The organism is Arthrobacter sp. 05T47 (genome assembly GCF_056395825.1).
In genome coordinates this window covers 57214-113671 of the sequence record NZ_JBFTKG010000010.1, presented here as the reverse complement: position 1 = coordinate 113671, position 56458 = coordinate 57214, and the positions used below count along the sequence as shown (strand labels likewise).

Annotated in this window: 54 protein-coding genes (2 of these 54 running past the window's edge); 42 read left to right on the top strand and 12 right to left on the bottom strand. The window is 67.5% G+C overall.

Going from position 1 to position 56458, the window contains the following annotated elements; all coding sequences use genetic code 11:
• The 3 genes in view from AC1DEY_RS09910 to AC1DEY_RS09900 are tightly spaced (at most 36 nt apart) and all read right to left on the bottom strand, a layout consistent with a single transcriptional unit that may run on beyond the window.
• On the bottom strand, nucleotides 1-1259 hold the 5' portion of the coding sequence (locus AC1DEY_RS09910) for an FAD-dependent oxidoreductase (protein ID WP_476867783.1). Its footprint begins 301 nt before the window's first position; the window shows 1259 of its 1560 coding nt (coding positions 1-1259); its start codon is at nucleotides 1257-1259; its stop codon lies beyond the left edge, outside the window.
• Nucleotides 1256-2128, bottom strand: a complete 873-nt coding sequence (locus AC1DEY_RS09905; RefSeq protein ID WP_476867782.1) for an FAD:protein FMN transferase — start codon at nucleotides 2126-2128, stop codon at nucleotides 1256-1258. Before AC1DEY_RS09905 ends, AC1DEY_RS09910 begins: the two co-directional genes overlap by 4 nt.
• Before the next feature lie 36 nt (nucleotides 2129-2164).
• Nucleotides 2165-2602: an FMN-binding protein gene (locus tag AC1DEY_RS09900; RefSeq protein WP_476867781.1), complete on the bottom strand. Its 438-nt coding sequence runs from the start codon at nucleotides 2600-2602 to the stop codon at nucleotides 2165-2167.
• Between the two features lie 206 nt (nucleotides 2603-2808).
• Here AC1DEY_RS09900 and argS point away from each other — a divergent pair, with 206 nt between their 5' ends.
• The 10 genes from argS to AC1DEY_RS09850 all read left to right on the top strand — a co-directional run bounded on the left by argS (nucleotide 2809) and on the right by AC1DEY_RS09850 (nucleotide 15718).
• Nucleotides 2809-4473, top strand: coding sequence for an arginine--tRNA ligase (gene argS, locus AC1DEY_RS09895; protein WP_476867780.1), 1665 nt, complete (start codon nucleotides 2809-2811; stop codon nucleotides 4471-4473).
• Nucleotides 4474-4478: 5 nt separating this feature from the next.
• Complete coding sequence (lysA, locus tag AC1DEY_RS09890) at nucleotides 4479-5963, top strand: diaminopimelate decarboxylase (RefSeq protein WP_476867779.1); 1485 nt, start codon at nucleotides 4479-4481, stop codon at nucleotides 5961-5963.
• Nucleotides 5964-7280: a homoserine dehydrogenase gene (locus AC1DEY_RS09885; protein ID WP_476867778.1), complete on the top strand. Its 1317-nt coding sequence runs from the start codon at nucleotides 5964-5966 to the stop codon at nucleotides 7278-7280.
• Nucleotides 7281-8387, top strand: a complete 1107-nt coding sequence (gene thrC, locus AC1DEY_RS09880; RefSeq protein ID WP_476867777.1) for a threonine synthase — start codon at nucleotides 7281-7283, stop codon at nucleotides 8385-8387.
• Nucleotides 8388-8389: 2 nt separating this feature from the next.
• A complete protein-coding gene (gene thrB, locus AC1DEY_RS09875; RefSeq protein WP_476867776.1) occupies nucleotides 8390-9376 on the top strand; it encodes a homoserine kinase in 987 nt (328 codons plus the stop codon).
• Between the two features lie 323 nt (nucleotides 9377-9699).
• Nucleotides 9700-11853 carry a transcription termination factor Rho gene (gene rho / locus AC1DEY_RS09870; RefSeq protein ID WP_476867775.1) on the top strand — a complete coding sequence of 718 codons (2154 nt, stop codon included), beginning with the start codon at nucleotides 9700-9702 and terminating at the stop codon, nucleotides 11851-11853.
• Nucleotides 11854-12081: 228 nt separating this feature from the next.
• Nucleotides 12082-13155 carry a peptide chain release factor 1 gene (gene prfA / locus AC1DEY_RS09865; protein ID WP_476867774.1) on the top strand — a complete coding sequence of 358 codons (1074 nt, stop codon included), beginning with the start codon at nucleotides 12082-12084 and terminating at the stop codon, nucleotides 13153-13155.
• Nucleotides 13156-13171: 16 nt separating this feature from the next.
• Complete coding sequence (gene prmC, locus AC1DEY_RS09860) at nucleotides 13172-14059, top strand: peptide chain release factor N(5)-glutamine methyltransferase (protein ID WP_476867797.1); 888 nt, start codon at nucleotides 13172-13174, stop codon at nucleotides 14057-14059.
• A 46-nt stretch (nucleotides 14060-14105) separates the two neighbouring features.
• Entirely contained in the window at nucleotides 14106-14948 is an 843-nt protein-coding gene (locus tag AC1DEY_RS09855) for an L-threonylcarbamoyladenylate synthase (protein WP_476867773.1), read from the top strand.
• Complete coding sequence (locus AC1DEY_RS09850; protein WP_476867772.1) at nucleotides 14945-15718, top strand: WecB/TagA/CpsF family glycosyltransferase; 774 nt, start codon at nucleotides 14945-14947, stop codon at nucleotides 15716-15718. The genes AC1DEY_RS09855 and AC1DEY_RS09850 overlap by 4 nt, the downstream gene beginning before the upstream one ends.
• Before the next feature lie 72 nt (nucleotides 15719-15790).
• On the opposite strand, the gene AC1DEY_RS09845 is transcribed toward AC1DEY_RS09850, so the two are convergent.
• On the bottom strand, nucleotides 15791-16687 hold the full coding sequence (locus AC1DEY_RS09845) for a glycosyltransferase (protein WP_476867771.1): 897 nt from the start codon (nucleotides 16685-16687) through the stop codon (nucleotides 15791-15793).
• A 305-nt stretch (nucleotides 16688-16992) separates the two neighbouring features.
• Here AC1DEY_RS09845 and AC1DEY_RS09840 point away from each other — a divergent pair, with 305 nt between their 5' ends.
• From AC1DEY_RS09840 to AC1DEY_RS09775, 14 genes are all read left to right on the top strand, one after another.
• On the top strand, nucleotides 16993-18117 hold the full coding sequence (locus AC1DEY_RS09840; protein ID WP_476867770.1) for an MraY family glycosyltransferase: 1125 nt from the start codon (nucleotides 16993-16995) through the stop codon (nucleotides 18115-18117).
• A 117-nt stretch (nucleotides 18118-18234) separates the two neighbouring features.
• Nucleotides 18235-18720 (top strand): hypothetical protein, encoded by a 486-nt coding sequence (locus AC1DEY_RS09835; protein ID WP_476867769.1) that lies wholly within the window; start codon nucleotides 18235-18237, stop codon nucleotides 18718-18720.
• Complete coding sequence (locus tag AC1DEY_RS09830) at nucleotides 18713-19075, top strand: hypothetical protein (protein WP_441407504.1); 363 nt, start codon at nucleotides 18713-18715, stop codon at nucleotides 19073-19075. Before AC1DEY_RS09835 ends, AC1DEY_RS09830 begins: the two co-directional genes overlap by 8 nt.
• A 91-nt stretch (nucleotides 19076-19166) precedes the next feature.
• On the top strand, nucleotides 19167-19967 hold the full coding sequence (gene atpB / locus AC1DEY_RS09825) for a F0F1 ATP synthase subunit A (protein ID WP_441407505.1): 801 nt from the start codon (nucleotides 19167-19169) through the stop codon (nucleotides 19965-19967).
• Nucleotides 19968-20092: 125 nt separating this feature from the next.
• Nucleotides 20093-20311, top strand: coding sequence for an ATP synthase F0 subunit C (atpE, locus tag AC1DEY_RS09820; protein WP_091559519.1), 219 nt, complete (start codon nucleotides 20093-20095; stop codon nucleotides 20309-20311).
• A 48-nt stretch (nucleotides 20312-20359) separates the two neighbouring features.
• On the top strand, nucleotides 20360-20911 hold the full coding sequence (locus tag AC1DEY_RS09815) for a F0F1 ATP synthase subunit B (protein WP_441407506.1): 552 nt from the start codon (nucleotides 20360-20362) through the stop codon (nucleotides 20909-20911).
• Nucleotides 20911-21735 carry a F0F1 ATP synthase subunit delta gene (locus AC1DEY_RS09810; RefSeq protein ID WP_441407507.1) on the top strand — a complete coding sequence of 275 codons (825 nt, stop codon included), beginning with the start codon at nucleotides 20911-20913 and terminating at the stop codon, nucleotides 21733-21735. Before AC1DEY_RS09815 ends, AC1DEY_RS09810 begins: the two co-directional genes overlap by 1 nt.
• An 87-nt stretch (nucleotides 21736-21822) precedes the next feature.
• The gene (gene atpA, locus AC1DEY_RS09805; protein WP_441407673.1) at nucleotides 21823-23460 is read left to right on the top strand and encodes a F0F1 ATP synthase subunit alpha; all 1638 of its coding nucleotides are present in this window, start codon (nucleotides 21823-21825) and stop codon (nucleotides 23458-23460) included.
• 76 nt (nucleotides 23461-23536) lie between these two features.
• A complete protein-coding gene (locus tag AC1DEY_RS09800; protein WP_441407508.1) occupies nucleotides 23537-24430 on the top strand; it encodes a F0F1 ATP synthase subunit gamma in 894 nt (297 codons plus the stop codon).
• Between the two features lie 82 nt (nucleotides 24431-24512).
• Nucleotides 24513-25967 (top strand): F0F1 ATP synthase subunit beta, encoded by a 1455-nt coding sequence (gene atpD, locus AC1DEY_RS09795; protein WP_441407509.1) that lies wholly within the window; start codon nucleotides 24513-24515, stop codon nucleotides 25965-25967.
• A 1-nt stretch (nucleotide 25968) separates the two neighbouring features.
• The gene (locus tag AC1DEY_RS09790) at nucleotides 25969-26253 is read left to right on the top strand and encodes a F0F1 ATP synthase subunit epsilon (protein ID WP_390206215.1); all 285 of its coding nucleotides are present in this window, start codon (nucleotides 25969-25971) and stop codon (nucleotides 26251-26253) included.
• A gap of 10 nt (nucleotides 26254-26263) precedes the next feature.
• Entirely contained in the window at nucleotides 26264-26695 is a 432-nt protein-coding gene (locus AC1DEY_RS09785) for a DUF2550 domain-containing protein (RefSeq protein WP_476867768.1), read from the top strand.
• A gap of 5 nt (nucleotides 26696-26700) precedes the next feature.
• The gene (locus tag AC1DEY_RS09780; RefSeq protein ID WP_476867767.1) at nucleotides 26701-28107 is read left to right on the top strand and encodes an alpha/beta hydrolase; all 1407 of its coding nucleotides are present in this window, start codon (nucleotides 26701-26703) and stop codon (nucleotides 28105-28107) included.
• Nucleotides 28104-30689, top strand: a complete 2586-nt coding sequence (locus AC1DEY_RS09775) for a bifunctional lysylphosphatidylglycerol flippase/synthetase MprF (RefSeq protein ID WP_476867766.1) — start codon at nucleotides 28104-28106, stop codon at nucleotides 30687-30689. The genes AC1DEY_RS09780 and AC1DEY_RS09775 overlap by 4 nt, the downstream gene beginning before the upstream one ends.
• Before the next feature lie 215 nt (nucleotides 30690-30904).
• On the opposite strand, the gene AC1DEY_RS09770 is transcribed toward AC1DEY_RS09775, so the two are convergent.
• Together AC1DEY_RS09770 and nucS are read right to left on the bottom strand one after the other, a co-directional pair.
• The gene (locus AC1DEY_RS09770; protein ID WP_011692441.1) at nucleotides 30905-31108 is read right to left on the bottom strand and encodes a cold-shock protein; all 204 of its coding nucleotides are present in this window, start codon (nucleotides 31106-31108) and stop codon (nucleotides 30905-30907) included.
• A 287-nt stretch (nucleotides 31109-31395) separates the two neighbouring features.
• Complete coding sequence (nucS, locus tag AC1DEY_RS09765; protein WP_026266819.1) at nucleotides 31396-32091, bottom strand: endonuclease NucS; 696 nt, start codon at nucleotides 32089-32091, stop codon at nucleotides 31396-31398.
• 71 nt (nucleotides 32092-32162) lie between these two features.
• Between nucS and AC1DEY_RS09760 the strand changes: the two genes are divergently transcribed.
• Both AC1DEY_RS09760 and AC1DEY_RS09755 read left to right on the top strand, forming a co-directional pair.
• On the top strand, nucleotides 32163-32543 hold the full coding sequence (locus tag AC1DEY_RS09760; protein ID WP_476867765.1) for an ATP/GTP-binding protein: 381 nt from the start codon (nucleotides 32163-32165) through the stop codon (nucleotides 32541-32543).
• A 36-nt stretch (nucleotides 32544-32579) separates the two neighbouring features.
• Entirely contained in the window at nucleotides 32580-33389 is an 810-nt protein-coding gene (locus tag AC1DEY_RS09755; protein ID WP_476867764.1) for an alpha/beta hydrolase, read from the top strand.
• A 3-nt stretch (nucleotides 33390-33392) separates the two neighbouring features.
• Here the strand turns inward: AC1DEY_RS09755 and AC1DEY_RS09750 are convergent, their stop codons facing one another.
• Nucleotides 33393-34562 (bottom strand): AI-2E family transporter, encoded by a 1170-nt coding sequence (locus tag AC1DEY_RS09750; protein ID WP_441407674.1) that lies wholly within the window; start codon nucleotides 34560-34562, stop codon nucleotides 33393-33395.
• Nucleotides 34563-34896: 334 nt separating this feature from the next.
• Between AC1DEY_RS09750 and AC1DEY_RS09745 the strand changes: the two genes are divergently transcribed.
• From AC1DEY_RS09745 to AC1DEY_RS09710, 8 genes are all read left to right on the top strand, one after another.
• Entirely contained in the window at nucleotides 34897-36855 is a 1959-nt protein-coding gene (locus tag AC1DEY_RS09745; protein ID WP_476867763.1) for a hypothetical protein, read from the top strand.
• A gap of 57 nt (nucleotides 36856-36912) precedes the next feature.
• Nucleotides 36913-37884, top strand: coding sequence for a co-chaperone YbbN (locus AC1DEY_RS09740; RefSeq protein WP_476867762.1), 972 nt, complete (start codon nucleotides 36913-36915; stop codon nucleotides 37882-37884).
• On the top strand, nucleotides 37884-38984 hold the full coding sequence (locus AC1DEY_RS09735; protein ID WP_476867761.1) for an NADH:flavin oxidoreductase/NADH oxidase: 1101 nt from the start codon (nucleotides 37884-37886) through the stop codon (nucleotides 38982-38984). Before AC1DEY_RS09740 ends, AC1DEY_RS09735 begins: the two co-directional genes overlap by 1 nt.
• A gap of 154 nt (nucleotides 38985-39138) precedes the next feature.
• Complete coding sequence (locus tag AC1DEY_RS09730; protein ID WP_476867760.1) at nucleotides 39139-39951, top strand: ABC transporter ATP-binding protein; 813 nt, start codon at nucleotides 39139-39141, stop codon at nucleotides 39949-39951.
• Entirely contained in the window at nucleotides 39933-41504 is a 1572-nt protein-coding gene (locus AC1DEY_RS09725; protein ID WP_476867759.1) for a transporter, read from the top strand. Before AC1DEY_RS09730 ends, AC1DEY_RS09725 begins: the two co-directional genes overlap by 19 nt.
• Before the next feature lie 85 nt (nucleotides 41505-41589).
• Complete coding sequence (nagB, locus tag AC1DEY_RS09720; protein ID WP_476867758.1) at nucleotides 41590-42372, top strand: glucosamine-6-phosphate deaminase; 783 nt, start codon at nucleotides 41590-41592, stop codon at nucleotides 42370-42372.
• A 60-nt stretch (nucleotides 42373-42432) separates the two neighbouring features.
• Nucleotides 42433-42750, top strand: a complete 318-nt coding sequence (locus AC1DEY_RS09715; protein ID WP_370122952.1) for a DUF3039 domain-containing protein — start codon at nucleotides 42433-42435, stop codon at nucleotides 42748-42750.
• A gap of 242 nt (nucleotides 42751-42992) precedes the next feature.
• Nucleotides 42993-44777 carry a DEAD/DEAH box helicase gene (locus tag AC1DEY_RS09710; RefSeq protein WP_476867757.1) on the top strand — a complete coding sequence of 595 codons (1785 nt, stop codon included), beginning with the start codon at nucleotides 42993-42995 and terminating at the stop codon, nucleotides 44775-44777.
• A gap of 121 nt (nucleotides 44778-44898) precedes the next feature.
• Here the strand turns inward: AC1DEY_RS09710 and AC1DEY_RS09705 are convergent, their stop codons facing one another.
• From AC1DEY_RS09705 to AC1DEY_RS09695, 3 genes are all read right to left on the bottom strand, one after another.
• Nucleotides 44899-45246: a hypothetical protein gene (locus AC1DEY_RS09705; RefSeq protein ID WP_441407522.1), complete on the bottom strand. Its 348-nt coding sequence runs from the start codon at nucleotides 45244-45246 to the stop codon at nucleotides 44899-44901.
• Between the two features lie 121 nt (nucleotides 45247-45367).
• On the bottom strand, nucleotides 45368-46051 hold the full coding sequence (locus AC1DEY_RS09700) for an isochorismatase family protein (protein WP_476867756.1): 684 nt from the start codon (nucleotides 46049-46051) through the stop codon (nucleotides 45368-45370).
• The gene (locus AC1DEY_RS09695; protein WP_476867755.1) at nucleotides 46052-47380 is read right to left on the bottom strand and encodes a nicotinate phosphoribosyltransferase; all 1329 of its coding nucleotides are present in this window, start codon (nucleotides 47378-47380) and stop codon (nucleotides 46052-46054) included.
• Between the two features lie 154 nt (nucleotides 47381-47534).
• On the opposite strand from AC1DEY_RS09695, the gene clpS reads away from it, so the two are divergent.
• From clpS to rdgB, 6 genes are all read left to right on the top strand, one after another.
• Nucleotides 47535-47900 carry an ATP-dependent Clp protease adapter ClpS gene (gene clpS, locus AC1DEY_RS09690; RefSeq protein WP_390204619.1) on the top strand — a complete coding sequence of 122 codons (366 nt, stop codon included), beginning with the start codon at nucleotides 47535-47537 and terminating at the stop codon, nucleotides 47898-47900.
• Nucleotides 47893-48459, top strand: coding sequence for a DUF2017 domain-containing protein (locus AC1DEY_RS09685; protein ID WP_441407525.1), 567 nt, complete (start codon nucleotides 47893-47895; stop codon nucleotides 48457-48459). Before clpS ends, AC1DEY_RS09685 begins: the two co-directional genes overlap by 8 nt.
• Nucleotides 48460-48544: 85 nt before the next feature.
• Nucleotides 48545-49597 carry a glutamate racemase gene (gene murI, locus AC1DEY_RS09680; RefSeq protein WP_476867754.1) on the top strand — a complete coding sequence of 351 codons (1053 nt, stop codon included), beginning with the start codon at nucleotides 48545-48547 and terminating at the stop codon, nucleotides 49595-49597.
• A complete protein-coding gene (locus tag AC1DEY_RS09675) occupies nucleotides 49594-50391 on the top strand; it encodes an MBL fold metallo-hydrolase (protein WP_390204622.1) in 798 nt (265 codons plus the stop codon). Before murI ends, AC1DEY_RS09675 begins: the two co-directional genes overlap by 4 nt.
• Before the next feature lie 47 nt (nucleotides 50392-50438).
• Complete coding sequence (gene rph / locus AC1DEY_RS09670) at nucleotides 50439-51197, top strand: ribonuclease PH (protein WP_377985165.1); 759 nt, start codon at nucleotides 50439-50441, stop codon at nucleotides 51195-51197.
• Complete coding sequence (rdgB, locus tag AC1DEY_RS09665; RefSeq protein WP_476867753.1) at nucleotides 51194-51886, top strand: RdgB/HAM1 family non-canonical purine NTP pyrophosphatase; 693 nt, start codon at nucleotides 51194-51196, stop codon at nucleotides 51884-51886. Before rph ends, rdgB begins: the two co-directional genes overlap by 4 nt.
• A 111-nt stretch (nucleotides 51887-51997) precedes the next feature.
• On the opposite strand, the gene AC1DEY_RS09660 is transcribed toward rdgB, so the two are convergent.
• Nucleotides 51998-52765: a VTT domain-containing protein gene (locus AC1DEY_RS09660; protein WP_476867796.1), complete on the bottom strand. Its 768-nt coding sequence runs from the start codon at nucleotides 52763-52765 to the stop codon at nucleotides 51998-52000.
• A 116-nt stretch (nucleotides 52766-52881) separates the two neighbouring features.
• Here AC1DEY_RS09660 and AC1DEY_RS09655 point away from each other — a divergent pair, with 116 nt between their 5' ends.
• Both AC1DEY_RS09655 and AC1DEY_RS09650 read left to right on the top strand, forming a co-directional pair.
• The gene (locus AC1DEY_RS09655) at nucleotides 52882-53898 is read left to right on the top strand and encodes a 3'-5' exonuclease (protein ID WP_476867752.1); all 1017 of its coding nucleotides are present in this window, start codon (nucleotides 52882-52884) and stop codon (nucleotides 53896-53898) included.
• A 133-nt stretch (nucleotides 53899-54031) separates the two neighbouring features.
• The gene (locus AC1DEY_RS09650) at nucleotides 54032-54628 is read left to right on the top strand and encodes a DUF4395 domain-containing protein (RefSeq protein ID WP_476867751.1); all 597 of its coding nucleotides are present in this window, start codon (nucleotides 54032-54034) and stop codon (nucleotides 54626-54628) included.
• A gap of 655 nt (nucleotides 54629-55283) precedes the next feature.
• Here AC1DEY_RS09650 and AC1DEY_RS09645 read toward each other — a convergent pair.
• Nucleotides 55284-56458, bottom strand: partial view of an ADP-ribosylglycohydrolase family protein gene (locus tag AC1DEY_RS09645; protein ID WP_476867750.1) — the 3' portion only. It continues 1 nt past the right edge of the window; the window shows 1175 of its 1176 coding nt (coding positions 2-1176); only part of the start codon is in view: it crosses the right edge, with 2 bases visible at nucleotides 56457-56458; its stop codon occupies nucleotides 55284-55286.

The following is a 56458-nucleotide window of genomic DNA, read 5'->3' as shown; positions in this document are numbered from 1 at the left end:
TCAGTTGTCGGCGCCCCGGCCAGCTGGGCCATGTAGGGGGTGATCCCGATTCCGGCCGCGATGAGCAGCACGGGGGCGGCCGGGTCCCGGGGCAGGACGAAGTCGCCGCCCACGGTGGTCGCGGTAAGAGAGTCGCCAGGTGCAAGGGCCAACAGCGAGCGCTTGGCGGAGGACACCGGCTCCGCCGTCCCGACGCCGATCGTCAGCAGGGGTGCGCCGGGGGCGCTTGTCAGGCTGAACACGCGCCGGATTCCCTTCCCATCGCCCTTGCCGGCACGCCGGTCGCGAGCTTTGTCCGGCGGCAGGTGCAGTTCCAGGGACTGCCCGGGGGTAAAGCGCACCTGGCGTTCCGGGCGGAAGCTGAACTCCGTCGTCGTGGGCGTCAGCACCCGGGAACCCTCAAAACGCAGCCGCACCGCGCCCCGCTGCCCGGCGGCGAAGGCGAGCACATTGCCCACCAGCAGTGCCAGTTCGGGGGAGTTGGCCACGAACCCCAGGTTGTACGGAACGGCGAACAGCACCCCGACGACGGCGGCCAGTGCCAGTTGCTGCCAGCGCCGCGGTGGCAAGGTGAGCGGTTCGGTGAGCATGAACCCGACGAAGAACAGCACCGGACGCTGCGCAAAGGTCTGCCATAGCGCCTCGGGAACGTCCAGCCCGGCCCGCAGCAGGTCCGCGGCCACGATGGAGACGGCCACGACGGTGAAGACGGCGGCCATGGTGACTTTGCGGGTCCGGTACAGCACCAGCAGCACCCCCGGCAGCACCAGCAAGAGCATCGACGATGTGGCCGCCCACCAGGTGGCAATGTTGAGCCCGGTCAGTCCGGCGAGGAAGGCGCCGGCCGCGGCCGGGTTGAAGATGTGGCGGCCGCGCCAGGCCAGCGCATACTTCGAGGCCGAGGCCAGGACGCAGGCCAGGGCGACGCCGCCGATTTCGGCCACCTGGAGTCCCTGGGTCAGCTGGCTGGGCCAGAAAAGGAAGTACAGCAGCAGACCGGTGATGAGCGAGGACTCCGTGTGCGGACGCACGTGGAAGAGCGCGGCCAGCCCCTGGCTGGAGGCGTACGTCAGGCCAAGGCACAGGACCAGGTGGGCCAGCATTTCCGGCAGCCCGAACGTCAGCCAGCCCAACACATTGAGCAGCAGGCTGTAGCCGGCCAGGACGGCCAGGACCCACAGCACCAGCCTGTACATCGTGAGCCGGCCCAAGGCGGTATCCAGCCTCGAGCCGATCGGAGTGGTGGTGATGGCAGTCATGAAAACAGCGCCCCTTCAAATTCGGCTGAATATTCCGCGTGCCCGTCCGAATAGGCCGTGAGCCAGGCGAAATCGAACTCCTGCTCCAGCCGCGGACCGTCGACAAAAAACAATGCTGTGGCGAGCGCATCGGCCACCATCGCCGTCCCGGCCATGGCCCAGCTGGCGACGACGGTGCGCACCGGCGCTCCCGTGGTGCCGTCCAGGACGTGGTGGAACCCGTCGCCCCAGACCCGCCGGTTCGCGGCGGAGGCGCACAAGGCGCCGGCCTCCAGCCGGACCGTGCCAATCGCCTGGGTGGGATCGTAGGGGTGCTCAAGGGCCACCACTACAGGATCCGGCCCCGGGTTCAGGAGGTCTCCGCTGGCATCGATGAAGTGCTCGGCGATGCCGTCCTCCCGCAGTTGCGCGGAGAGCAGATCGGCCAACTGCCCTTTGCCGGCCGCGCCGACGTCGATCACCACCGGTGCCGAGGTGGTGAGCACGGTGCCGCGCCAGTCCAGTACATCCTCCCACCGCGGCGCGGGAAGCGGCGCGCCGCCCGGGCGCAGTGAGTAGTTGGCGTCATAGCCCAGGCGCTCCAGGCTGCCGCCGATCAGCGGGGTCATCGCGCCGTCAGTGAGCCGGTACAGCGTGCCGTACAGCTCGGCCAGGGCGGCTGATTCTTCGGGCAGCTCAACGCGGCCAGGCGTTCGGGCGGCGTCCGCAATGAGTGAGTCGGGCCGGAACCGGGACCACGCGGCGTCGTACGTCTCCACCGTGGCGAGCAGTCCACGGCGGTGTTTGCCGGAGAGCCGGGACGGCGTGGAAATCTCCCAGCGGGTCCCGATCCCGTCAAAGCTGAAGTGCGACCAGCCCGGATGAGGCACGATTCCTCTGTTCCTGCTCCTCTGTCCCCTGCAGGGTTACTGGGCCTGTGTCTTGATATCCGCCACGGCCTGGTTGAAGCCGCCGCTGGTCAGCGAGGATCCGGCCACTTTGGACACCTTGATCTCGTCCAGCTTCTTGCCCACCACCTGGGCCTGGATGCCGCTGGCGAACTCGCCCTGGAACTTGCGGGTGTTCGGATTCGACGGGTGCGGCGTGATCTTTACATCGGACACCGAGCCGCCGGCCAGGGTCAGTTCCACGCCGACAGTCTCGGTGCCGTTGGGCGAGGTGTAGTGGCCGTCGGCACTGTACGTGCCGTCCTTGTAGGACCCGGTGGTTGCGGCGGACTCGGACGCCGGAGCCGCGCCCTGTGCAGCCGGCGGCTGCGCGGCCGGGGCGCAGCCAGCCGCGGTTCCGGCGACGGAGAGGCCGGCGATGCCGACGAGGACGCTTTTACGGAAGGCGGAATTCATGCGGGACTCGATTCGTTGCAGGATCGGACAGCCAAAATATCGTGGCACTGACAGAGTTGACGACGTTGTTTTTAGGGTAACGGTTCACCCTTGGTGCGAAGCACTGAAGACCTTGGGTTTTCCCGGACGCTGCCGTTTCCCTCGCGCAGACGTCATGCCGGGCGCGGAATTCCGCCGCACCACGGGCCCACCGGTAGGCTAGAAGTGTGACCCCAGAAGAACTCTCCCTCGCCATATCCGCCTGCCTGAAGGACGCCGTCGCGGCCGGTGACATTGCCCTCTCCGCGGCCGACATCCCGGCTGAGGTGCGCGTGGAGCGCCCGAAGAACAGGGACCACGGGGACTGGGCCACGAACGTCGCCCTCCAGCTGGCCAAGACGGCCGGCACCAACCCGCGGGAGTTCGCGTCCGTCCTGGCCGCCCGGCTGAAGACGATCGAGGGCGTGTCCGCGGTGGACATCGCCGGGCCAGGCTTCCTGAACATCACCGTGGACGCTGCCGCTGCCGGCACCCTCGCCAAGGCGATTGTCGAGGCCGGACCCGCGTACGGCACCAACACCGCGCTCGCCGGGCACGTGGTCAACATGGAGTTCGTCTCGGCCAACCCCACCGGCCCGCTGCACATCGGCCACACCCGCTGGGCCGCCCTCGGCGACGCGATCGCCCGCGTCCTCCGGGCCTCCGGCGCCGACGTCACGGCCGAGTACTACATCAACGACGCCGGTTCCCAGATGAACGTGTTCGCCAACTCCGTGTTCGCCCGGCTGCACGGCAGGGACGTGCCTGAGGGCGGTTACCCGGGCCAGTACATCGCGGACCTCGGCCACGAAGTGCTCACCGAACACCCCGACATCCGCGAACTCACCGAAGTCGCGGCCCTGCCGGTGATCCGCGGCGCCGCCTACAAGGCACAGATGCACGACATCAAGCAGACGCTGGCCGGGTTTGGCGTCGACTTCGACGTGTTCTTCTCCGAGCAGGAGCTCCACGACGCCGGCGCGATCGAAGACGCCGTCGCCCGCCTGCGCGAGCAGGGCCACGTGTTCGACGACGGCGGCGCGGTCTGGCTGCGCACCACCGACTTCGGCGATGACAAGGACCGCGTGATGATCCGCGCCAACGGTGAGCCGACGTACTTCGCCGCCGACGCCGCCTACTACCTGTCCAAGAAGGACCGCGGCTACACCGAGAAGATCTACCTCCTCGGCGCCGACCACCACGGGTACATCAACCGGCTCAAGGCCATTGCGGCCGCCGCGGGGGACGACCCCGAGGTCAACATCGAGGTCCTGATCGGCCAGCTGGTCTCGGTCAACGGCGCCAAGCTGTCCAAGCGCGCCGGCAACATCATCGAGCTCAAGGACCTCATCTCCTGGCTCGGCAAGGACGCCGTCCGGTACTCGCTGGCCCGGTTCCCCGCCGACTCGCCGCTGACGCTGGACCCTGAGCTGCTGAAGAAGCACAGCAACGAAAACCCGGTCTTCTACGTCCAGTACGCCCACGCCCGCTCCCGCGGTGCCGCCCGCAACGCCGTGGCCGCAGGGGTGGAGCGCCGTGTGGACGGCAAAGACAGTTTCAACGCCGCCCTGCTGGATCACGCCACCGAAAACGAGCTGCTCTCGCACCTGGGCAGTTACCCCTCGATCGTTGCCAAGGCCGCCGAGCTGCGCGAGCCGCACCGCGTGGCCCGCCACCTCGAAGTCATCGCTGGCGCCTACCACCGCTGGTACGACGCCTGCCGCGTCGCGCCCCAGGGCGAGGAACCCATCACCGACACCAACCGCACCCGGCTGTGGCTCAACGACGCCACCAGCCAGGTGCTGGCCAACGGACTGGAACTGCTGGGCGTCTCGGCGCCGGAACGGATGTAACCGCCATGACGTCAACACCCAAACAGCAGGAAAACCCAGGGCAGTCCCCGCTCGCGCCGGCCTGGCTGGAGGTCCCCGCGGACCTCAACGCCCTCCACGAACCGCTGTGGGCGGGCGGGGTTGCGCGGAACGAGGACGGCGAGCTCACCATCGAGGGCCTGAGCGTCAGCGAGCTGCAGCGCCAGTACGGCACCCCGCTGTTCGTGCTGAGCGAGACCGACTTCCGGGCCCGGGCCCGGGCGTTCAGCGACGCCTTCAACGATGCCTTCGCCGACATCTGCGGGGGAGTGGACGTCTACTATGCCGGCAAGTCCTTCCTGTGCACCTCGGTGGTCCGCTGGGTTGAAGAGGAAGGCCTGCGACTGGACACCGCGTCAGGCGGCGAACTCGCCGTCGCCGCGCGCGCCGGCATTCCCGGCGCCGACGTCGCGCTGCACGGCAACAACAAATCCGACGGCGAAATCCACCGTGCACTGGACATGCAGCTGGGCCGGATCGTGGTGGACAGCCTCGACGAGCTCGAACGCGTCGCGGCGATCGCCGCCAACCGCGGCGACACCGCCAGGGTCATGCTGCGGCTGACCCCCGGGGTGCACGCCCACACCCACGAATTCATCGCCACCGCCCACGAGGACCAGAAATTCGGCCTGTCCATGGCCGGGGACTCCACTGAGAAGGCCGGCCTGTCCGCCGCCGAGGAAGCTGTCGCCGCGGCGACCGGGCACGCCAGCATTGAGCTGCTGGGCCTGCACTGCCACATCGGCTCGCAGATCTTCGAACCGGACGGCTTCGCCCTCGCCGCGGAGAAGCTGCTGGACTTCCTGGCCGCGATGCAGGCCAAGTACTCGATCGTGCTGCCCGAACTAGACCTCGGGGGCGGCTACGGCATCGCCTACACCCCTGTCGACACCCCGCGCCCGCCCGCCGAGATCGCGCAGGCGATGGCCGCCGTCGTCCGTTCCAAGTGCGCCGCGCTGGGCATCAGCGCCCCGCGGATATCGATCGAACCGGGCCGCGCGATCGTCGGAAGCACCACGTTCACGCTGTACGAGGTCGGCACGCTCAAGACCGTCCGGGTGGATTCCGCCGCCCCGGAGGGCCACCACGCCGCAGAAGACGTTACGTACCCCCGCCGGTATGTGTCGGTGGACGGCGGGATGAGCGACAACCCCCGGCCGGTGCTGTACGACGCGGATTATTCGGCAATTCTCGCCTCCCGCAGCTCCGAAGCGGGGCCGCAGCTGTCCCGAGTGGTGGGCAAACATTGCGAGAGCGGCGACATAGTTGTTAGAGATGTATATCTGCCCGAGGACGTGGCAGCCGGTGATCTGCTTGCAGTACCGGGGACCGGCGCCTACTGCTGGGCCCTGTCAAGCAACTACAACTATCTGGCCCGGCCGGGCGTTGTCGCTGTCCGCGACGGATCTGCCCGGCTCATTGTCCGCGGGGAAACCGAAGAAGATCTGCTCAACCGCGACATGGGAGTCTGAATGACCGAATTGCGAACCCTGAAAGTGGCCCTGCTGGGCTGTGGCAACGTTGGGGCCCAGGTTGCGCGGATTCTCATTGACGACGCCGACGCCCTCGCCGCCCGCACGGGCGCACGCCTGGAACTGAGCGGCATCGCGGTGCGCAACCTCGCAGCCGAGCGCGACGTCGAACTGCCGCAGGAGCTGTTCACCGCGGACGCCGAGACCCTCGTCAAGGACGCCGACCTCGTCATCGAGCTCATGGGCGGCATCGAGCCGGCCCGTTCCCTGATCCTGACCGCCATGCGGCACGGTTCCTGCGTTGTCACCGGCAACAAGGCGCTGCTGGCGCAGGACGGCCCCACGCTGTACGAGGAAGCCGACAAGGCCGGGGTGCAGCTCTCCTACGAGGCCGCCGTCGCCGGTGCCATCCCCATCCTGCGCCCCATCCGGGACAGCCTCTCCGGCGACCGGATCACCCGGGTGCTCGGGATTGTCAACGGCACCACCAACTTCATCCTCGACCAGATGGACTCCACCGGGGCGCAGTTCGCCGATGCCCTGGCAGAGGCCCAGCGCCTTGGCTACGCCGAAGCCGATCCCACCGCCGACATCGAAGGCCACGACGCCGCCGCCAAGGCCGCGATCCTTGCCTCGCTGTCCTTCCACACGCGGTTCGCCCTGGAAGATGTCTCGTGCGAGGGCATCACCTCGGTCACCGCGGCAGACATCGCCGCCGCCAAGGATGCCGGCTTCGTCATCAAACTGCTGGCCATTGCCGAGAAACTGGCTGACGAGGACGGCAAGACCGGCGTCTCCGTCCGCGTCCACCCCACGCTGCTGCCCCGCGAGCACCCCCTCGCCGCCGTCCGCGGCGCGTTCAACGCCGTCTTCATCGAGGCCGAGAACGCCGGCGAGCTGATGTTCTACGGCCAGGGCGCCGGCGGCACCCCGACGGCGTCCGCCGTGCTGGGCGACCTCGTTTCCGCGGCCCGCCGCATCGTCCTGGGCGGCCCCGGCCGGACCGAAACCACCACCGGGCACGTGCCCGCGCTGCCCATCGATGCGGCCGTCACGAGCTACTACATCGGACTCGACGTCGCGGACCAGCCCGGCGTCCTGGCCCGGATCGCCCACCTCTTCGCGGAGCACGGCGTGTCCATTGAAATCATGCGGCAGACCATCCACCGCGACGCCGACTCCAACGTGGAGTCGGCCGAGCTGCGGATCGTGACCCACCAGGCCCGGGAATCCGCACTTGCAGCAACCGTCGAGGCCGTCAGGCGCCTGGACGTCATCAATTCCGTCACATCCGTACTGCGGGTAGAAGGGGTCTAAGTGGCTCACCAATGGCGCGGTGTCATCCGCGAATACGCTGATCGTCTTCCTGTCACGGAAGCCACTAAGGTCATCACCCTGGGCGAGGGCGGCACCCCGCTCGTGCACGCCCGCCACCTCTCCGAGCTGACCGGCAGTACCGTCTACCTCAAGGTCGAAGGCATGAACCCGACCGGTTCGTTCAAGGACCGCGGCATGACCATGGCCATGACCGCGGCGGTGGCCTCCGGCGCCAAGGCCGTGGTGTGTGCCTCCACCGGCAACACCTCTGCATCTGCCGCGGCCTACGCGACGGCGGCAGGGCTGCAGTGCGCGGTGCTGGTCCCCGAGGGCAAGATCTCCATGGGCAAGCTCAGCCAGGCCGTCGCCCACGGCGCCACCCTGCTGCAGGTGGACGGCAACTTCGACGACTGCCTCGACATCGCCCGCAAGCTCGGCGAGTCCTACCCGGTGTTCCTGGTCAACTCCGTCAACCCCGCCCGGATCGAGGGCCAGAAGACCGGCGCCTTCGAAGTGGTGGACGCCCTGGGCGATGCCCCCGACTTCCACGTGCTTCCGGTGGGCAACGCCGGCAACATCAGCGCGTACTGGAAGGGCTACAAGGAGTACTCCGCGCCGTTCGAGTCACCCACCGCCGGGTCGCTGCCCGCCGTCGCCACCAAGACCCCGGTCATGTGGGGCTTCCAGGCCGCCGGCGCTGCCCCGTTCGTGGCCGGCCACCCCATCACCGAGCCGGACACCATCGCCACCGCCATCCGGATCGGCAACCCGGCCTCCTGGGACACCGCTGTTGCGGCCCGGGACGAATCCGGCGGCGTGATCGAGGCCGTCACGGACGAGGAAATCCTGTCCGCGCACCGCTGGCTCTCCGCCCGGGAAGGCGTCTTCGTGGAACCCGGCTCCGCTGCCGGCGTCGCCGGACTGATCAAGAAGCATGCGGCCGGTGAAGTGCCGGCCGGCAAGACGATCGTGATCACGGTGACAGGTCACGGCCTCAAGGACCCGCAGTGGGCCCTGCGCACCGAGGACGGCAGCGACGTGCAGCCGGTCAGTGTCTCCAACGATGTCGTCACCGTCGCCGCAGCACTGGGACTGGAAGAAAGATAACGTTGGAAACAACCCTGACCATCCCGGCCGAATCTGCTGCCGGCTCGCCGGCTGTTCCGGCGGGCCAGGTTGTCACCGTCCGGGTGCCGGCCACCAGCGCCAACCTGGGTCCCGGGTACGACAGCCTCGGCCTGGCCCTCTCGCTCCATGACACCCTCACCGTGGAAACGCTCGCCAGCGGTGAGCTGGAATTCGAGCTCAGCGGCGAGGGCGCCGAATCGCTGCCCCGCGACGCCACGCACCTGGTGGTCAAGGCCCTCACGGAGGCGCTTCACCGCCTCGGGTACCGGCACGAAGGCCTGCGGATCACGGCGGACAACGTCAACCCGCACGGGCGGGGCCTTGGCTCTTCGGCCTCGGCCGTGGTGGCGGCCGTCAGCGCAGCGAATGCCCTGGTGCCGGAAATATCCCGGCGCGGCCGGGACTGGATCCTCCAGCTCACTAGCGAAATGGAAGGCCACCCGGACAACGTTGCACCCGCCATTTTCGGCGGACTGGCGCTGTCATGGCAGGACAGTGACCAGTACAGCAGCACGAGTGCGTCCGTGGCCGCTGCGGTGGTCCCGGTCGTCGCGGTGCCGGACTATGAGCTCTCCACGGAGGCGGCCCGGGCACTCTTGCCGGCCTCGGTGGGCCACCATGCCGCGGCCATGAACTCCGGGCGTGCCGCCCTGCTGATCCATGCCCTCACCGCCAACCCGGAGTTCCTGCTGCCGGGCACCGAGGACTACTTGCACCAGAGCTACCGCGCCCAGGCCATGCGGCCCAGCGCGGAGCTCATCGGCGCGCTGCGCCGGGCAGGGCACGCCGCCATCGTCTCTGGCGCAGGACCCACGGTATTGGTCCTGGCCAACGGGGAAGCGGAAGCCGATGAAGTCGTAGACTTCATCGCCGCCCACACGGCGGGCAACACGCCGGAAGTTGGCTGGCGTGTGATGAAGCTGGCCGTGGACGTCGAAGGTGCTAAAGTGGAAGTGCACCGGCGGTAAATACGCAGGCGGTAAATTTAGTAACCGTTGTAAGACCGCGATGTTGGCCACGTAGCCTCTCTCATCTTTCACTGCGCAATATTATCCGGTGCCACCTGCTTTCGGTCTGACGCAGGACTCAGCAGATTTTCTCTGCCCCCTCATACGTCAGCCCGCCGTTCCTCATTTCTCGGAATCGTGCATGGTGAAGCAGTATCCGGCCCTGCTGGTCGAAATCCATCCGGCAAGGCCGAAAATCCCGGCTGCAGATCTGAACTGCAGCCCAGATCAAATCACCGCGTCCAGCTCTTAGTCTGGACGCCGTCGAGGGGGAAGGATCCTTCGTGACCGAAACCACTGAGCTGTCTCCGGCTGTGGATACATCTTCTGCTGCCGGATCTTCGGCAGCACCCGCCAAGAGCAGCGGCCTTGCAGGCCTCAAGCTCGCCCAGCTCCAGGCTCTCGCCAGCCAGCTTGGCATTTCCGGCGGTTCCCGCATGCGCAAGGGTGATCTGGTCACGGCCATTTCCGCCCACCGCGCAGGCACTCCGGTAAGCAAGGCTCCGGCCCGCGCTGCCGAAAAGGCGAGCGACAACGGCACCGTTTCCCAGGCGTCAGCCCCGGTAACTGCGCACGCAACCGCGCCCGCAGCTGCCGCCGAGGAAGCCCCGGCGCAGGAAAGCCCCCGCGCCCGCCGCGGCCGCAGCCGCCGTGCAGGCAGTGACGGAGTCGTCACGACGCCCGCCACCGAGGCGCCTGCCGCAGCCCCGGCCGAAGCTCCCGCCGTTTCCGCTGAGTCCGGCACTGCTGACTCCGGGACGCAGGCTGGCTCTGCCGTTTCCGCGCCGGAAACTTCCGACCGCACCCGGCAGCCGCGCACCCGCAACCGCCGTCGCGGCGAGGCCGCCGCGCAGGCTACTGAGGCAGGTGGCCAGGGCGCTGAGGCGCAGGCCGAACAGCCCGCCGCCGAACAGCGCACTGAGCAGCGTGCAGAGCAGCGCGAACAGCGCACCGAACAGCGTGACCAGCGCACCGAGCAGCGCCAGGGCGAGCCGGGCAGCGAAGACGGCCAGCGCCGCGACGCCACCCGCACCCGTGGCGGCCGCGACGAATCCGCCGGCACCCGCGAGAACACCCGCGACAGCGACGATTCGGATGGCGGAAGCCGCCGGAACCGGCGCAACCGTCGTGACCGCAACGACCGTGGTGACCGCCAGGGCCAGCAGGACAGCCGTGACAACTCCTCGCGCAACGACCGCTTCCGCGATCGCAACGACCGCCGCCGCGGGCGTCAGCAGGGACCGGACGTCGACGACGTCGAGGTCACCGAGGACGACGTCCTGCTGCCGGTCGCCGGTATCCTCGACGTGCTGGAGAACTACGCGTTCATCCGCACCTCGGGCTACCTGCCGGGCCCGAACGACGTCTACGTCTCGCTCGCCCAGGTCAAGAAGTACAACCTGCGCAAGGGCGATGCCTGCGTCGGTGCCATCCGTGCACCGCGCGAAGGCGAAGACCGCAGCCAGCAGTCCGCGCGCCAGAAGTTCAACGCCCTGGTCCGTGTGACCTCGGTGAACGGCAAGACGCCGGAAGAACTCAAGGACCGCGTCGAATTCGCGAAGCTCGTCCCGCTGTACCCCTCCGAGCGCCTGCGCCTCGAGACGGACCCGAAGAAGATCGGCCCCCGCGTAATCGACCTCGTGGCCCCGATCGGCAAGGGCCAGCGCGGCCTGATCGTTTCGCCGCCGAAGGCCGGCAAGACGCTCATCCTGCAGTCCATCGCCAACGCCATCACCACCAACAATCCTGAGGTCCACCTCATGATGGTGCTTGTTGACGAACGCCCCGAAGAAGTTACGGACATGCAGCGCACCGTCAAGGGCGAGGTCATTGCCTCCACCTTCGACCGTCCAGCCGACGACCACACCACCGTGGCCGAGCTTTCCATCGAGCGCGCCAAACGCCTCGTGGAAATGGGCATGGACGTTGTAGTGCTCCTTGACTCCATGACCCGCCTGGGCCGTGCCTACAACCTGGCAGCACCGGCTTCCGGCCGCATCCTGTCCGGTGGTGTGGACTCCGCCGCGCTGTACCCGCCGAAGCGCTTCTTCGGTGCAGCCCGCAACATCGAAAACGGTGGCTCGCTGACCATCCTGGCAACCGCGCTCGTCGAGACCGGTTCCAAGATGGACGAGGTCATCTTCGAGGAGTTCAAGGGCACCGGCAACATGGAACTGCGCCTGTCCCGCCAGCTCGCGGACAAGCGCATCTTCCCGGCCGTGGACGTCAACGCGTCCGGTACGCGCCGCGAGGAAAACCTGCTTTCCCCCGAGGAAGTCAAGATCATGTGGAAGCTGCGCCGCGTCCTCTCCGGACTCGAAACGCAGCAGAGCCTTGAGCTGCTGACCAACAAGATCCGGGAGACCCAGAGCAACGTCGAGTTCCTCATGCAGGTGCAGAAGACGACGCTTGGTGCGAAGTCCGATAACGACAAGTAGTTGACGTAGGGGTGGGGCCGTCTGTTGTTTAGCCGGCCCCGCCCCTTTGTCGTTCGGTTTTTTGCCGCCCCCGCCCCTACGCGTGGAGGCTCGATCCTGACGGATCAGAGCCTCCACGCTCCGGCAGGCCCCATGCCACTCCCGGGGCGGCAAAAACAGAACGACTTGCACTCGTCCCACCCAACGCACGGCGTTACTAGACTTGAGAGAGTCGAAAGAGGTTTGAAAATGTTTGAGTCCGTACAGGGCCTGTTGGATGAGCACGACTCTATCCAGGCCCAGCTGGGGGATCCTGCTGTTTATGCCGACCAGCGGCTGGCCCGGAAGCTGGGGCGGCGTTCTGCCCAGCTGAACGGCATTGTGGAGGCCTACCACCGCTGGGAAGCCATCAGCGATGACCTGGCGGCTGCCAAGGAAATGGCGGACGAGGACCCGGAGTTCGCCGCGGAGGTGCCCGAGCTGGAGGCTGCGCTGGAGACGGCGGCGGCCAAGCTGCGCCGGCTGCTGATCCCGCGCGACCCGGACGATGCCCGCAACGTGATCCTCGAGGTCAAGGGCGGCGAAGGCGGCGACGAGGCTGCGCTGTTCGCCGCGGACCTCCTGCGGATGTACAGCCGTTACGCGGAATCCCGCGGCTGGAAGACCGAGATCATCTCCGCCACCGAATCTGACCTGGGCGGCTACAAAGACGTCCAGATGGCCGTCAAGGGCAACTCCAACGATCCTGCAGAGGGCGTCTACGCCCGGCTCAAGTTCGAAGGCGGCGTGCACCGGGTGCAGCGCGTGCCCGTCACCGAATCCCAGGGCCGCATCCACACCTCGGCCGCCGGCGTGCTGGTGCTGCCCGAAGTGGACGAGCCCGAGGAACTCGAGATCAACCAGAACGATCTCAAAATCGACGTCTACCGCTCCTCGGGGCCCGGCGGGCAGTCGGTCAACACCACCGACTCCGCGGTGCGCATCACCCACCTTCCCACCGGAATCGTCGTCGCGATGCAGAACGAGAAGTCGCAGCTGCAGAACCGTGAAGCCGGCATGCGCGTGCTGCGCGCCCGCATCCTGGCCCACCAGCAGGAGATCATCGACGCCGAAAACTCCGCGCAGCGCAAGTCCCAGATCCGCACCATGGACCGCTCCGAGCGCATCCGCACGTACAACTACCCGGAAAACCGGATCGCGGACCACCGCACCGGATACAAGGCCTACAACCTGGACCAGGTCATGAACGGCGACCTGGAACCGGTAATCCAGTCGGCCATCGAACTGGACGAGCAGTCCCGGCTCGACGCCATCGGCGAATAGGCGCGGCCCACCCGTGATGACAGCAGGTGATGGTCCGAGCCTCGCGGAGGCCGTCAGCGAGGCGACGGCGGTCCTCGCCGCCGCCGGCGTGCCCAGCCCACGCGTGGACGCCGAGCTCCTCGCCGAGCACCTGCTCGGCGTCGGGCTCGGCCGGCTGCGCGCGCTGATGCTCGGCGACGCGCCGGCCCCGGCGGGCTATGCCGACCTCGTTGCCGAGCGGGCGCAGCGCATCCCGCTGCAGCACATCACGGGCGTGGCGCACTTCCGGTACCTCGAACTCGCCGTCGGTCCCGGCGTGTTCATCCCGCGCCCGGAAACCGAGTCCGTGGTGCAGCTGGTGCTTGACTGGCTCAAGGGCAGGGCCGGATTGGCACACCCCAAAGTGGTGGACCTGGGCACCGGATCCGGCGCGATCGCAGGCTCGATCGCGCACGAGGTACCCGGCGCGGAAGTCCACGCGGTGGAATACAGCGAATTCGCGCATGCCTGGGCGGCGAAAAACCTGTTGCCCCTGGGCGTCCACCTCATCCGCGGCGACATGCGCGACGCGCTGGGCGAACACAACGGCACGTTCGACGTCGTCGTGTCCAACCCGCCCTACATACCCGCCGAAGCGATCCCGAACGAACCCGAAGTGGCGCTGCACGACCCGCCCGAGGCACTGTACGGCGGGGGAGCGGACGGGATGGAACTTCCGACGGCGGCGGCGGCCTCGGCTGCCCGCCTGCTGGTGCCCGGCGGCTACTTCGTGATGGAGCACGCCGAAGTCCAATCGGAATGGATCGCCGCGATGCTGAAACGCACCGGGGTGTTCTCCGAGGTCCGGACCCACCGCGACCTCAACGGCAAGGACCGGGCCACCAGCGCAGTGCTGACACAGTCAGAACAAACACTGCAGCACTGAGGCCCCCGCAAAAAAATCGTGTGACAAGTGATGAAAGAATAGGCCAGTGACGACTAGCTACGATTGCACGGCAGCTGAGCAGCGCGCCGCAGGACTTGAACACGCCCAGCGGGCCATCCGTGAGAGCAAGTGTGTGGTCTTCCCGACCGACACCGTCTACGGTATTGCCGCCGACGCCTTCTCGCCCCTCGGCGTGACCCTGCTGCTTGCGTCGAAGGGCCGTAGCCGGAAGATGCCGCCGCCGGTGCTGATCCCCAGGCTGAACGCCCTCGATGGCCTCGCCACGGACGTCCCGCCCGAGGCGCGGCGGCTGGCCGAGGCGTTCTGGCCCGGCGGACTGACCCTGATCCTGCATGCCCAGCCGTCATTGGACTGGGATCTTGGTGAAACCAAGGGGACCGTTGCGCTGAGGATCCCGGCCGACGAGATCGCCCAGGACCTGCTGACGCTCACCGGCCCCCTCGCCGTGTCCTCCGCGAACCGCACCGGGCAGGCGGCGGCGCGGACCGCAGCGGACGCCGAGGCGCAGCTGGCGGAATCCGTGGAGGTCTACCTCGAGGGCGGACCCCGGCCCGCCGAGGGTGCCGAAGCCCTCGCCTCAACTATCGTCGATGCGACGGTGCAGCCGCTGCGGGTGGTCCGTCAGGGAGCCATCAGCCTCGAACGCCTGCGCGGCGTGGTTCCCGGCCTCCTGGACGTCGACGGCAACGCCGCCGAAGGTGAGGACGCTGCCGAAACGGTTGTTGAGCCGGCTGTGCCTGAGGCTGACGCGGCTGTTGAGGCGACCGTGCCTGAGGCTGACACGGCTGTTGAGGCGGCCGTGCCCGAGGCTGATGCTGGGCCCGAGGCCGCACCCCGGCCCGCCGCGCCTGAGCCCGGCTCGGCATGACGCTGGAGCGCCAGCGCGTCCCCTTCCTCGACGTCGACGCTACCCCCGTGACCGTGTCCGAGCTGACAGCCGTCCTTACCGCCTACGTGGCCGAGGGCCGGACCCGGACCGTGGTGGGGCACAACCTGCACAGCGTCACGCTGCTGCACTCCGATCCCGGCTTCCGTTCCTTCTACGACCACAGCGACGTGGTGCTGATCGACGGCGCACCGGTGCTTTGGCTCTGGGCCAAGACGGGCGAAGAGGACGACGGCAGGGGTCCGGTGATGGATTACCGGCTGGGATCGACCGACTGGATTCCCGCGCTGGGCAATGTCGCGGGGCTGCAGCGCATTGCGGTGATCGGTGCAGGCGCCGTGGCCAACGCCGGCGCAGTGGCCAAACTGCGGGAGATTGTCCCCGGGGCGCGGGTGGACGGCATGCCCGGCGAAGACTGGGACCAGGACGTTGAGGACGCCGCCGTCCAATGGCTTGCCGGGCTCCGCCCGCAGCTTGTGCTCCTGGGCCTCGGGATGCCGCTGCAGGAACAGGTCCTGGCGCGGCGGCTTCCCGTGCTCCCGCCGGCCGTCTACTGCGCCGTCGGCGGCGCCATCGAACAGATTGCCGGCGTGCAGAAGCTGGCGCCGCGCTGGATCGGGCGGCTCGGCCTCGAGTGGGCCTGGCGGCTCATGCTCCACCCGCAGCGGGTGGCCTACCGGGTGTTCGGCGAGCCGTGGGTGCTGCTGGGTTTGCTGCTGCGCCGCCGGCTGGGCCGGCAGGCCCAGAGCTAGCAACCCTAGCGCCAGCAGCCCTGGCGTCCGCAACCCTGGCGCCAGCAACCCGGGCGCCTGCGGCGCGGACGGTCAGAACTTCTGGTCCTCCAGCGGACCGAATCCCTTGCCCCGGAGCCCGGCGGAAAAGGCGCGAAACCAGTCTGCAAGCCCGCGGAGGTCTCCGCTGCGCAGGAAGTAGCCAAGGTAGCCGCCCACATCAGCGACGAAAGACTTGACCCGGAAATGGCGGCGGATCATGTAGCCGCGGTTCCGGTAGTAGAAATAGCGTTTGAAGGCCGAATCCGGCACGATCACGTGCCACCGCGCGCCGAAGACATGCTTGGTTTCGGAGAAGGCATGCGGGTGGGTGATGGCAGCGGTGGTCACCGTGCCGAAACGGATCCCGGCCTTCCTGAGGCGCAGCGTGAAGTCCACCTCGTCGCCGCGGATGAACAGGCGCATGTCCGGCAGGCCCACTTTGAAGAAGACATCGGAGCGGATCAGGGCGCCGTTGAAGAAGTGACCGTCGCCGGGCAGGAACCCGACCTTCTCCACCTCGGCACGCTCATGCGTGACCTTGCCGTTGAGCCGGAAGAAAAAGGACAGCTGGTCCGGGTGGCCGGGAGCCACCACCAGGGGCACCACGGCGTCCAGGCCGCGGTCCTGCGCCTCGCGGAGCAGCGTGGCAAGGCAATCGGGGTCGGCCGGCTCGGCGTCGTCGTCCATCATCCAGATCCAGTCGGCCCCGCTGGCCACAGCCTTGAGGATGGCAAGCGAGAATCCGCCGGCCCCGCCGAGGTTCGCCTCGGACCTGACATAGTCCACGTTGGCGTGCCGGTCGGCAACATCTTTCGAGGGCACGGTGCCGCTGTCGATGAGGCAAATGGAGCGCACATGGGCGGTCTGGTTATTGATGGCGTCCAGCAGGACCGCCAGCTCCCGGGGACGGTCAAACGTCACGGCAGCGACTGCAACCGAGGGGGTCATCGCGGGGTCCTTTCAGCACGACCGACAGTGGTTTTCCCGCCGGCGGAGGGCCGTGTGACGCGAAGACAGGTGGCCGTTGGCATTAGTATCTTGACTAGAGTCCACTGTAATACAGCCCTGTCAGGCACTACGCACTGCCTGCCCTGCGCACGGCGACGGAGAAGTTTCATTTTTCGAAAGACTGTTCCACGGCAACTTAATTCCCCCCATTTCCGCAGCTCACCGGTGCCTCCGCCGCTGCGGAGCGTGCCGCCGTGTCTTGCCTGCGCGGACCGCGCTGGCAATGCCTGGTTGGTGGTCTTCCCGTGATCATGTACCTGCTCATGATGCTGACGGCAGCGATCGTGAGCTACGCGGCTACATGGGGCGCCCGGCTGGTAGGCAACAGGCTGGAACTGTATTCGCCGATCCGCAGCCGTGACATGCATTCCACGCCGATATCCAGGCTCGGCGGCCTGGGCATCTTCGCGGGGGTCCTGGTCGCATTGGTTACGGCGAGCAATTCGTTCTTCGTCAAGGACATCTTCCGGAACAACACCGCTCCCTGGGGGATTCTCGCCGGGGCCGCCGTGATCGTGCTGGTCGGTGTGGCGGATGACCTGCTGGATCTGCGGTGGTGGATCAAGCTGATCGGCCAGAGCGCCGCGGCACTGGTCGTGGCCACCTGGGGAGTGCGGATGACGATCATCCCGTTCGTCCCCGAGCCGTTAGTGATTCAGAACGAGGCCGTGAGCATCGTGCTGACCGCCGGGCTGATCGTGACCACAATGAACGCCTTCAACTTCATCGACGGACTGGACGGCCTCGCCGCCGGTGTGGCGATCATCGGGGGAGCGGCGTTCTTCCTCACGGCTTACTGGGTGCACCGCACGGCCGTCCTGCTGGACCGTTCGGACCTGGCGACCCTCCTGACCGCCATCGTGGTCGGCAGCTGCGTCGGGTTCCTGCCGCACAACTGGTTCCCCGCGAAGATCTTCATGGGCGATTCCGGGGCCATGCTGATCGGCCTGATCATGGCCTCGGCCGGCATCGTGTCCACCGGCCAGATCAGCTCCGGCCTCTACGACCGGGCCAACGGTATCCCCACGGTCATCCCGATCCTGCTGCCGTTCGCCGTGCTGTTCCTGCCGCTGCTGGACCTGGGCCTTGCGGTGGTCCGGCGCACCGCGCTGGGCAGATCGCCGTGGTCCGCCGACCGCGGGCACCTGCACCACAAGCTGCTGGACATCGGGTACTCGCACCGCGGCGCCGTGGTGCTGATGTACCTGTGGACCTGCATTCTTGCCTTCGGCGGCCTCGCGTTCGCGATCTTCCCCTGGCACATTGTCCTCGCCGTCGATCTGGCCGCCGCGGTCATCATGGCCGCGGTGACGGCCTGGCCGTACCTGCGGCAGCGAGGGCCCGGAGCAATGGCCAGCACACCCGAGTAACCATTGCCGCCGCCGTCCGACGCGCTTTTCCGAATAATTTCTATCTAATGTAGAATTCAGGGGCGGCGCCACGCCGACCACCTTGACCAGCATCACGCCATCGACGATTGGGATCTCATGACCTCCAACGCCGAACCCGGACCCGCTTCCGGCAACGGACCAGTTGGTGTCTCTGGCCCCACAAAATCCCTGTGGCTCAAACTGCTGGCCTGGAGCTCGGCCACTTCGGCCGTCGCCTTGGTCCTGACCGGCATCGCCGCCTTCGTCTTCAACGGCGCGGTCGGGTTCTGGTCCTCCCTCTTCGGGGGAGCCCTGGTGATGGCGTTCTTTGCCATCAGCCTCGCGGTGGGCCACTTCGTTGGCCGCAACAACCCTTCCGGAGCGATCGGACTGTTCGTCGCGACGTACTTCGTCAAAGTTGTCGGCTTTGCCGTGGTCCTCTTCGCCATCGGGACTCCGGCCTGGCTGCACGGCCGCTGGTTCCTGATCGGCGCCGTCGTGACTGTCGTGTTTTGGCAGGCAGCCGAAATTTACGGTTTCAGCAAGGCCAGGCTCCAAATTTACAACGACCCCGAAACCCGAAAAGACGGCACCGATGTTTAGCCGCAAAAAGGGCCAACGGCCAGTCACCGGACCGCTTGCCGGACAGATTAACAAGCCAGCCAAAACACCTAAAACCACAGCCGGTGCCCCCGGCGTATCGACGGATGGCAGCGACGGCGGATACAACGCCGGGATCGCCGTCTTCAGCTACATTGTTGGCGGAATCATCGTCTGGAGTTTGATAGGGTGGGGACTGGATAATCTGTGGGGAACCCGCTGGATTGTGCTCGCAGGCGCTCTGCTTGGAGCTGCGGGAGGGTTCTATCTTTCTCATATGCACGGCCTCACCAGTAACAGAACTTCAGCTGATGACGGCGATGCTGCACGTGGCCCGTCCCAGGACGAGGAACAGTAATGCCAAATAATTTCACAGGGGGAGAGGCGGGCAGTGATGTCGCCGGTCCCCGACCAACGCCCAATGATGGACACTGCAGAGAGGAAACGCGTTGATCGCGCTTGCGCTCCCGGCCCAAGATTCAGGAACCTTCACGCCTCCTGGAATTGAAGAACTTCACCTGCCGGCTATCCTGCCTTGGGGTGCGGCCGAAGGATTTTCCAAGCAGATGCTGCTGGTTATCCTCTCGGTCGTCATTATCGCTACATTCTTTCTGCTAGCTGCACGGAAGCAGCAGCTCGTCCCCGGCAAGCTGCAGTTCGCAGGCGAGGCCGCTTATAGCTTCGTCCGCAACGGCATTGCCAAGGACATCATCGGCGGCCGGGACTTCATGAAGTACGTCCCGCTGTTGTTCACCCTCTTCTTCTTCATCCTGGTGAACAACATCTACGGTGCAATCCCGCTGATCCAGCTTCCGACCTTCTCGCACGTCGGCGGTGCCTACGTGCTCGCGGGGATCGTGTACGTCACCTGGATCGCCATCGGCGTCAGGAAGAACGGCCTGAAGTACTTCAAGCTCGCTACGGTTCCTACCGGCGTTCCCTGGTACATCCTCCCGATCGTTATCCCGATCGAGATCATCTCCAACTTCCTGGTCCGCCCGGTCACGCACAGCCTCCGTCTGTTCGCCACCATGCTGGCCGGCCACCTGATCGTCATGATCGCGGGAGCGGGCATTGAGTTCCTCGTGATGCAGGAAAGCGTCCTCATGAAGGGCGCGTCCGTACTCGTCCTTGGTGGCGCCATCGCGATGTACATGCTCGAAGCGCTGATCATGGTGCTGCAGGCCTACGTCTTCACGCTGCTGACCGCGATCTACATCGAAGGCGCGCTGCACGCCGACAGCCACTAGGCACCCTGCCAGCAGGCGCGACGCCAACAGGCACCACGCCAGCAGGCACAACATAGTCTTCCCCTCACGGGGATGAAGCAACCCAAACAACCTGCCACATGGGTGGCATCTTGAAAGGAAGAAAAATGGAAGGCTCCATCAACGGCTCCATCAACCTCGTCGGCTACGGCCTCTCCGCCATCGGCGGTGGTATCGGTGTGGGTCTCGTGTTCGCCGCTTACATCAACGGTGTGGCACGTCAGCCGGAAGCCCAGCGCGTCCTGCAGCCGATCGCATTCCTCGGCCTCGCGCTTACTGAAGCCCTCGCCATCCTTGGCCTGGTCTTCGCGTTCGTTCTCAAGTAAACAGAACAACCGAACATCCAGAACCGAGTAGATAAGGACGGGTGAAATATGAATCAAGCGATCATCTCAGCCGCCACTGAAGGCGGTACTAACCCCCTTGTTCCCAATCCCTGGGAAATGCTTGTTGTCTTCGCCGGCTTTGCTCTCCTCATGTACATCGTGGTCAAGTACGTTGTCCCGATGTTCGAGAAGACCTTCGCGGAGCGGGCCGAAGCCATCGAAGGCGGCATTGCCAAGGCCGAACAGGCCCAGGCCGAGGCCTCCGCAGCCCTCGAAGAGTACAAGCAGCAGCTCACGGAAGCCCGCGCCGAAGCCAACCGCATCCGTGAGGAAGCACGCGCCGAAGGTGCCCAGATCCTTGCAGAGCTGAAGGAGAAGGCGGCTGCCGAGTCGGCCCGCATCACCGCACAGGCCCACGCGCAGATCGAATCCGAGCGCCAGGCGGCCGTTGTGTCGCTCCGCGCGGAGGTCGGCACGCTGGCCACGACGCTGGCAAGCCGCATCGTCGGCGAAGCACTGAGCGACGATGCACGGTCGGCCCGAGTGGTGGACCGCTTCCTGGCAGATCTGGAGAACCAGAACGCGGGTGTAGCTAAGTAATGGCAGGTGTATCGAGCGAATCGCTGGCCGCTGCGCTGGCGGCCTTGGAAGCAAAGCTTCCCTCCGCGTCGCTGCAGTTGGCAACGGAACTGTTCGGAATCCTGGGGACCGTGGACAGCTCCGCTGGTTTGCGGCGGGCCCTGACTGACCCGTCCCGCAGCGGTGACGAAAAGTCGGCGCTGGTCAAGCAGCTCTTCAGCGGGAAAGTATCCGCTGACGCTGTTCAGATCGCTGCCGGACTGGCCAGCTCCCGCTGGGCATCCGCACGGGATATCGGCGATGCACTCGAGACTCTTGCCGCTTCGGTGGTCATCGCTGTTGCCGAGAACAAGTCGGCCGTCTCTGCCTCCGGGCTCACCGGACTGGAAGCGCTGGAGAACGATCTGTTCTCCTTCAACCAGGCCGTCGAGTCCAGCCACGAGGTCCAGCGTGCTCTGTCCGAGCCGCAGGCCAGCCCGGCCGCCAAGGTGACCCTCGCGGAAAAGCTCGTACCTGGTGCGAGCGAGGAAGCGAAAGTCCTGATCGGACAGGCCGTCACGGCACCGCGCGGGCTCAAGGTCACCAAGCTGGTTCGCCGTTTCGCCGAGCTCGCCGCCAAGCGCCAGCAGCGCTGGATTGCAACGGTCAGCGTCACCCGTCCGCTGACGGCGACCCAGACCAGCCGCTTGCAGCTGGGGCTGAACGCCCTCTACGGTCGCGAGCTCAAGATCAACCTGAACGTTGACCCGGCACTTATCGGTGGAATCCGGATCCAGGTTGGTGACGAAGTGGTTGACGCTTCCGTCGCCGCCCGCCTGGGCCAGCTCCAGCGCCAGATCGCCTAGCCAGCCGGACAAGCACAACCTAACGACAAGAAACCCCGGTCATCGTGAGCAACGATGATCACGAAAACAGGAGAGCAGGGACTGCAGATGGCCGAATTGACCATCAACGCCGACGACGTCCGTAATGCGTTGAACGAGTTCGCGGCGTCCTACGAACCCGGAAACGCAGAGCGCGTAGAGGTCGGCCGTGTAACAACCGCAGGTGACGGCATCGCCCGTGTTGAGGGCCTTCCCTCGGTCATGGCGAACGAGCTGCTTCGCTTCGAAGACGGCACCCTGGGCCTGGCCCAGAACCTCGACGTCCGCGAGATCGGTGTCATCATCCTCGGTGACTTCACCGGAATCGAAGAAGGCCAGGAAGTCCACCGCACCGGACAGGTTCTGTCCGTGCCGGTTGGCGACGCCTTCCTCGGCCGCGTGGTTGACCCGCTGGGCCAGCCCATCGATGACCTCGGCGACATCAAGGCCGAGACCACCCGTGCCCTGGAACTCCAGGCACCGGGCGTGACCCAGCGTAAGTCGGTCCACGAGCCGATGCAGACCGGGCTCAAGGCTATCGACGCCATGATCCCGATCGGCCGCGGCCAGCGTCAGCTGATCATCGGTGACCGCCAGACCGGCAAGTCCGCCATCGCCATCGACACGATCATCAACCAGAAGGCCAACTGGGCTTCGGGCGACGTGAAGAAGCAGGTGCGCTGCATCTACGTAGCCATCGGCCAGAAGGCGTCCACGATCGCGGCCGTCCGCCAGACCCTCGAGGACAACGGCGCACTGGAATACACCACCATTGTGGCTTCCCCCGCGTCCGACCCCGCAGGCTTCAAGTACCTGGCACCGTACGCCGGCTCGGCCATCGGCCAGCACTGGATGTACGGCGGCAAGCACGTCCTCATCGTGTTCGATGACCTGTCCAAGCAGGCCGAGGCCTACCGTGCAGTGTCACTGCTGCTCCGCCGCCCGCCGGGACGCGAAGCCTACCCGGGCGACGTCTTCTACTTGCACTCCCGCCTGCTGGAGCGTTGTGCCAAGCTCTCCGACGAGCTCGGTGCAGGCTCGATGACCGGCCTGCCGCTGATCGAGACCAAGGCGAACGACGTTTCCGCCTACATCCCGACCAACGTGATCTCCATCACCGATGGCCAGATCTTCCTGCAGTCGGACCTCTTCAACGCCAACCAGCGCCCCGCTGTCGACGTCGGTGTGTCCGTCTCCCGCGTCGGTGGCGCCGCACAGGTCAAGTCCATGAAGAAGGTCTCCGGTACCTTGAAGCTGGAACTGGCCCAGTACCGCGACATGCAGGCCTTCGCCATGTTTGCCTCGGACCTGGACGCCGCATCGCGCCAGCAGCTGACCCGTGGTGCCCGCCTGATGGAACTGCTCAAGCAGGGCCAGTACTCGCCGTTCCCGGTCGAGAACCAGGTCGTCTCCATCTGGGCCGGCACCAACGGCTACCTGGACGACGTTCCGGTTGAGGACATCAACCGCTTCGAGACCGAGTTCCTGGAGCACCTGAAGCACAAGTCCTCCATCCTGACGACGCTGGCTCAGACCAACGTCATGGACGATGACACCGCGGAAGCGCTGAAGACCTCGATCGTGGCCTTCAAGAAGGGCTTCTTCGGCGAGGGCGACAACCTCCTGGTTGGTGCGGGGCACGAGGAGCACGCCGCCATCGACGAGGCTCAGGTCGACCAGGAAAAAATCGTCAAGCAGAAGCGCTAGTTTCGCTGGCAGGGACTGCCGGAACCCCGAGGGGTTCCGGCAGTCCCGGCCACCGGGATCTTAGGAAAGGATAAGTATGGGAGCCCAGATTCGGGTCTACCGCCAGAAGATCAGCTCGACGACGTCGATGCGCAAGATCTTCAAGGCGATGGAACTGATCGCTACCTCGCGCATCGGCAAGGCCCGCGCACGCGTAGCGGCTTCACTGCCTTACGCAAACGCGATTACGCGTGCCGTTTCTGCTGTCGCAAGCCAGAGCGAAATCGACCACCCGTTGGTCACCGAGCCCGAGCAGATCCGCCGCGCCGCCGTCCTGGTGATCACCTCGGACCGTGGCCTTGCAGGTTCCTACTCGGCCAGCGTGCTCAAGCAGGCCGAAGGCCTCACCGAGCTGCTGCGTGAGGAAGGCAAGGAAGTCAAGACCTACGTACTCGGCCGCAAGGCACAGGCGTACTTCGACTTCCGCAACCGTCCCTACGCGCGGGTATGGACCGGCAACACGGACGCACCGGAGTTTGCTACGGCGCAGGAAATCGGCGCCGCACTGCTCGAGGATTTCGCTACGGCATTTGAAGAGGACGGCGTGGACGAGATCCACGTTGTCTACACCCGCTTCAAGTCGATGGTCACCCAGGAGCCGACGGTCGTCCGCCTGCTTCCCCTCGAGGTTGTCGAAGAGCAGGCTGCGTCCGAATCGGACCTCCTGCCGCTCTACGAGTTCGAACCGGAAGCCGAGCAGGTTCTCGACGCCCTGCTTCCGCGCTACATCGAATCACGTATTTTCGCCGCCATGTTGCAGGCAGCAGCTTCCGAGCTGGCAGCCCGTCAGCGGGCGATGAAGTCCGCCGGCGACAACGCCACGGACCTCATCAAGAAGTACACGCGTCTGCGCAACACTGCCCGCCAGGCTGAGATTACGCAGGAGCTTTCCGAAATTGTGGCCGGTGCCGACGCCTTGAGCGCGTCCTAGCCAGCACGGTTCCGGATCCAGCTGTACCTGCACCAAAAGATAAACTTAACCCCCACGCCATCTACTGAGTGAAGTGAGAGAGATGACTGCCACCGCTACCGAACACGTAGCCGCAACGACCGGTGCTACCGGCCGCATTGCACGTGTTATTGGCCCGGTTGTCGACGTCGAATTCCCGGCTGACGCAATCCCCTCGATTTACAACGCACTCACCACGGAGATTACTCTCAACGGTGAGACCAAGACCATCACGTTCGAGACCGCCCTGCACCTGGGTGACAACCTCATTCGCGCCATCTCCCTGCAGGCCACCGACGGACTCGTCCGCGGCACCAACGTAGTGGACACCGGCTCGCCCATCACCGTTCCCGTCGGCGACGGCGTCAAGGGCCACATCTTCAACGTCCTCGGCAAGCCGCTTGACGTTGACGAGTCCGAGATCCAGGCTTCGGACCACTGGGCGATCCACCGCAAGGCTCCCGCCTTCGCGACACTCGAGGGTTCCACCGAAATGCTGGAAACCGGCATCAAGGTCATCGACCTCCTCACCCCGTACATCAAGGGTGGAAAGATCGGCCTGTTCGGCGGCGCCGGTGTCGGCAAGACCGTTCTGATCCAGGAAATGATCACCCGTGTTGCCCGCAACTTCGGTGGCACCTCGGTGTTCGCCGGCGTCGGCGAGCGTACCCGTGAAGGCAACGACCTCTGGGTTGAAATGGAAGAGGCTGGCGTCCTCAAGGACACCGCCCTTGTATTCGGCCAGATGGATGAGCCGCCGGGAACGCGTCTGCGCGTGGCACTGTCCGCCCTGACCATGGCGGAGTACTTCCGCGATGTGCAGAACCAGGACGTGCTGCTCTTCATCGACAACATCTTCCGCTTCACCCAGGCAGGCTCCGAGGTTTCCACCCTCCTCGGCCGCATGCCGTCGGCCGTGGGCTACCAGCCCAACCTGGCTGACGAGATGGGCCTCCTCCAGGAGCGCATCACGTCCACCAAGGGCCACTCCATCACCTCGATGCAGGCCATCTACGTTCCCGCAGATGACTACACCGACCCGGCTCCGGCCACGACCTTCGCACACCTGGACGCGACCACGGAACTTTCCCGTGAAATCGCTTCCCGTGGTCTGTACCCGGCCGTTGACCCGCTGACGTCGACCTCCCGAATCCTGGACCCCCAGTACATCGGCAAGGACCACTACAACACGGCTGTCCGCGTGAAGCAGATCCTGCAGAAGAACAAGGAACTCCAGGACATCATCGCCATCCTTGGCGTTGACGAACTCTCTGAAGAGGACAAGATCGTCGTGTCGCGTGCACGCCGCATCCAGCAGTTCCTCTCGCAGAACACCTACACCGCCAAGCAGTTCACCGGCGTCGAGGGCTCCACCGTGTCCATCAAGGACACCGTCGAAGGCTTCACCGCGATCTGCGACGGCGAACTCGACCACGTGGCAGAGCAGGCGTTCTTCAACGTCGGCGGCCTGGACGACGTCGAGCGCCAGTGGGCCAAGATCCAGGAACAGACCAAGTAATATGGCTGAGCTTGAGGTTGAGATTGTCGCAGCGGACCACTTCGTGTGGTCCGGAGCGGCCAAGATGGTCAAGGCCCGCACCAGCGATGGTGAAATCGGAATCCTGCCCGGCCACTCGCCCCTGCTGGCGATTCTGGCCGAAGGTGAGCTGGCAATCGAGCCGGTGTCCGGTGACCGTATTGCTGTAACTGTCGACGGGGGATTCTTCTCCGTCGACAACAACAGGGTGGTCATTGTTGCTGACAACGCCCAAATGGGCGAATCGGCTACTGCGGGGATCCGCTAGCACGACCTTGATGAACGATATTGGTTTGCCGTTCATCGTCCTGGCAACGGCGTTTGCGTTGCTGGCCTTTGCGCTGTGCCTTGCGGGGGTGCGCCGCTTCAATCTGCGGCGTGCCCTCGGCACAGTGGACGCCTCCATTTGCACGGCTGGAAAAAGCTGGCAGATGGGGGTTTGTCGTTATCAGGACAACGACCTCGAATGGTTCCGCCTGGCCTCATTGAGCGTCCGTCCCAAACACACGTACCGGCGCAGCTCCCTGGAGCTGCTGGGCCGGCGCAAACCCACTGAATCCGAACTCCTCAAGGTCCAGCCCGACGCCGTAATCGTGGAGCTCCGCTACGAGGGGCAGCCGGTCCTTCTCGCCATGCGGTTCGACGCCTACACAGGGTTGTCGTCCTGGCTCGAGGCCGGACCCGTCATCGGCGTCGGGACCTGGCGCTAGCCCCCGTGGACTACCTCAATGACCTCCGCCTGATTGACGGGCCGGTGGTGTGGTTCACGTGGTTCGCCGGTGCGGCCGGCCTGGCCTACCTCCTCTGGCACGCCGTTTTCCGTCCCGCCTCTTTCCGGAACACCGCTTTTCGGCCCACCTCTTTCCGGGAGGTTCTCCGGCAAGAAGGGCAGCACCCGCCCCTTCCGGCCGCCGTCGTCGTGGCTGCCGTGATCCTGCTCGCCGCGGCGCTGACTGCGGCCGTGCACTGGTTCCTGATCTACGCGATCTCCGTGTTCGCCGCCGAGCTGCCGGCGGAGCCCCTCGCCTGGTCCGTGGCCGCCGTCGTCGCCCTGCTCTTATGGCTCATGGGCCTCGCCGGCCTGTGGGCGCGCCGGGGCAGCCGCACCAATCGCTGGCGCCCAAGCGCCGCCGCCACGGCCGCCGTCCTGGCCGTCTTCCTGCTTGCCGCGGCCCAGATCAACATCTATTTCGGGTTGAACCACACCGTCAGTGACCTCACCGGCACGGCCGTGGCCCGGATCCAGCCGCTCGAGGCCGGCCTGACACGCGCGGCCGGCGGCCCCGCCGCAATCGGGCTCGCCCACTGGCAGGCGCCCGCGGACCTTCCCGGCGGCGTCGTCCGCAGGGCTGTCATCCCCGGCACGCTCTCCGGCTTCCAGAGCCGGGAGGCGTACCTATACCTGCCGCCGGCCTACCAGAGTTCGCCCCGCCCCGCGCTGCCGGTACTGGTCCTCTTTTCCGGCCAGCCAGGGTCGCCGTCAGACTGGCACACCGGGGGAGCGCTCCGGGGCCGGCTGGACCGGTTCGCCGCACAGCACGCCGGGGTGGCGCCTGTGACGGTGGTGGTCGATCCGAACGGGTCGCCGTCGGGAAACACCCTGTGCATGGACAGCCAGATTGCCCGGGCGGACACCTTCTTGTCCCGTGACGTTCCGGACTGGATCAACCGCACCCTCGACGTCGATCCGGATTCCCGGCAGTGGGCCGTGGGCGGGTTTTCCTTCGGCGGCACGTGTGCCATGCAGATGGTGACAAGGCATCCCGACGTCTACAACGCGGCGCTGGCCTTCTCCAGCGAGAACGAGCCGGCCCTCGCGAAGGAACGCGCCAAGACCATCGAGGCCTCCTTCGGCGCCGACACCGCGGCCTTCGACCGGCAGACTCCGCTGAACCTCATGGCGGAACAGCGGTTCGACGGCCACGGGGTGTACTTCGCCGCAGGAGACCGGGACCCGGAATTCACCGGCTACATGGACCTGCTCTCCGAAGCTGCACGCCGCGCCGGCTTCAGCGTCGAAGCCCACCGGATCGCCAACACGGGGCACTCCTGGGACACGGTATCCAACGGCCTGCCCGGCAGCCTGGACTTCCTGGCCCGGCGCTGGGGGATCTCGCCATGAGCCAGGCCAACACCGGCAGCACGCGGACCGCCGCGGGCAAGGGACCCCAGGGGGCGTCGTTGCTGGGCGTCGGACGGCAGGGCCTGCGCCGGACACTCGCGCATTTCCGTGCCGTCCCGTTCACGCTGGCGGTCCTCGCGGCGTTCCTGGTCATCGGGGCGCTCACGGGCAGTTTCCTCTCCGGGCCGCCGCACGCCCTGCTGCCCATCGCCTCGGTCACGGCGCCGGGGCTCATGGCGGGGCACTGGTGGTCGATGTTCACCTCCCTGTTCTTCGCCACGAATCTGCTGGCCTACCTCGCGGCGTCACTGATGATCCTGCTGCTCCTGGGCCTCGCGGAGCGGCATCTGGGCACGCTGCGGACGGCCGTGTTCTTCTTTGTGGGCCAGTTTGCGGCTGTGACGCTGTTCCTGCTTGTGACGCAGGTGGCCCGGTATATCGGTGACGGCTGGCTTGGACTCATGGTCAACGCTCGGCTGATCGGCCCGTACGCCGCGGTCCTGGCCGTTGCGCTGGCCGCCAGCGGGCTCCTGCCCGCACTGTGGCAGCGGCGGCTGCGGACCGCCGGGCTGTCGGCGTCCCTGCTGCTGGTGCTCTACGTCGGGCACCCGGAGACGGTCGTCGGGCTCTGCGGAGCCCTCGCCGGACTGGCCGCGGGCTGGTGGATCCAGGACGACCGGGGGACCCTGCACCGCCACCGTTCCACCGGACGGGAAACGCGCAACCTGCTGGCGCTCACGGTCGCGATCTTTGCCGTGGGACCGATCCTGACGGCCGCCGTCAGCAGCCCCACCGGCCCCCTGGCCCTGTTGCGCGACGTCGTCGTGAACCCGCTGCCCACGCTGGGCCAGCTGGAGCAGAACTGCGGCGGGACGGTTGATGTCAGCTGCCTGGAGGCCGGCCGGGCGGGATTCGCCGGTCCGCTGGGCCTCGCGCTGGCGGTGGTCCCGGTGGTCCTGCTGTTGATCTGCGCGGACGGCATGCGGCACGGCCGCCGCCTTGCCCTGCGGATCGCCATCATCGTCCAGCTGGCCGTGACCGCCCTGGCCGCCGTATACCTTGCCCTGTTCGCGCGCATTCCGCACTACCCCAACCGGCCGCGCACGGCCGTGATGGGTTCAGGCTTCGTCCACGTCCTTCCGCTCGTGGCCGTTCCCTTGCTGCTGGCAATGCTGCTCTGGCTCAACCGCAGGCAGTTCAGGGTGGAGACGGCCCCGCGGACACGGCAGATTCTGGGCATGGTGGTCGGCGGGACGTGGCTGGGGCTCGCCGGGGCCTACACGGTGGCGTGGCTGGCAGCCGGCGGGATGGACCGCGACGGCGGACTTCTGGGCCTGACGGCGGAACTCACCCGACAGTACCTGCCGCTGCCCATTCCCGGCGTCTACAGCCGGCTCTTCCAGAACCGCTACCCCGTGGAGTCCTTTCTGTTCGCCTTCGCCGGGATCATCTTCTGGGGCGTCGCCCTCGCAGCGGTCTGGTTGGTCCTGCGCCGACGGCTGCACGGTACCGGGATGAACAGCACCGACGTCGGCTCCGAGGACCGGGACACGGCCCGTGAGCTCATCCGCCAGGGCGGAGACTCGCTGTCCTGGATGGCGCTCTGGGAACCGAACAAATACTGGTTTACGCCGGACCGGCGCGGCGGAGTGGCCTACCAGCAGCACGGCAACGTCGCCCTGACCCTGGCGGGCCCGTTCGGACCCGCCGGGCTCCATGAGGCGACCGCGGCGGGGTTCATGCGCTACTGCGCCGAGCACGCCCTGATCCCGTGTTTCTACTCCTGCACCGACCAGCTGTGGCCAATGCTCCGCGCCCGCGGTTTCCGCCGTGTGGCCGTGGCCCAGGAAACCCGGCTCGCCGTGCGTGAACTGGAGTTCAAGGGCAAGGAATGGCAGAACGTCCGCACCGCGCTGAACCGCGCGGCCAAGACCGGCGTCGAGGCCGTGTGGGGGCGCTACAGCGATTTCCCGGCGCCGCTGCGGACCCAGCTCAGCGAGGTCTCCGAAGAATGGGCCGCGCAAAAGCAGGTCCCGGAAATGGGTTTCACGCTCGGCAGCATGGACGAGCTCGACGACGACGAAGTGCTGTGCTGCCTGGCGGTGGAGGCCGAAGGACGGGTGCACGGCGTGACGAGCTGGCTGCCGGTGTACCGGGACGGGCAGCTGGTGAGCTGGACCCTGGATTTCATGCGCCGGCGCGGTGACGCCTTCCCGGGCGTGATGGAGTTCCTCATTGCCTCGGCCGTGCAGGAGCTCAAGGGTACGGTCGAGGTGATCTCCCTGTCCGGCTCGCCGCTGGCGAAGGATCAGACCGGAGACGACGCGGGGGACATTGGTGACACCGGAGCGGAGGGCCTGGCGGGGATTCTTGATGTGGTGGGCCGGGCCCTGGAGCCGGTCTACGGCTTCCGCTCGCTGGCAACGTTCAAGTCGCGTTTCAAGCCGGACTACCGCACGCTTTACCTTTACTACCAGGATCCGCTGCAATTGCCTGCGATGGGCCGTGCGCTGAGCCGCGCGTATCTTCCCGGGTTGTCCGTCCGGCAGAGCGCACGCCTGCTGCGCACCCTGGTTCGATAGCAGGGTTCGTTAGCCTGGTTCGTTAGCCTGGTTCGTCAGCCTGCGGCGTTTCCCCTTCGCGGGGCCGGGCAATTCGGAGCAACAATGCATCCGGGCCAAAAGCGCAGGACGGGAACACCGCGCCCAACAATGCACAAAAAACGATCCCCGGCACAAATGCCGGGGATCATTTTTGATGCCGGAAATGCCCTAAAGCAGTTCCTGGCGGACGAAGACTAGACCAGCGTTACGCCGGTAGCCTGGGGGCCCTTGGCGCCCTGGCCGATCTCGAACTGAACGCGCTGGTTCTCGTCGAGGGTCTTGAAGCCGCCGGTCTGGATCTCGGAGTAGTGAACGAAGACATCGCCGTCGGAGTCATCCGGGGTGATGAAGCCGAAGCCCTTTTCTGCGTTGAACCACTTGACGGTTCCCTGTGCCATTTGTTTCTCCTCATTGTGGATCTTGAATAAGTCCGGCGCACTTCGCACCGCACTTGGTCACTCTGCGAGAAGAACCTTTGGCGTCGGCCGGATTTCCGGACCTTGGCGGCAGGAGCTTCACGCTCGCAACATGTCTTGCGAGCATGAAAAAACACCTACACAAAGACTCGTATAAGAATTTCATGACACTTGCGTCAGGTCAACGGGCGAACGGGAGAATTGCATAAATTTTGTGCAAAGAACCGCTTAACGCGAATCCTCGCCCTGCAAAGCCCCTCGCCGCGTGCCTAGAAGAGCCTGGATTCGCTGTCGTCAACGCCGCGCATGGCGTCGTAGTCCAGGGTCACGCAGTCAATTCCGCGGTCCTTGGCGAGGACTTTGGCCTGCGGCTTGATCTGCTGGGCTGCGAAGATTCCCCGAACCGGGGCCAACAGCGGATCCCGATTGAGCAGTTCCAGGTACCGGGTGAGCTGCTCAACGCCGTCGATGTCGCCGCGCCGCTTGAGTTCAATGGCCACCGTGGCGCCGTCCGCGTCGCGGGCAAGGATGTCCACGGGGCCGATCGCGGTGAAGTACTCGCGGCGGATCAGCGAGAACCCGGTGCCGAGCAGTTCGATCTGGGCGGCCAGGAGCCGCTGGAGGTCCGCCTCGACGCCGTCCTTGATCAGTCCGGGGTCCTGGCCCAGTTCATGGGACGTATCGTGCAGCTGCTCATGAATGTTGATGATGAGCCGGTCGTCGGTCTTGGCGGACTGAACCGTCCACTGCTCGACGACGCCGACCTCGACGTCGACCTCGTCCGGCGTGGAGACCCGCAGGGACGCGGGAGGGCTCATCCAGTTCAGGGGTTTGTAGGATCCGCCATCGGAATGGACCAGGACGGAGCCGTCCGCCTTGACCAGCAGGAGCCTTGTGGCCAGCGGCAGGTGGGCTTTGAGGCGGCCGACGTAATCAACGGAGCAGCGGGCTATGACTAAACGCACCCGGTCCACTCTACCGTCTGCGGATCGGTCCCCGGGCTAGGGCTGGCGTCCGCCTGGGGCAGAATGGAGTCATGCCCCGTTCCAACCGTCCCCGCCGCGCAGGCTCTGCCAAGACAGGTTCTGCAAGGACAGGTGCCGGCAAGGGCGCAGCCGGAAAGGGCAACGCCGGGGCCAGGACCGGCCCGGCGCCGGAGCTTGACCTGGAGCGAGCCCGCTCAGGGTTCGCCCGGCGGGAAAGCGCTCCGGACGGTGAATGGATGGTCCGCTCCATGACCGCGAGCCGTGCCGAGAAGACCTACATCTGCCCGGGCTGCTCCACCGCCGTGCTGCCGGGGATCGCCCACCTGGTGGTCTGGTCCGAGGACCACCTTTTCGGCGCCGCCGCGGGCCTCGCCGAGCGCCGCCACTGGCACACCAACTGCTGGACCTCGCGGAGCTACCGGTATCGCTGACAGGTACCGCTAGGCAGTTTCGCTAAGGTGGGGGGCATGACTTTTGATCCCGCGTCGTACGTCTTCACCCAGCCGTCCGCGCCGACCGCCATCCGCGCCTCCACCGTCCTCCCGGCCCGCCGCGAGAACGTCGAACTCCGCACCTCGGACGGGCACCGGCTGGTGGGCGAGCTCGCGGTCCCGGAGTCCGGCGAGATCAAGGCAACACTCATCACGCTGCACCCGCTGCCGACGCACGGCGGCTTCATGGATTCGCACGTCTACCGCAAGGCGTCCTACCGGCTGCCGGCCCTCGCCGGGATCGCCGTGCTGCGCTTCAACACCCGGGGCACCTCCTCGCCGCGCGGAACCAGTGGGGGAGCCTTCGAGGAAGGCATCGGCGAGCGTCTCGACGTCGAGGCCGCCGTGCGGTTCGCCGTGGACCGGGGCCTGCCGAACCGGTGGCTCGTGGGCTGGTCCTTCGGCACCGAGCTTGCCCTGATGTACGGCGCCACGGAGCCCGTCGCCTCGGAGATCGAGGGGGCCATCCTGCTCTCGCCGCCGCTGCACCGGGCCACGGACGTACACCTGAAGGACTGGGCGCAGGCAGGCAAGCCGCTGAAGGTGCTGGTCCCCGAGCACGACGACTACCTGCAGCCGGCGGCTGCGGCGGCGAGGTTCGCGCTCGTGCCGCAGGCACAGGTGATAGGGGTCGACGGCGCCAAACACCTGTGGGTGGGGGAGAAGCACGCCGGACGGGTGCTCAACGAGATCGTGGACCAGGTTCTCCCCGGCAGCGCAGGAAATGGAAGCGCCGGGAGAGTGCTGCCGCAGGAATGGGACGGGCCGGTCGCCACCGCGCACTGACTGCTAGCGGCTGTCCTGGCGGGCGATGTAGATTTCCTTGACCAGCAGCATAATCGCCGCGGCTGTGGGGATGGCGATCAGGGCGCCGAGCACGCCGAGCAGGCTGCCGCCGGCGATCACGGAGATGACGGCCACGGCCCCCGGCACCGCCACGGCCTTCTGCATGATGCGCGGTGAGATGAAGTACGCCTCGAACTGGAGGTAGGCGAAGTAGCAGATCGCGAAGACCAGCGCCGTCTGCCATCCGGCCGTCAGCGCCACGAGCGTCACCAGGAACCCGGCAATCATGCCGCCCACGAGCGGGATGAACGCCAGCAGGGCCACCACGAACGCCAGCAGCGTGGCGAACGGCACCCCGATGATCGACATCACGATGAAGGCGAAGGTGGCGTTCAGCACGGCGACAGCGGCCTGGCCGATCACGTAGTTGCCGACCGAACCGGTGATTTCCTCCGCCAGGGCCTGGACCCGGGGCCGGCGCGAGCGCGGCGCGAGACGGTAGCCCCACTTCTTCATGGCCGGAAGCGCGGCGAGGAAGTACAGGCTCAGGACCAGTACGATCAGGGCGCCGAACAGCCCGTTGGCCACGGTGGAGCCGAAGCCGACCACGCCGCCGAAGATCCCGCCCATGGCCTCGGGGTTGTTGACGAACTTCTCCAGCTCCTGGGAGATGCGGTCCCGGATGCCGAACTGGCTGTCGACGTTCCGGAAGAAGTCCGAGTCGATGAACTCCTGGACCCATTTGGGCGCCTGCTGCACGATTTGCGTGACCTGCTGCACGATCGTGGGGATCAGGGTGGCGAAAAATGCGGCGACAGCCACTGCCAGGGTGGAAACGGACAGAAGGATGCCGGCGGCCCGGGGGACATTCCTGCGTTCGAGCCAGCGCACCACCGGGTCCAGTCCCAGGGTGATGAAGAGCGCCGTGACGATCCACAACAGCAGCTGGGTCGTGTTCGAACCGATCCAGTAGACCAGGAGCGCGACGCCGACGCCGACCGTGCCCATGAAACCCATGTACAGCGGGTGCTGGGCGGACATCCGGGGACCGGGACTGCCGAAGGGGGCATCGGACCCGGCAGCAGCCTCGGCCTCGTGCTCCGGCGGCATCTCGAAGCGGATCCTCGGCTGGGCCCCCGGCAGTGGCTGGCGCAGGCGCCGGGCCGCGGACAAAAGGAGGTTGGCCGCGGCATTCCTGGGACTGGCGGCTGATGGCCGGGGGCCGGAATCAGATGGCTGGGGCCCGCGTTCCTGGCTGCCGGATTCCTGGGCTTCATCTTGTCCGGCGGCGGACGAATCCGTGTGTTCAGTCACTGCGTTGAAGGCCCTTAATTCTCTGCGGCGCCCCTGGGGCGGCGCTGGTGTGATGATCACCGCAAACACTATCAGCAGGCTTGTCAGCACAAGGGCGGAGGCCAGGCGCGGGGGCCGTCGATAGGGGCGGGCCGGGCCGCCGATCTGACTCGCGGGTAACAAAATGGTTACTATTGAAGCTAACTGTCCGCTGATGATAGGTAGTATTTTGCGTTTCAAGACTGCAGTCGCCCTGGTGCTGCTTGGCCTCCTGACCCTCCTGGCCGGAATTGGCCAGAAGACGTTCTGGGCTCCACCGGAGACCATCACGGCCACCGCACAGGCCGGTACTGCCGCCCCGCTGACCGTTTTCGACGAGAAGCTCAGGACGCTGCATCCCGGGACCGTGAAGATCCAGGTCAAGGGTGAAGGTGCCTTCATGCTGGCCGCGGGCCGGCCGGACGACGTCGACGCCTGGGTCGGCAAGACGGCGCACAATACTGTCGCCGGCGTCTCGGATGACGGCAAGGCGCTGCAGGTGACGCACACCGACGGCGATGCTGCCGCGCCGTCGCCCGCCGGATCCGATCTCTGGGTCAGCACCGAGAACGCCACCGGAGACATGGACTACTCCTGGAACCCGCCGGCCGACGGCGACTGGTCCCTCCTGCTCGCGGCGGACGGCACCAAGCCCGCCCCCAGCTCCATCACCATGACCTTCCCGAACGACACCTCCACGCCGTGGGCCATTCCGTTCATGGTGCTCGGCGGACTCCTGATCATTGCCGGCGGCGCGATGCTGGTCCTCAAGCCGAAGGGCAACAAGCCAGGGACCCGGACCGGCGGCGGGGACGGCGGCGCGGGCGACAGCTCATTCGCCCGCCGTGTGCAGGCCAAGGCCGCGGCGCGGCGCGGGGGACAGGGTTCGGCTGCCGGCACGCAGGAGCCTGGCGCACCTGAATCCACGGCAACCGCAGCACCTGAAACGACTGCACCGGAAACCACGCCGCAGCCGACTGTGCCCGGCAAAACTGAGCCCGGGAAAACCGTGCCCGGGAAATCCAACGCGGAGAAGGCAGCCCCCGAGCAGCGCAGGGGCTCCGTTCTCTCCGGCGGGATGCGCCGTTCCGGCATCGTGGTTGCCGTGCTGACGGCCACCGCCGTCGCCGGAACGTCGGTGGCGGCCCAGGCCAGCCAGACGCCCGCTCCGTCACCCAGTGCTCCTGCCGCCAGTGCTCCGGCTTCGGACGCGGCGGCCCCGGGCGCTGCCGCCGAGGGGCAGGCCGGCGACGCTCCGGTGCTGCTGGACGCCCAGTTCCGCCGCGTCCTGGAACAGGTTGCCGGTGCCGTCGACGCAGGAGACGCTGCCAAGGACGCAGCCAAGCTGGCGCCGCGGGTGGCGGGCTCCGAGCTGCAGGTGCGCACGGAGAACTACAAAATCCGCTCGCAGGCGGCCTCCGTTGAGGCCCGCATGCCCGTCCGCGCCACCAAGCTGCTGACCACTGTGGTCACCAACAAGCGCAGCTGGCCCCGCTCCGTGATGGCCGTGACACAGGGCGACGGCAACGTTGTCCCGCAGCTGCTGACCCTGACCCAGACCTCCCCGCGGGAGAACTACAAGCTGGTCAGCAGCACGCCGCTGCAGCCGGGCGCCACCTTCCCGGCGATCGGGCGTGCCGGCACGGAGACGCTCGCGTCCTCGGACAAGGCCGGACTCCTGTACAGCGGTGACGAGGCGATGGCCGGGCTTGGTGACCGCCTGACCACAGCCGACTCAGCCTTCAAGGACAAGCTCGTCGAAGGACAGTCCTCCCCGTACATCGCGGACACGCTCGCCTACCAGGCCGACGTCGTCAGCTCGGGCGTCAACGGCACGTTCGCCTTCACGCATAAGGTGGCCCCCGAGAACACTGTCGTGTTCCGTACAGCCGATGGCGGGGCCCTGGTCCTGGGGCGCCTGAACTTCGCGTTCGACGGCACTCCGAAGGCCGACGGGGACAAGCTCACGATCGGCGACGACGCGGCTGCCCTGGCCGGCGGCAAGGAGACCAGCACCGGCATGGTGCTGAACTTCGCCGAGTCCGTGGCTGTCTACGTTCCGCCCGCCGGTTCCAAGGATCCGATGAAGCTCGTGGCCGCCACCCGCGGCCTGGTCGGGGCGGCTTTCAAGTAGCCGACGCCGGCGGGCGCTGGTGGCGCCTGGCGGGACTTCAATGGCTAGAGTGGAGCTATGACAACGCCAGCTTCCCGCCCGGTCCCGCCAGTTGCCGCCAGCCCGCTGAACCTGCGCGGCGCCGTCGATCTTTCCGCTTTGAAACAGCGTCCCGCCCCCGCCGCGGCGGACGCCGGCGCCGCCGAGCAGGGCCGGCCGCTGCGTGTGGACGTGACCGAAGGCAACTTCCAGGAGCTCGTGCAGCTCTCGGCCCAGGTGCCCGTGGTGATCGCCCTCTGGGCCTCCTACTCGCCGGGTTCCGACCAGCTGGTGGACGTCCTCGAACGCATCGTCGAGAGCTACGACGGCCGCCTGGTCCTCGGGGCCGCCGACATCGACGTCTTCCCGGAGCTGGCCCAGGCCTTCCAGGTCCAGGCCGTGCCCACCGCCGTCGCCGTCGTCAAGGGCCAGCCCGTTCCGCTCTTCCAGGGCGGCGCGGACGAGCAGCAGGTACGCAGCCTGTTCGACGAACTCCTCAAGGTCGCGGCCGCCAACGGCGTGACCGGGCAGATCGGAGCCGGCGCCGCCGGCAACGGGAATCCCGCCGGGGAACCGGAGGCCCCGCCGCTGCCGCCGCTGCACCAGGAAGCATTCGACGCGATCGAGGCCGGCGACTACGCGGCCGCCGCCGCGGCCTACCGGCAGGCGCTGACCGAGATGCCCACCGACGCCGAGGCCAAGGCGGGCCTGGCGCAGGTGGAACTCATGGAGCGCCTGCAGTCCTTCTCCGGGCCCGAGGCAGATGACCTCCGCCGGCTCGCCGCCGATGAGCCGGACAACCTCGATGCCCAGCTCGGCGTCGCGGACCTGGACATCGCCGGTGGCCACATCGAGGACGGCCTTGGCCGGATCGTGACGTTCATCGGCCGGAACTTCGGCCCGGAACGGGAGACCGCCCGGGTCCGGCTGCTGGAACTCTTCGACGTCGTCGGCACCGGTGACGAGCGCGTCGCCAAGGCCCGCCAGGGACTGGCCCGGGTGCTGTTCTAGTGGGATCGGCCCTCTTCGCGCCGCTGGACCTGAGGTCCCTGCGGCTGCAGCACCGCGGCTGGGTGTCCCCGATGTGCCAGTACAGCTGCGAGACGGGGACCGGCGAGGGGGTGCCCACCGACTGGCACCTCATGCACCTGGGCTCCTTTGCCACCGGCGGAGCGGCCCTCATCCTCACCGAGGCCAACTCCGTGAACGCCGCAGGCAGGATCAGCCCCCGCGACGCCGGCCTCTACAACGATGACCAGGCCGCGGCCTGGGAACGCATCACCGCCTTCGTGCACCGCCACGGCACCGCAGAGGCCAAGATCGGCACACAGCTGGCGCATGCCGGCCGCAAGGCGTCCTCCTACTGGCCGTTCTCCGGCAAGACGGGCAGCGTGCCCGGGTCCGAGGGCGGCTGGGACACCGTGGGGCCAGGAACCGGTGCGTTCGACGGGTACGCGCCGCCGTCGGCCATGACCGAAGCGCAGATCGACGGCGTGATCGCCGACTTCGCCGCCGCAGCCGTACGGGCCGTCGATGCGGGGTTCGACACGATCGAAATCCATGGCGCCCACGGCTACCTGCTGCACCAGTTCCAGAGCCCGCTGGTCAATGACCGCACGGACCGCTGGGGCGGGGACGAGACCGGCCGGAACCGGCTCACGCTTGCCGTGGTGGACGCCGTCCGCGCCGTCATTCCGGACTCCATGCCCCTGTTGCTGCGGATCTCGGCCTCGGACTGGGCGCCGGGCGGCATCGAGGCCGAGGCCTCGGTCCGGATGGCGGGCGCCGCCGCGGAACGCGGAGTGGACCTGGTGGACGTTTCCAGCGGCGGGGCCGTTGCCCACCAGCAGATTCCCGTCGGCCCCGGCTACCAGACCGGGTTCTCGGCCCGGATCCGGCGCGAAACCGGGGTCAAGACCGGCACCGTGGGGCTCCTGACCTCGGCCGGGCAGGCCGAGCACGCGGTGGCCACCGGCCAGGCCGACGGCGTGTTCATCGCCCGGGCCGCGCTGCGGGACCCGCACTGGTGGCTGCGGGCCGCGTTCGAGCTTGGCCATGACCTTGCCTGGCCGCCGCAATACGAGCGCGCCAGGCCCCGGCACTCCTTCTAGCGCAGTCCAAGGCGGTACCTTCAGGGCTGTACGTCTTAGGGGCCTTACGTCTTAGGGCAGTAGGTCTTAGGGCAGTAGGTCTAAGGGCAGTACTCCAGGAACTTACGCCTTGCGGACGATCCTTTTCGCGCGCCGGGACGGTTAGTCTGGCGTCATGACTTTCCAGCCTCCGCTGCCGCCTGGCCCGTCGTCGCCGCCGGCGTCTGTCCTGCAGGTGCCTGCCTTGTCCCTGATCGGCCTCGCCAAGCGCTTCGGCGACAAAATCGCCGTCGACGGCATTAGCCTGGACGTCCCGGCCGGGTCCTTCTACGGGGTGGTCGGCCCTAACGGCGCCGGCAAAACCACCACGCTGTCCATGGCCACGGGCCTGCTGCGCCCCGACTTCGGGACCGCACTTGTTCACGGCGTCGACGTCTGGCAGCATCCCCTGCAAGCCAAGAAGCTGATGGGAATCCTGCCCGACGGCGTCCGGCTGTTCGACCGCCTCAGCGGCGAACAGCTGGTCACCTACGCCGGCCTGCTGCGCGGGATGGACCGGGAAATGGTGGCGTCGCGGGTGGCGGAACTGCTCGCCGCGCTGGACCTCGGCAACGACGCCGGCACGCTGGTGGTGGACTACTCCGCCGGCATGACCAAGAAGATCGCGCTGGCCTCGGCGCTGATCCACGCCCCGCGGCTCCTGGTCCTGGACGAGCCGTTCGAATCGGTGGATCCCATCTCGGCGGCGAACATCCGCGACATCCTGGAACGCTACGTTTCCTCGGGCGGAACCGTCATCGTCTCCAGCCACGTCATGGACCTGGTCCAGCGCATGTGCGACCACGTTGCCGTCGTCGCCGGCGGCCGGGTGCTGGCCGCCGGCACCGTGGAGGACGTCCGTGCCGGGGCCAGCCTCGAGGACCGCTTCGTGCAGCTCGTGGGCGGCCGGAACCACACGGAAGGCCTGGAATGGTTGCGCACCTTCTAAGGCTCAAACTGACCCTGCTGCGCAACAGCGTCCGGCGCAGCCCGTGGCAGCTGGTAGGCCTCGGAATCGGTGCCCTGTATGCCCTGGGTTTGGTCGGCATTTGCGCGGCCGGGCTCCTGGTCCTCCGCGGCCAGGAAATCGAGCTCGCGCAGACCGTGGTGGTCCTGGGCGGCGCGGCGGCCCTGCTGGGCTGGGCCATCATCCCCGTCGCGGTCTCCGCGGCAGACATGACCCTGGACCCGGCCCGCTTCACCACCTTCGCCGTGCCCATGCCGCAGCTGCTGGCGGGGCTGGCGCTGGGCGGCCTGATCGGCATACCGGGCCTTGCGACCTCGCTGGTGGCGCTCGCCACCGTGGGCACGTGGTCCCGCAGCGTGCCTGCCGCGGCCGGCGCGCTCGTCGGCGCGGCACTGGGCGTGCTGAGCTGCGTGGTGCTCTCCAAGGTCGTGACCACCGCGACAGCCGGCCTGGCCAGCTCCCGGCGCTTCAAGGACATCAGCGCCGTCGCCTTCCTGATTCCGCTGGTCCTGACGGGCCCCATCCTGGCGGGGATCGCGAAGGGAATTGCCGATTCCGGCGATTTCCTGGCCGGACTGGCCCGGACACTGTCCTGGACGCCCGCCGGGGCCGCGTTCTCGCTCGGCGGCGAGCTGGCCGCCGGCCATTACGGTGCGGCTGCCGCGAAATTCCTCATCGCCGTGGCCACGCTGGCTGGCCTGGCCGTGGCGTGGAAGGTCCTGTTGCAGCGGGCCCTGGTGACACCGCCCTACGCGGGGACCTCCAAACGGCGGACCGGTGGCGCGGGCCTGTTCAGGCTGCTCCCGGCGACGCCGGCCGCCGCCGTCGCCGCCAGGTGCCTGTACTACTGGCTCCGGGACCCCCGCTACGCCGGCGCGCTGGTGGTGGTTCCGCTCCTGCCCGTGCTGTTCCTGTTCCAGGGCAGCCAGAGCGGGTTCTATGGCCCGTTCCAGTTCGTGGGGCCGCTGACGGCCTTCCTGCTGGCCTGGTCCATTTCCACGGACGTCTCCTATGACAGCACCGCGTTTGCCCTGCACGTGGCCACCGGTGTGCGCGGCGCCGACGACCGGCTTGGCCGGGCACTGGCGTGCCTGAGCTTCGCGCTGCCCGTGGTGCTTATCTTCAGCGTCGGCCCGTTCTTCGTCACCGGCGACTGGGACAAGCTGCCCGCTGTCCTGGGCCTCTCGCTCGGCGTCCTGTTCACCGGCCTGGGCCTGGCCTCGGTGATCTCGGCGCGCTACACCGTCAGCGTCCCGCTGCCGGGGGACAGCCCCTTCAAGAAGCCGCCGGGAAACGTGGCCCAGACACTCGCCGTGCAGTTCGGCGGCATGGGCATCCTCATGGTCCTCGTCGCGCCCGAAGCGGCGCTCGTAGCCGCGCAGTTCATCACCGGCAGCCCCGTGCCGGGCTGGATCGCGCTGGTCCTGGGCCCCGCGCTGGGCCTGGCCCTGTTCACCGTCGGTGTCCGGGCCGGCGGAGCATGGCTGGACCGGCGGGCACCGGAGCTGCTGGCACAACTGGCCGTCAACCGCTGACGGGTGCATGCTGGGAGTGCGCAGCATCGGGACTGTGCAGTATCCGGACAGCGCAGTCTCGAGCACCCGGCAAAAGGCAGGGACCATGGAAGTTGTGATCCTTCCCGCCAGCAAGCAGATCGCGTCGCTGGCGGCGGATGCGGTGGAGGCCCTTCTTCGCCGCAAACCCGACGCCGTGCTGGGCCTGGCCACGGGGTCCACGCCGCTGCCGATCTACGGTGAGCTGGCCCTGCGGCACGAGCGCCACGGCCTGGATTTCAGCCAGGCTCAGGCCTTCGCCCTGGACGAGTACGTGGGCCTGCCGGCGGGCCACCCGGAGTCCTACCGTGAGGTGATCGCGCGCGAATTCACCGCGCGGGTCAACATCAGCCCGGCCAACGTCCACGTGCCCGACGGCGCCGCGGAGGACATCCCGGCTGCCTGCCGGGCCTATGAGGACGCCATCCGCGCCGCCGGGGGCGTTGACCTGCAGCTGCTCGGCGTCGGAACGGACGGCCACATCGGCTTCAACGAGCCAGGCTCCTCCCTGACCTCCCGGACGCGGATCAAGACCCTGATCGAGCAGACACGCCGGGACAACGCGCGTTTTTTCGGCAGCCTGGCCGATGTGCCGCATCACGTCCTGACCCAGGGCCTGGGCACCATCCTGGATGCCCGCCACGTCATCCTGGCCGCCACCGGTGCGCAAAAGGCCCAGGCCGTCCGGGATCTCGTGGAGGGCCCCGTCGCCGCCATCTGTGCGGCGTCCGTGCTGCAGCTGCACCCGCATGCCACCATCCTCGTGGACGAGGCGGCGGCGTCGTCGCTGCGGCTGGCGGACTACTACCGCCACAGCTATGAGCACAAACCGGCCTGGCAGGGCCTGTAGGCTCGCGCGGCGCGGTCCCGCAGGTCCGGCGGGGCCCATCCAACGGCTAAGATGGGTGTCATGACTAGCATGACCGATCCTCTCGAAAACGATCCGATGCGCGAGCTCTCCGGAGCCGGGACGTCAACGGCCACGATCGAGCGCGAGGAACTGCGCCAGGAAGTGGAACCCGGCGACCGGGAACGCTTCTCGCACTACGTGCGCAAGGAAAAGATCATGGAATCGGCGCTGACCGGTGAACCGGTCATCGCGCTCTGCGGCAAGGTCTGGACACCGGGCCGGGACCCGCAGAAGTTCCCCGTCTGCCCCGAATGCAAGGAAGTTTACGAGGGCCTGCGCCCCGGAAACGACGGCGGCAAGGGCTCCGGCGACAAGTAACGCTTCGCACGGGATCCGCTAGCCGTCCCTGGTCCGGCGTCTTTTGACGGCACTTCCTCTTGGCACGTCTTTTTTGCGCTTCTTCAGGTGCGTTGCCGCGCCGCTGTGTTCTTCCTGTTCTCCTGTTTCCGGTCCCTGCTGTCCGGTTTCTGCCTTACGGTCCATCCGAAAAAGATTGGTGTTTTTGTGCTTAATTGGGTTTCCCCGTCGGCTGCAGCCAGGCGCGGATGGAGGGCGCCTCAATGACAGAGACACTTTTCGGCGGCCCCACCCTTCCTCCCGCGTATCCCGAGCGGGCAGCCTGGGGCACCGCCCCCAAGCTGCGCGCCTGGCAGCAGGAGGCGCTGGACAACTATTTCAGCATCCATCCCAAGGATTTCCTCGCCGTCGCGACCCCCGGCGCGGGTAAGACGACGTTCGCCCTGCGCGTGGCGTCCATGCTCATCGACTCCGGTGTGGTCAACCGCGTGACCATCGTGGCGCCGACCGACCACCTGAAGCGCCAGTGGGCCGACGCGGCTGCCAAGGTGGGCATCGCGATCGACCCGAACTTCAAGAACGCCGACGGCCAGCACGGCCGCGGGTTCATCGGCGTCGCGGTGACGTACGCCCAGGTGGCCAGCAAGCCCATGCTCCACCGGGCGAAGACCGAAGCCGCGCGCACGCTGGTGATCCTGGACGAGATCCACCACGGCGGCGAGGCCCTCTCCTGGGGTGACGGCCTCCGCGAGGCGTTCGACCCCGCGGCCCGCCGGCTCTCCCTGACCGGCACCCCGTTCCGTTCCGACACCTCGCCCATCCCGTTCGTGGAGTACGCCGAGGACCGGGACGGGATCCGGCGCTCCAAGGCCGACTACACCTACGGCTACGGCAAGGCCCTGCGCGACCACGTGGTCCGCCCGGTCATGTTCATGGCGTACTCCGGCCAGATGCGCTGGCGCACGAGTGCCGGAGACGAAATGGCCGCATCGCTCGGCGAGTCGGCCGTCACGAAGGACATCACCTCACAGGCCTGGCGGACCGCGCTGAACCCGGCCGGCGAATGGATCCCCGCCGTCCTCGCCGGCGCGGACAAACGGCTCAGCGAAGTCCGCCGCAGTGTCCCGGATGCCGGCGGCCTGGTCATCGCCACCGACCACGAGGACGCCCGCGCGTACGCCGGGCAGCTGAAGAAGATCACCGGCGAGTCGCCCACCGTCATCCTTTCCGACGACGCCAAGGCCTCCAGCAAGATCGAGGAATTCACCGCCAGCGAGAAGCGCTGGATGGTGGCCGTCCGGATGGTCTCCGAAGGCGTGGACGTCCCGCGGCTGTCCGTCGGCGTCTATGCCACCTCGACGTCCACCCCGCTGTTCTTCGCCCAGGCCGTGGGACGTTTCGTGCGTGCCCGCAAGCGCGGCGAGACGGCGTCGGTCTTCCTGCCCTCCGTCCCGCAGCTGATGGCGCTGGCCAACTCGATGGAGGCCGAGCGCGACCACGCCCTGGACCGCCCCGAGAAGGAGGACAGCGACGGGCTGTTCAATCCCGAGGACTCGCTCATGGAGGAGGCGAACCGCGAGGAAAAGGCCTCCGACTCGCTGATGAAGGGCAAGTTCGAGGCCCTGGACTCCCAGGCGTCCTTTGACCGGGTGCTCTTCGACGGTGGCGAGTTCGGCACGGGCGGCGAGGTGGGCTCGGAGGACGAGCTCGACTTCCTCGGAATCCCGGGCCTGCTGGACGCCGACCAGGTGGGCACGCTGCTGCGCCAGCGCCAGCACGAACAGCTCAACCGGAAAAACAAGCGCACCCCGCAGGCTGGCGCCGAACCGGCGGCCCCGGCCGTGCCGGACCACCGGATGCTCATGGACCTGCGCGCCGAGCTGGCCAAGAACGTGGCCGCGTGGTCGGCCCGGACCGGGACCCCACACGGCGTCATCCACACCAAGCTACGGACCGTCTGCGGCGGCCCCGCCGTCGCGCAGGCCAATGAGGAACAGCTGCAGACCCGCCTGCGGAAGCTCCAGGACTGGTTCATCGGCCGGAAATAGCCGCCGGCCAACGCACAGGGCCAACGCGCAGGTCCACAGCAAAGCTCGAAAGTACAGCGCAAAAGCAGAGGGACCAGGCCGACGGCCTGGTCCCTCCGCTGTGTCTAACGGGGCGTGTCGGCTACTGGCCGCTGCCGCAGACCTGGCCGTATTTCTGGCCTGCCGCGGTGTAGTCCGCCTTCATGTCCTCGAGCTTGGCTGTGTCCGGTGAGGGCTTGGCCGACTCGTCGAAGTATTCGATGATGGTCTGCAGCGGCGCCCGCAGGTCATCGGAGGCCGCCGCCTTGATGGGCCGCAGCTGGTTGGCGACCCTGGTCATGCCGGCCTTGTCCGACGTCGCCGACTGGGCAGAGACCACGGTCTTGACCCGGGCGCAGGTTTCCTCGTTGCTCAGCTGCGGCGCGGCCGAGCAGCCGGCCGCGCCGAGCAGCGCGCCAGCGGCAATCAGAACGGTCAGGGTCTTCTTCATGGTGTACTCCGGGGTTCTACGGGTAAGACGATAGGGCAACGGTTTCGAGTCTACTTTGGCGGCGGCCTTTTCCCGCCAGCTGTTGCGGGCCGCACGGCCCGGGGGAGAGGAGCGCAGGCGCTCAGAGGACATCGACGCCGCCGAGCTCCATCTCGGCCACGGCGTCGTCGAGGTCGTCGGAAATACCGACCGTCAGGCCGCGCAGCACCGTGACGGAGTAGCCGGCCTGCACCGCATCCAGGGCGGTCGCCTTGACGCAGTAGTCCGTGGCGATTCCCACCACCACGATGTCTTCCACGTCGTGGCTCTGCAGCCAGTCATCCAGCCCGATCGCCTCCTCGCCGGCGGCGAAATCAGTGCCGGCGAAAGCACTGGAGGCTGAAGAACCCGGGGCGTCCTCGGTGCCGGTTCCGGACACGGGCATGGCGCCGGGTTTCCGGTCCCCGGTGGGGACATCGTCCTCGGGGGCCAGCAGCCCTTCGAAGCCGGAATACGCCGCGGCGAACTGGCCCTTGCGGAAGTAGGCCTGGATGTATTCGGGATCGAGGTCCGGATGCAGTTCGGCACCGCGGGTGCCCGCCACGCAGTGCGGCGGCCAGCTGTCCACGTGGTCGGGTTCCTCGGAGAAATGCGCGCCCGGATCGATGTGCCAGTCCTGGGTGGCCACGACGTGGTCGAACTGGCCGTGGTGGGCGTCAACGTACTCGCTGATCTCGCCGGCGAGTTCCGCCCCGCCGGTGACGGGCAGGGCGCCTCCCTCACAGAAATCGTTCTGGACGTCGACAATGATCAGGGCGCGGGACATTCAGTCCTCCTCGTAGATGGTGGGGATGGCCGCTTCGCCGCGCTGGAGCCGGTTGACCACAGCGGGGAGCTCCTTCATGGTCTCCGCGTGGCGCCGCCGGGCGCGCTGGACCCCTTCGGGTCCGGTCCACCCCGGCAGGACCTCGCCGTTCTTGACGAACTGCTGCAGCAGCGGACGGTCGTTGCCGTCGTCCTCCGGGTGATGGCCGACGCCGACGATTTCGGCGGTGGCGGTCCCGCGTTCGTTGAGCTTGCGCAGCGCGTACTTGCGCCCGCCCTTGCTGGCCTTGTTCTTGGCTGCTTTGGCGACGGAGATGAACTCGCCGTCGCCGTCGGTGCGGCTGACAAGCTTGTAGACCATGCTGGCCGTCGGTGCCCCGGAACCGGTGACGAGCGAGGTGCCCACGCCGTAGGAGTCCACCGGCGCGGACTGAAGCGCGGCGATGGCGAACTCGTCGAGATCCGAGGTCACCACGATCTTGGTGCGGTCGTTGCCGAGCTCGTCGAGCAACTGCCGGACCCACTGGGCCTGGGCCACGAGGTCACCGGAGTCCAGGCGGACTGCGCCCAGCTTGTCCCCGGCGAGGTCGACGGCGGTGCGGACGGCCGCTTCGACGTCGTACGTGTCCACCAGGAGTGAGGTGTCCGGCCCGAAGGCGGCAATCTGGGCCTCGAAGGCCTCGCGTTCGGAGTCGTGCAGGAGGGTGAAGGAGTGGGCGGCCGTGCCGACGGTCTTCAGCCCGTAGCGCAATCCGGCCTCCAGGTTCGAGGTGCTGTCGAACCCGGCGATGACCGCGGCCCGGGCAGCTGCGGCCGCCGACTCCTCGTGCGTCCGGCGCGAGCCCATCTCGATGCACGGGCGGGTGCCGGCGGCGGAGATCATCCGGGAGGCGGCGGAGGCGATCGCGCAGTCGTGGTTGAGCACGGAGAGCAGGTAGGTCTCCAGGATGCAGGCCTCGGCAAAGGTGGATTCGACGATCAGCACGGGGGAGTTCGGGAAGTACGCTTCACCCTCCGGATAGCCCCAGATGTCGCCGGAAAAGCTGTAACCGGCCAGGTAGTCCAGGGTCTGGTCGTTGACCACCTTGGTGCGGCGCAGGTAGTCCAGTTCCGGCTCGCCGAAGCGGAAGTTCGCGATCCCCTCCAGCAGGCGGCCGGTGCCCGCCACGATCCCGTAGCGGCGCCCGTCCGGCAGCCTCCGGGCAAAGGCCTCGAAGACGGATTTCCGGTGTGCCGCGCCGGACTGCAAAGCACCCTGCAGCATCGTCAGCTCGTAGTGGTCGGTGTACAGGGACGTGCGGGGACGGTCCCAGCCAGCTGAGGTACTCACAAATTCACTCTAGTCCCCACCGGCTCCCGCGTCTCGCTCCGCTTCGCAGCGGGGCCCTCGCCGGCGTGGGCCCACCCACCGGCTCCCTCGTCTCGCTTCGCTTCGCCGTGGGGCCCTCGCCGGCGTGGGCCCAGCCTCCCCATAGAATGGACAGATGACCCTCAGCGTTGCGCTCGGCCCCGACACACGGGAGAGCACCCAGACCGGAACAGTGACGTCAGGCGACGTCCTGACGGCCCCGGACATCCCTTGGAACCTCGTGATCTGGAACGATCCGGTGAACCTGATGAGCTACGTGAGCTACGTGTTCCGCAGCTATTTCGGCTACTCGGAGACCAAGGCCAACAAACTCATGATGGAGGTCCACAAGAAGGGACGCTCGATCGTGGCGCACGGGAGCAAAGAGCAGGTGGAGCAGCACGCCGTAGCCATGCATGGCTACGGCCTCTGGGCGACGGTGGAAAAAGCCACCGGCGGCAGCGGGAGCGGTTCGGGCAAAGGCAAAGGAAAACGTGGCTAAGGCATTCAAGTACGGGCTCAAGGGCATCCGGGGCTTTCTCGAGCCGGCCGAGCGGGAGCTGCTGCGCAGCCTTTTCGACGACGTGATCTCCATGCTCGAGCCCGAGGAGCGCGCCAACGAGGACCCACTGGCCGCCCTGGTGGGGCTGGACGCAGAAGCCCGCGAACCCTCGGACCGCGCCCTGCGGCGGTTGCTGCCGAACGTGGTGAAGAACGACGCCGACGCCTCCCTGGAGTTCCGCCGCTATACGGAGCGCTCGCTGCGCGAAAGCAAGATCGGCGCGCTGAAGGCGGCCGCCCTGAGCCTGGACCGGGAGGACCTCGTGCTGACCCAGGCCGACGCCGGGCACTGGGCCACCGCACTCAACGATGTCCGGCTGGTGCTCGCCGAACGCCTCGACATCCGCGACGACGCCGACGCGGACAACGTCCACCTCATGCAGGACTGGTCCCAGGCCGAGGACGTCGAAAGCTACCTGGCCCTGGTGTACAACTTCACCACCTGGCTGCAGGAGTCGCTGGTCCAGGCCATGGTGCACTCGCTCGATGCCCGGCGCTGAGCGCGAGGGTGTGACCTACGAGACACGAGTTGAGCGCCACAATGTGATGGCCGCTCCGCAAGCGTTGTCCTATCCTCGAATAATCATGACTTCAGCATCGAATATGGATCCGGCAGGGGCTGCTGCGGACTCCCCAGCCCGCAACAACGCAACGGCCCCCACCGGGCCCGAACCGGCTTTGGAGCTGGGGTCGCGGCCCATTGGCGTCTTCGACTCCGGCGTGGGCGGCCTCACCGTGGCCCGGTCCATCATCGACCAGCTGCCCAACGAATCTATCCTCTATGTCGGGGACACGGCGCACGGCCCCTACGGGCCCCTTCCCATCGCCGAAGTCCGGGCCAACGCCCTCGGTGTCATGGACGAACTCGTGGATTCCGGCGTCAAGCTCCTGACCATTGCCTGCAACTCTGCATCCGCCGCCGTGCTGCGCGACGCCCGCGAACGCTATACGGCCCGCTACGGGATCCCGGTCATCGAAGTGATCCAGCCGGCCGTCCGCCGCGCCGTCGCTGCCACCCGCACGGGCCGGGTGGGCGTGATCGGGACCTCGGCCACGGTGGGCTCGCGCGCCTACGAGGACACCTTCGCCGCGGCTCCGGACCTGGAGATCACGTCCGTGGCCTGCCCCGCGTTCGTGCCATACGTGGAGGCCGGGATCACCACGGGACCGGAACTGCTCGCCGTCGCCCGCGAGTACCTGGCGCCGCTCATTGCCGCCGGGGTGGACACAGTGGTGCTCGGCTGCACGCACTACCCGCTGCTGACCGGCGTGATCTCCTTCGTCCTGGGCGAGGACGTCACATTGGTTTCCAGCGCCGAGGAAACGGCCAAGGACGTCTACCGGGCCCTGGCCTCCCGGGGCCTGGAGCGCACCGACGCCACGGCCCCCGAACACAATTTCATTGCCACCGGCGACGCCGCCCAGTTCGAGCACCTCGCCCGGCGCTTCCTTGGCCCCGAGGTCCTCAGCGTCCGCCACGTGGACCACGTCGCGGCGCAGTACCCCACCGGCAGCCTCGCCCGGATCACCCCGGAAATGATTGCCGCGGCGCAGTCCGCCGCCGCGCAGGCCGGTGCCGTCCGGCCGCGGATCTCGAACTTCGTGGGCGGATCCGCGGGCGGGGGAACACTGCTGTGAAGCTGACTATCGTGGGTTGTACCGGGTCCTTCCCGGGGCCCGGCTCGCCGGCGTCGTGCTATCTGCTGACCGCCAACGACGGCGAGCGGAACTGGAAGATCGTCCTGGACCTCGGCAGCGGGGCGCTCGGCGCCATCCAGCGCTACACGGACCTGGAGGACATCGACGCCATTTTCCTCACCCACCTGCACCCGGACCACTGCATGGACCTGTGCGGGCTCCACGTTGCCGTGCGCTGGAAGCCAGGCGGCTGGGGACGGGGCAGGATCCCGGTGTGGGGACCGGCCGCGACGGCCGACCGGATGGCCACGGCGTACGGCCTGGACCTGGATCCGGGCATGCACGAGGAATTCGACTTCAGCAACTGGTCCGAGCGCAAGCCGGTGACCCTCGGCCCGTTCACCGTGACGCCCTACGCGGTGAACCACCCGGTCGAGGAGGCCTACGCCCTACGTGTGGAGGTCACCGAGCCCGCCAAGGACGGCACGCCCGTGACCCGCATCCTGAGCTACTCCGGGGACACGGATTCCTGCGCGGGCCTTGAGGACTCCGCCCGCGACGCCGATCTCTTCCTGTGCGAGGCGGCCTTCGAGGAAGGCCGCGACGACGCGATCAAGGACGTCCACTTGACCGGCAAGCGGGCGGGGGAGGCCGCCGTCGCCGCCGGGGCGCGGCGGCTGCTGCTGACGCACATTCCGGTCTGGACGTCCCCGACCACCGTCATGGCCGAGGCCAAGGAGGTCTTCGGCAAGGACGTGGCCGTCGCCGTCGCGGGCGTGCACTACACCGTTTAGCCGGCCGCCCGCGCGGGCGGCACCGGGCGAGTCGATAAGCTAAAGGCATGACTTCCCAAGCTCCCAGTGTTCCCGTAATCCGTGCCGACGGCCGTACTCCCGACCAGCTGCGTCCGATCAGCATCACCCGCGGCTGGTCCAAGCAAGCCGAGGGTTCGGCCCTGATCGAGTTCGGCAACACCAGGGTCCTGTGCACGGCCTCCCTGACGGAGGGCGTTCCGCGCTGGCTCAAGGGCGAAGGCCGTGGCTGGGTCACCGCCGAGTACGCCATGCTGCCCCGGGCCACGAACACCCGGTCCGACCGTGAATCGGTCAAGGGCAAGATCGGCGGCCGCACCCACGAGATCTCACGGCTGATCGGCCGCTCGCTGCGCTCCATCATCGACACCAAAGCCCTGGGCGAAATCACCATCGTGCTGGACTGCGATGTCCTGCAGGCCGACGGCGGCACCCGCACCGCGGCCATCACCGGCGCCTACGTGGCACTCGCGGACGCCATCCGCTTCGCCCGGGAGAAGAAGATGATCGGCCGCAACGCCGAGCCCCTGATCGACACGATCGCCGCCGTGTCCGTCGGCATCATCGACGGCGTACCGATGCTCGACCTGCCCTACGTCGAAGACGTGCGCGCCGAGACCGACATGAACGTGGTGGTGACCGGCTCCGGCAAGTTCGTCGAAGTCCAGGGCACCGCCGAGGGCGCACCGTTCGACCGTGACGAGCTGAACAAGCTGCTGGACCTGGCGCTGCTGGGCACCGAGCAGCTCGCCGCCATCCAGCGCGACACCCTGGCGGAGGCCCCGTGACGGACGCGCCGTCCACGGGAGCGCCCGCTGTGGGCGGCCCGGCCGCTGACGGCCCCGCCCCGCGGCTCGTGCTCGCCACCCACAACAAGGGCAAGCTCCGCGAACTCCGCGAACTGCTCCGCGGCCAGGTGCCCGGGCTCGACGTCGACACGCAGGTGGTGGACGCCGGCGCCGTCGGGGCCCCCGACGTCGCCGAAACCGGCGTGACTTTCGCCGAAAACTCGCTGCTGAAGGCGCGGGCCGTGGCCGAGGCCACCGGGCTGGTGGCGATCGCCGACGACTCCGGACTTTCCGTGGACGTCCTCGGCGGAGCGCCCGGGATCTTCTCGGCGCGCTGGTCCGGCCGGCACGGCGACGACGCCGCGAACCTCCAGCTCTTGCTCGCCCAGCTGTCCGACGTGCCGGACGAATACCGGGGGGCCGCCTTTGTCTGCGCCGCAGCGCTGGCCGTGCCCGGGTCCTCGCCCGACGGCGGCCGGGAAGTCGTCGAATACGGGCAGCTGGAAGGGACTCTCCTGCGGGAACCGCGCGGCGAGGGTGGCTTCGGCTACGACCCCGTCCTGCAGCCGAGCGGGCTGGACCGCAGCTGCGCCGAGCTCAGCTCCGAGGAGAAGAACGCCATCAGCCACCGGGGCCATGCGTTCCGGGCACTGCTGCCGGCCATCGTCGAGGCCCTGTCCGGGAAATAGCCTGCAGGCGTTCTCGCGGCCGGCATCAGACGGCGGCAGGCCTTAGACGAAGGAAGGCGCCCCACATAGTGGGGCGCCTTCCTTCGTTTACAGCGTTGCCATTGAGGGCGCTTAGGGGGTCTTGCGCTCTTCTTCCGGTTCGTGCTCTTCGATGAACTCTTCAACGACGTCCGTGCCGTACTCCTCGGACTGCCGCCTGGCGATGATGCCGCGGATGACTTCAATGGCGATCGGGATGACCGAGACCAGCACGATGGCGATGAAGATGATGTCGAGGTTGTCCTTGACCCATGGCACCTTGTCCCCGAGCAGGTAGCCGAGGAGCGTGACGCCGCCGCCCCACAGCACGGCACCGATCACGTTGTAGGTGAAGAATTTGCGCTTGCTCATCTGCGCGACGCCGACGATTACCGGGACGAAGGTGCGGATGATCGGGACGAACCGGGCCAGGATCAGGGCCTTGCCGCCGTGCTTTTCGAAGAAGGCATGCGCGCTATCCACGTTTTCACGCTTGAACAGCTTGGAATTGGGCCTGTTGAACAGGGCAGGTCCCGCCTTGGACCCAATCAGGTAGCCCACCTGGTTGCCGATGATCGCGGCGACGATGATGAGCGCGGTCAGGACCCAGATGTTGACCTGGATGGTGCCGGTTGCCACGAGCAGGCCGGCCGTGAACAGCATGGAGTCCCCGGGCAGGAAGAAGCCGATCAACAGCCCGGTCTCGGCAAAGATGATGCCGCAGACAAGGAGGACCACCCACGGCGCGAAGGCCGGATTTGCGAGGAAGACCTGCGGGTTGAGCCAGTCGGGCAGGAAGGAGGCCAGATGCGGCTGGACGGGGCCGGCGCCGCCGAGGGCGGACACGGCGAGGTCGCTCATTGCTAGTACGTTCACCCGTTAAGGGTACTTGACCGGTGACGGCCGGGCCTCGGAGCCGGCTTCCGGTGGCCGTGCCACGGCGGGAGGCGGAGCCGGCGGGCGGTAATGTTGGGGCCGTGGGTTTGGACTTTACGGCGATCGACTTTGAGACCGCAAACGGCTTCCGCGGTTCGCCGTGTGCTGTTGGCCTGAGCAAGGTCCGCGGCGGCGTCGTCGTGGAGGAAGCCTCCTGGCTCATGCGGCCGCCGGAAAACCATGACGCCTTCGATCACCACAACGTCAGGATCCACGGCATCCGGCCGGAGCAGGTGGCGGGACTGCCGCGGTTCGGGGAACTCTTTCCCGAGATCGGCGCGTTCATTGGCGGTGACGTGCTGGCGGCCCACAATGCGGCGTTCGACCTCGGCGTGATCCGCTCCGGCCTGGAAGTCTCCGGGCTGCCCGGACCCGCCTATGACTACGTGTGCACGGTGATGTTGTCCCGGCGCTGCTATTCCCTGGTGTCCAACTCGCTGCCCTACGCGGCCGAGGAAGCCGGCGTGCCGCTGGTGAACCATCACGATGCCGCCGAGGACGCCCGTGCCTGTGCCGGCATCCTGATCGACATCGCCGCCCGCAACGGGGCGGCGAGTATCGCGGAACTCTATCTGTCACTGGGCCTAGCGGTGTCGCGCCAGCCGGCCTTCGACCCCCGGCGCGACCCGTTGTCCAAAGCCACCGTCGCCGCGCTCGAGGCCCTCGCCGGTGGAAATGCAGCTGCGCCGTCACGCCGGCCGTTCGCCTCCGGGTGGCCGGAGGAAGGCCCCAACCCGGTGCCCAATGCTGCGGCCAGCCCGGACCACCCGTTGTTCGGCCAGACCGTCGTTTTCACCGGCGAACTGGCGATTCCCCGCCCCGAAGCCAAGGTCCGATCCGCCGAGCTTGGTGCCAGGCCGGAAAGCCGGGTCACGGCCCGCACCACCGTCCTGGTGGTGGGGGACGGCTTTGTGGCCGCGGATCTGCGCTCGGGCCGGCTCACCGGCAAGGCCCGCCGCGTCCTGGAACTGCACGACCGCGGGCAGCAGATCGAAGTGCTGTCCGAGGGCGAATTCCTGCAGATGGTCGGCGGGCACGTGGCCGCCGTCCCCGCCTGAGCCCGCCTTTATTAACGGGCCTGCCTGACTCGCCTGTCTGACTCGGTCCTGTCTGAACCGGTCCTGTCTGACTCGCAGTCACACGGCGCAACAATGATTCCCAGCATGGCGGGCCCGCTCGTAGCCTTGGCGGATGAGCAAACTGCCGGATGCACAGACCCCCGCTGTCCCGTCGAAATCAGGGCAGTCAAAGTCGGTGCCGTCGCAGGCGGTGCTGTCGGATGGGGTGCCGTCGCAGCGCGGTATTGACTGGCGGAAGGTGTTCGCGTTCCCGAACCCGGTGAACGAGTACTCCGCCCGCATTACCGCCGCCCTGGTTGTGGCGCTCTCCGCGGTCACCCTGCTGACCGGATTCGGCTGGGGGCTTGCCATCATCGCGGCGGGGTTCTGGCTGCGCGTGCTCTTCGGCCCCCGGATCTCGCCCCTGGCCCAGTTCTCGGTTAAGGTCCTGACGCCCTGGCTCGGCCGGACCCGCCTCGTTCCCGGTCCGCCTAAGCGATTCGCCCAGGGCATGGGCGCCGCCATGTCGACTGCCGCCGCGCTGCTGCTGGCGGCCGGCCTCGCTCCGGCGGCGTGGGTCCTGCTTGCCGTGCTGATCGCGGCTGCGTCCCTGGAGGCATTCGCCGGGTTCTGCCTGGGCTGCACCATCTTCGGCTTCCTGCAGCGCCGCGGCCTCATTCCCGAGGACGTCTGCGAAGCCTGCAACAACATCTCTCTCCGCCGCGCCTAGGATCCGGCCGGCCAGGGATCCGGCGGGCCTGGGACCCGACCGGCCAGGGATCCGACGGGCCAGGGACCCGGCGAGTCTGGGTTTCGGCGGGTCTGGGTTCCGACGGGCCAGGGATCCGACGAGTCTGGGTTTCGGCGAGTCTGGGTTCCGACGGGCCAGGGATCCGACGATTCTGGGTTTCGGCGAGTCTGGCTCTGGACATGTCCTCGGGAGGCCCTGACCGGTGGACATAGTGGCATTATGTCCAGTCCTTGCCCCCGCGAATGCGCATGTCCTGAGCTGCTGCTGCCCAGGGATGGACATGTCCCTCACACTGACAGCGGACTGGGCATGTCCTGGGTGCCCAGCAGTGGCGGATGGACATGCCCCTGGCAGGGATGCGCGACTGGGCATCTCCGGAGGTGTGCGGCAACCGGAATGGACATGTCCCTGGCAGGGGTGCCCGACTGGGCATGTCCGGTGAGGTGCGCGACTGGGCATGTCCGGTGGTGTGCGGCAACCGGGACGGACATGTCCCTTGCGGCGAGGCACAACGGGGCATGTCCCGTGGAGAAGCCGGCCCACATAACGGCAGAAGGACGTCCCGCCCTGCACGAACGCCGGAAGCACGAATGCCGGAGACCTGGCGCCTAGCGGACAGGCCGGCGCAGTACAGCTAGGTGCCGGTGACCTCCGCCAGCTTCGATGCCATGCCTCGGATGACCTCCGGCGCCTGGAGCTCCGCAAGCCAGTCGGCCGGCAGGCACCGCTCGCCGTAGTACGCCCCCAGGATGTTCCCGGCGATCGACGCCGTCGAGTCGCTGTCCCCGCTGTGGTTCACTGCCACCGCAATGGCGGCACGGAAATGGTTCTGGGCCGGCACCCCGACGATGCCGGAGTCCGCCGCTGTTTCTGTCCCGGTTCCCGGGGCAGTGGCCAGCACGGCGTAGAGCGCGACGGCGAGGGCTTCCTCGGCCACCCACCCCTCACCGAGTTCGCTGACCAGGTCCTCGGGGCTGAGCAGGCCGCCGGGGCCCGGTACGTCGCCCGCCAGCTGCAGGGCTGCCTCAAACCTGGCAACCACGTCCGGATCCGGCTCTTCGCCCTTCCGCAGGACGCCGCCGCGCAGGTGCCCGAGGGCGGCCTGGGCCGCTTCGCGCAACCCGAGTCCGGAGGCCAAGGCATGGATGAGCAGGCTGAAGACGCCGGCGCTCTGCCGCGCCGCGGGGTGGCCGTGGGTCAGGGACGCGGCGTCCGCGCTGAGCTTGTAGACCAATTCGGGCCCGAGGTGCGGGATCAGGCCGAACGGCGCTGAACGCATCACGGTGCCGCAGCCCTTGGCCTCGGGATTGACCGGCCGCTGCACGGTACCCATCTCGCCCGTGGCGAGCCCGCTCAGGCAGGCGTTGCCGGGCGAGCGCCTGCTCTTCAGGACGTCCTGGGCATCGATCCAGCGCGGCGGCTGGAAAGGGGCCGACGGCGGGACGGCGACACCCTGGGTGCCCAGCCAGCGCAGGTACGCGAGCCACAGGCACGCGTTGATGTCCGCCGCCACGCCGTCGTTCGCCCATTCCAGCGCCTCGAGGAGGCCGTCCGCGGTGTAAAGGGTCATTTGCGTGTCGTCCGAGAAGGGGCTGCCGGCGTCGAGCGCGGAAAAGTCCTGCAGTCCCGCGGGGCCGAACCGGGCGCGGATCGCGGCAATGTCATCGAACTCCACGGCGTAGCCCAGCGAATCGCCGAGTGCACCTCCCAGCAGGCAGCCGTGGATCCGCGAACCGTGGGCCGGGGCGGGGGAGTCCGGCTGGCCGGGTGTTGGGGCTGATGCGGGAGTGGTCCCGGGCTCGGTGCTCA

What these genes read in the sequence shown, in the direction of transcription:
- AC1DEY_RS09900 (WP_476867781.1), bottom strand. Translation starts at nt 2,602, where the DNA reads ATGAATTCCGCCTTCCGTAAAAGCGTCCTCGTCGGCATCGCCGGCCTC.
- lysA (WP_476867779.1), top strand. Translation starts at nt 4,479, where the DNA reads ATGACGTCAACACCCAAACAGCAGGAAAACCCAGGGCAGTCCCCGCTC.
- AC1DEY_RS09885 (WP_476867778.1), top strand. Translation starts at nt 5,964, where the DNA reads ATGACCGAATTGCGAACCCTGAAAGTGGCCCTGCTGGGCTGTGGCAAC.
- prfA (WP_476867774.1), top strand. Translation starts at nt 12,082, where the DNA reads ATGTTTGAGTCCGTACAGGGCCTGTTGGATGAGCACGACTCTATCCAG.
- prmC (WP_476867797.1), top strand. Translation starts at nt 13,172, where the DNA reads ATGACAGCAGGTGATGGTCCGAGCCTCGCGGAGGCCGTCAGCGAGGCG.
- AC1DEY_RS09850 (WP_476867772.1), top strand. Translation starts at nt 14,945, where the DNA reads ATGACGCTGGAGCGCCAGCGCGTCCCCTTCCTCGACGTCGACGCTACC.
- AC1DEY_RS09845 (WP_476867771.1), bottom strand. Translation starts at nt 16,687, where the DNA reads ATGACCCCCTCGGTTGCAGTCGCTGCCGTGACGTTTGACCGTCCCCGG.
- AC1DEY_RS09835 (WP_476867769.1), top strand. Translation starts at nt 18,235, where the DNA reads ATGACCTCCAACGCCGAACCCGGACCCGCTTCCGGCAACGGACCAGTT.
- AC1DEY_RS09830 (WP_441407504.1), top strand. Translation starts at nt 18,713, where the DNA reads ATGTTTAGCCGCAAAAAGGGCCAACGGCCAGTCACCGGACCGCTTGCC.
- atpE (WP_091559519.1), top strand. Translation starts at nt 20,093, where the DNA reads ATGGAAGGCTCCATCAACGGCTCCATCAACCTCGTCGGCTACGGCCTC.
- AC1DEY_RS09815 (WP_441407506.1), top strand. Translation starts at nt 20,360, where the DNA reads ATGAATCAAGCGATCATCTCAGCCGCCACTGAAGGCGGTACTAACCCC.
- AC1DEY_RS09810 (WP_441407507.1), top strand. Translation starts at nt 20,911, where the DNA reads ATGGCAGGTGTATCGAGCGAATCGCTGGCCGCTGCGCTGGCGGCCTTG.
- atpA (WP_441407673.1), top strand. Translation starts at nt 21,823, where the DNA reads ATGGCCGAATTGACCATCAACGCCGACGACGTCCGTAATGCGTTGAAC.
- AC1DEY_RS09800 (WP_441407508.1), top strand. Translation starts at nt 23,537, where the DNA reads ATGGGAGCCCAGATTCGGGTCTACCGCCAGAAGATCAGCTCGACGACG.
- atpD (WP_441407509.1), top strand. Translation starts at nt 24,513, where the DNA reads ATGACTGCCACCGCTACCGAACACGTAGCCGCAACGACCGGTGCTACC.
- AC1DEY_RS09790 (WP_390206215.1), top strand. Translation starts at nt 25,969, where the DNA reads ATGGCTGAGCTTGAGGTTGAGATTGTCGCAGCGGACCACTTCGTGTGG.
- AC1DEY_RS09785 (WP_476867768.1), top strand. Translation starts at nt 26,264, where the DNA reads ATGAACGATATTGGTTTGCCGTTCATCGTCCTGGCAACGGCGTTTGCG.
- AC1DEY_RS09775 (WP_476867766.1), top strand. Translation starts at nt 28,104, where the DNA reads ATGAGCCAGGCCAACACCGGCAGCACGCGGACCGCCGCGGGCAAGGGA.
- AC1DEY_RS09770 (WP_011692441.1), bottom strand. Translation starts at nt 31,108, where the DNA reads ATGGCACAGGGAACCGTCAAGTGGTTCAACGCAGAAAAGGGCTTCGGC.
- AC1DEY_RS09760 (WP_476867765.1), top strand. Translation starts at nt 32,163, where the DNA reads ATGCCCCGTTCCAACCGTCCCCGCCGCGCAGGCTCTGCCAAGACAGGT.
- AC1DEY_RS09755 (WP_476867764.1), top strand. Translation starts at nt 32,580, where the DNA reads ATGACTTTTGATCCCGCGTCGTACGTCTTCACCCAGCCGTCCGCGCCG.
- AC1DEY_RS09745 (WP_476867763.1), top strand. Translation starts at nt 34,897, where the DNA reads ATGATAGGTAGTATTTTGCGTTTCAAGACTGCAGTCGCCCTGGTGCTG.
- AC1DEY_RS09740 (WP_476867762.1), top strand. Translation starts at nt 36,913, where the DNA reads ATGACAACGCCAGCTTCCCGCCCGGTCCCGCCAGTTGCCGCCAGCCCG.
- AC1DEY_RS09730 (WP_476867760.1), top strand. Translation starts at nt 39,139, where the DNA reads ATGACTTTCCAGCCTCCGCTGCCGCCTGGCCCGTCGTCGCCGCCGGCG.
- AC1DEY_RS09725 (WP_476867759.1), top strand. Translation starts at nt 39,933, where the DNA reads ATGGTTGCGCACCTTCTAAGGCTCAAACTGACCCTGCTGCGCAACAGC.
- nagB (WP_476867758.1), top strand. Translation starts at nt 41,590, where the DNA reads ATGGAAGTTGTGATCCTTCCCGCCAGCAAGCAGATCGCGTCGCTGGCG.
- AC1DEY_RS09715 (WP_370122952.1), top strand. Translation starts at nt 42,433, where the DNA reads ATGACTAGCATGACCGATCCTCTCGAAAACGATCCGATGCGCGAGCTC.
- AC1DEY_RS09710 (WP_476867757.1), top strand. Translation starts at nt 42,993, where the DNA reads ATGACAGAGACACTTTTCGGCGGCCCCACCCTTCCTCCCGCGTATCCC.
- AC1DEY_RS09705 (WP_441407522.1), bottom strand. Translation starts at nt 45,246, where the DNA reads ATGAAGAAGACCCTGACCGTTCTGATTGCCGCTGGCGCGCTGCTCGGC.
- AC1DEY_RS09700 (WP_476867756.1), bottom strand. Translation starts at nt 46,051, where the DNA reads ATGTCCCGCGCCCTGATCATTGTCGACGTCCAGAACGATTTCTGTGAG.
- clpS (WP_390204619.1), top strand. Translation starts at nt 47,535, where the DNA reads ATGACCCTCAGCGTTGCGCTCGGCCCCGACACACGGGAGAGCACCCAG.
- murI (WP_476867754.1), top strand. Translation starts at nt 48,545, where the DNA reads ATGACTTCAGCATCGAATATGGATCCGGCAGGGGCTGCTGCGGACTCC.
- rph (WP_377985165.1), top strand. Translation starts at nt 50,439, where the DNA reads ATGACTTCCCAAGCTCCCAGTGTTCCCGTAATCCGTGCCGACGGCCGT.
- AC1DEY_RS09660 (WP_476867796.1), bottom strand. Translation starts at nt 52,765, where the DNA reads ATGAGCGACCTCGCCGTGTCCGCCCTCGGCGGCGCCGGCCCCGTCCAG.
- AC1DEY_RS09650 (WP_476867751.1), top strand. Translation starts at nt 54,032, where the DNA reads ATGAGCAAACTGCCGGATGCACAGACCCCCGCTGTCCCGTCGAAATCA.